The sequence below is a fragment of the Chelativorans petroleitrophicus genome (assembly GCF_025398195.1).
Lineage (GTDB): Bacteria > Pseudomonadota > Alphaproteobacteria > Rhizobiales > Rhizobiaceae > Chelativorans > Chelativorans petroleitrophicus.
The window spans coordinates 110,306-165,235 of record NZ_JAODNV010000013.1 but is presented as its reverse complement, the minus strand read 5'-3'; the positions used below and the strand labels follow the sequence as shown (position 1 = coordinate 165,235).

Annotated in this window: 55 protein-coding genes, 1 tRNA gene and 1 pseudogene (1 of these 57 running past the window's edge); 30 read left to right on the top strand and 27 right to left on the bottom strand. The window is 64.0% G+C overall.

Annotated elements, in window-relative coordinates; all coding sequences use genetic code 11:
• From NYR54_RS13340 to NYR54_RS13320, 5 genes are all read left to right on the top strand, one after another.
• Window positions 1–351 carry the final stretch of a TonB-dependent receptor plug domain-containing protein gene (locus NYR54_RS13340; protein WP_261516175.1) on the top strand. 1,509 nt of this gene lie to the left of the window's left edge, so only the last 351 of its 1,860 coding nucleotides appear in the window; its start codon lies off the left edge, out of view; its stop codon occupies window positions 349–351.
• A gap of 254 nt (window positions 352–605) precedes the next feature.
• Window positions 606–1,373, top strand: a complete 768-nt coding sequence (locus tag NYR54_RS13335; protein ID WP_261516174.1) for an ABC transporter substrate-binding protein — start codon at window positions 606–608, stop codon at window positions 1,371–1,373.
• Complete coding sequence (locus tag NYR54_RS13330) at window positions 1,370–2,359, top strand: FecCD family ABC transporter permease (RefSeq protein ID WP_261516173.1); 990 nt, start codon at window positions 1,370–1,372, stop codon at window positions 2,357–2,359. Before NYR54_RS13335 ends, NYR54_RS13330 begins: the two co-directional genes overlap by 4 nt.
• Entirely contained in the window at window positions 2,359–3,144 is a 786-nt protein-coding gene (locus NYR54_RS13325; RefSeq protein WP_261516172.1) for an ABC transporter ATP-binding protein, read from the top strand. The genes NYR54_RS13330 and NYR54_RS13325 overlap by 1 nt, the downstream gene beginning before the upstream one ends.
• Complete coding sequence (locus NYR54_RS13320; protein ID WP_261516171.1) at window positions 3,141–4,535, top strand: energy transducer TonB; 1,395 nt, start codon at window positions 3,141–3,143, stop codon at window positions 4,533–4,535. Before NYR54_RS13325 ends, NYR54_RS13320 begins: the two co-directional genes overlap by 4 nt.
• 583 nt (window positions 4,536–5,118) lie before the next feature.
• On the opposite strand, the gene NYR54_RS13315 is transcribed toward NYR54_RS13320, so the two are convergent.
• Window positions 5,119–7,152, bottom strand: a complete 2,034-nt coding sequence (locus NYR54_RS13315; RefSeq protein ID WP_261516170.1) for an OmpA family protein — start codon at window positions 7,150–7,152, stop codon at window positions 5,119–5,121.
• A 105-nt stretch (window positions 7,153–7,257) separates the two neighbouring features.
• On the opposite strand from NYR54_RS13315, the gene NYR54_RS13310 reads away from it, so the two are divergent.
• The 3 genes from NYR54_RS13310 (at window position 7,258) to NYR54_RS13300 (ending at window position 8,578) form a co-directional block, all read left to right on the top strand.
• Window positions 7,258–7,701 carry a YcgN family cysteine cluster protein gene (locus NYR54_RS13310; protein ID WP_261516169.1) on the top strand — a complete coding sequence of 148 codons (444 nt, stop codon included), beginning with the start codon at window positions 7,258–7,260 and terminating at the stop codon, window positions 7,699–7,701.
• Window positions 7,698–8,114 carry a nuclear transport factor 2 family protein gene (locus tag NYR54_RS13305; protein WP_261516168.1) on the top strand — a complete coding sequence of 139 codons (417 nt, stop codon included), beginning with the start codon at window positions 7,698–7,700 and terminating at the stop codon, window positions 8,112–8,114. Before NYR54_RS13310 ends, NYR54_RS13305 begins: the two co-directional genes overlap by 4 nt.
• A gap of 101 nt (window positions 8,115–8,215) precedes the next feature.
• A complete protein-coding gene (locus NYR54_RS13300; RefSeq protein WP_261516167.1) occupies window positions 8,216–8,578 on the top strand; it encodes a hypothetical protein in 363 nt (120 codons plus the stop codon).
• Between the two features lie 117 nt (window positions 8,579–8,695).
• On the opposite strand, the gene NYR54_RS13295 is transcribed toward NYR54_RS13300, so the two are convergent.
• Window positions 8,696–9,424: an SIMPL domain-containing protein gene (locus NYR54_RS13295; protein WP_261516166.1), complete on the bottom strand. Its 729-nt coding sequence runs from the start codon at window positions 9,422–9,424 to the stop codon at window positions 8,696–8,698.
• 111 nt (window positions 9,425–9,535) lie between these two features.
• Between NYR54_RS13295 and NYR54_RS13290 the strand changes: the two genes are divergently transcribed.
• Window positions 9,536–9,612, top strand: a tRNA-Ile gene (locus NYR54_RS13290).
• Between the two features lie 169 nt (window positions 9,613–9,781).
• On the opposite strand, the gene NYR54_RS13285 is transcribed toward NYR54_RS13290, so the two are convergent.
• The gene (locus NYR54_RS13285; RefSeq protein ID WP_261516165.1) at window positions 9,782–10,480 is read right to left on the bottom strand and encodes an IS6 family transposase; all 699 of its coding nucleotides are present in this window, start codon (window positions 10,478–10,480) and stop codon (window positions 9,782–9,784) included.
• Between the two features lie 221 nt (window positions 10,481–10,701).
• On the opposite strand from NYR54_RS13285, the gene NYR54_RS13280 reads away from it, so the two are divergent.
• The 4 genes from NYR54_RS13280 to NYR54_RS13265 all read left to right on the top strand — a co-directional run bounded on the left by NYR54_RS13280 (window position 10,702) and on the right by NYR54_RS13265 (window position 12,610).
• Window positions 10,702–10,878, top strand: coding sequence for a hypothetical protein (locus tag NYR54_RS13280; protein ID WP_261516164.1), 177 nt, complete (start codon window positions 10,702–10,704; stop codon window positions 10,876–10,878).
• A 140-nt stretch (window positions 10,879–11,018) separates the two neighbouring features.
• Window positions 11,019–11,549 carry a BA14K family protein gene (locus NYR54_RS13275; protein ID WP_261516163.1) on the top strand — a complete coding sequence of 177 codons (531 nt, stop codon included), beginning with the start codon at window positions 11,019–11,021 and terminating at the stop codon, window positions 11,547–11,549.
• Window positions 11,550–11,722: 173 nt separating this feature from the next.
• A complete protein-coding gene (locus tag NYR54_RS13270; RefSeq protein WP_261516162.1) occupies window positions 11,723–11,971 on the top strand; it encodes a DUF982 domain-containing protein in 249 nt (82 codons plus the stop codon).
• Between the two features lie 390 nt (window positions 11,972–12,361).
• Window positions 12,362–12,610: a DUF982 domain-containing protein gene (locus NYR54_RS13265; RefSeq protein ID WP_261516161.1), complete on the top strand. Its 249-nt coding sequence runs from the start codon at window positions 12,362–12,364 to the stop codon at window positions 12,608–12,610.
• A 60-nt stretch (window positions 12,611–12,670) separates the two neighbouring features.
• Here NYR54_RS13265 and NYR54_RS13260 read toward each other — a convergent pair whose 3' ends face one another.
• The 5 genes from NYR54_RS13260 to pyrC form a co-directional block, all read right to left on the bottom strand.
• Window positions 12,671–13,816: a GNAT family N-acetyltransferase gene (locus NYR54_RS13260; protein WP_261516160.1), complete on the bottom strand. Its 1,146-nt coding sequence runs from the start codon at window positions 13,814–13,816 to the stop codon at window positions 12,671–12,673.
• Entirely contained in the window at window positions 13,813–14,583 is a 771-nt protein-coding gene (locus NYR54_RS13255) for a polysaccharide deacetylase family protein (RefSeq protein WP_261516159.1), read from the bottom strand. The genes NYR54_RS13260 and NYR54_RS13255 overlap by 4 nt, the downstream gene beginning before the upstream one ends.
• Before the next feature lie 210 nt (window positions 14,584–14,793).
• Entirely contained in the window at window positions 14,794–15,018 is a 225-nt protein-coding gene (locus tag NYR54_RS13250; protein WP_261516158.1) for a DUF378 domain-containing protein, read from the bottom strand.
• Window positions 15,019–15,134: 116 nt separating this feature from the next.
• Window positions 15,135–15,833 (bottom strand): orotate phosphoribosyltransferase, encoded by a 699-nt coding sequence (locus NYR54_RS13245; RefSeq protein ID WP_261516157.1) that lies wholly within the window; start codon window positions 15,831–15,833, stop codon window positions 15,135–15,137.
• 161 nt (window positions 15,834–15,994) lie between these two features.
• The gene (pyrC, locus tag NYR54_RS13240; RefSeq protein ID WP_261516188.1) at window positions 15,995–17,035 is read right to left on the bottom strand and encodes a dihydroorotase; all 1,041 of its coding nucleotides are present in this window, start codon (window positions 17,033–17,035) and stop codon (window positions 15,995–15,997) included.
• A gap of 138 nt (window positions 17,036–17,173) precedes the next feature.
• On the opposite strand from pyrC, the gene NYR54_RS13235 reads away from it, so the two are divergent.
• From NYR54_RS13235 to NYR54_RS13215, 5 genes are all read left to right on the top strand, one after another.
• The gene (locus tag NYR54_RS13235) at window positions 17,174–17,560 is read left to right on the top strand and encodes a YciI family protein (protein ID WP_261516156.1); all 387 of its coding nucleotides are present in this window, start codon (window positions 17,174–17,176) and stop codon (window positions 17,558–17,560) included.
• Window positions 17,557–18,822, top strand: coding sequence for an RNA polymerase sigma factor (locus NYR54_RS13230; RefSeq protein ID WP_261516155.1), 1,266 nt, complete (start codon window positions 17,557–17,559; stop codon window positions 18,820–18,822). Before NYR54_RS13235 ends, NYR54_RS13230 begins: the two co-directional genes overlap by 4 nt.
• 31 nt (window positions 18,823–18,853) lie before the next feature.
• Window positions 18,854–19,576 carry a DUF899 domain-containing protein gene (locus tag NYR54_RS13225; protein WP_261516154.1) on the top strand — a complete coding sequence of 241 codons (723 nt, stop codon included), beginning with the start codon at window positions 18,854–18,856 and terminating at the stop codon, window positions 19,574–19,576.
• Window positions 19,577–19,792: 216 nt separating this feature from the next.
• Window positions 19,793–20,218, top strand: coding sequence for a VOC family protein (locus NYR54_RS13220; protein ID WP_261516153.1), 426 nt, complete (start codon window positions 19,793–19,795; stop codon window positions 20,216–20,218).
• Between the two features lie 265 nt (window positions 20,219–20,483).
• Window positions 20,484–20,942: an FKBP-type peptidyl-prolyl cis-trans isomerase gene (locus NYR54_RS13215; protein WP_261516152.1), complete on the top strand. Its 459-nt coding sequence runs from the start codon at window positions 20,484–20,486 to the stop codon at window positions 20,940–20,942.
• 48 nt (window positions 20,943–20,990) lie between these two features.
• Here the strand turns inward: NYR54_RS13215 and NYR54_RS13210 are convergent, their stop codons facing one another.
• Complete coding sequence (locus NYR54_RS13210) at window positions 20,991–21,398, bottom strand: VOC family protein (RefSeq protein WP_261516151.1); 408 nt, start codon at window positions 21,396–21,398, stop codon at window positions 20,991–20,993.
• A gap of 72 nt (window positions 21,399–21,470) precedes the next feature.
• Here NYR54_RS13210 and NYR54_RS13205 point away from each other — a divergent pair, with 72 nt between their 5' ends.
• Complete coding sequence (locus NYR54_RS13205) at window positions 21,471–22,064, top strand: TetR/AcrR family transcriptional regulator (protein WP_261516150.1); 594 nt, start codon at window positions 21,471–21,473, stop codon at window positions 22,062–22,064.
• A 56-nt stretch (window positions 22,065–22,120) separates the two neighbouring features.
• Here the strand turns inward: NYR54_RS13205 and NYR54_RS13200 are convergent, their stop codons facing one another.
• The 6 genes from NYR54_RS13200 to NYR54_RS13175 form a co-directional block, all read right to left on the bottom strand.
• Complete coding sequence (locus tag NYR54_RS13200; protein WP_261516149.1) at window positions 22,121–22,405, bottom strand: HlyU family transcriptional regulator; 285 nt, start codon at window positions 22,403–22,405, stop codon at window positions 22,121–22,123.
• Window positions 22,406–22,554: 149 nt separating this feature from the next.
• On the bottom strand, window positions 22,555–22,974 hold the full coding sequence (locus NYR54_RS13195) for a secondary thiamine-phosphate synthase enzyme YjbQ (protein WP_261516148.1): 420 nt from the start codon (window positions 22,972–22,974) through the stop codon (window positions 22,555–22,557).
• A 46-nt stretch (window positions 22,975–23,020) separates the two neighbouring features.
• Window positions 23,021–23,314 (bottom strand): GYD domain-containing protein, encoded by a 294-nt coding sequence (locus tag NYR54_RS13190; protein ID WP_261516147.1) that lies wholly within the window; start codon window positions 23,312–23,314, stop codon window positions 23,021–23,023.
• A gap of 242 nt (window positions 23,315–23,556) precedes the next feature.
• Entirely contained in the window at window positions 23,557–25,554 is a 1,998-nt protein-coding gene (gene rpoD / locus NYR54_RS13185) for an RNA polymerase sigma factor RpoD (RefSeq protein ID WP_261516146.1), read from the bottom strand.
• 318 nt (window positions 25,555–25,872) lie between these two features.
• Window positions 25,873–27,774, bottom strand: a complete 1,902-nt coding sequence (gene dnaG / locus NYR54_RS13180) for a DNA primase (protein ID WP_261516145.1) — start codon at window positions 27,772–27,774, stop codon at window positions 25,873–25,875.
• 116 nt (window positions 27,775–27,890) lie between these two features.
• Window positions 27,891–30,107: a putative bifunctional diguanylate cyclase/phosphodiesterase gene (locus tag NYR54_RS13175; protein ID WP_261516144.1), complete on the bottom strand. Its 2,217-nt coding sequence runs from the start codon at window positions 30,105–30,107 to the stop codon at window positions 27,891–27,893.
• Window positions 30,108–30,258: 151 nt separating this feature from the next.
• Between NYR54_RS13175 and NYR54_RS13170 the strand changes: the two genes are divergently transcribed.
• On the top strand, window positions 30,259–31,224 hold the full coding sequence (locus tag NYR54_RS13170; protein ID WP_261516143.1) for a hypothetical protein: 966 nt from the start codon (window positions 30,259–30,261) through the stop codon (window positions 31,222–31,224).
• A gap of 119 nt (window positions 31,225–31,343) precedes the next feature.
• Here the strand turns inward: NYR54_RS13170 and NYR54_RS13165 are convergent, their stop codons facing one another.
• Window positions 31,344–31,793, bottom strand: a complete 450-nt coding sequence (locus NYR54_RS13165; RefSeq protein WP_261516142.1) for a GatB/YqeY domain-containing protein — start codon at window positions 31,791–31,793, stop codon at window positions 31,344–31,346.
• A gap of 290 nt (window positions 31,794–32,083) precedes the next feature.
• Between NYR54_RS13165 and carA the strand changes: the two genes are divergently transcribed.
• Complete coding sequence (gene carA, locus NYR54_RS13160) at window positions 32,084–33,283, top strand: glutamine-hydrolyzing carbamoyl-phosphate synthase small subunit (RefSeq protein WP_261516141.1); 1,200 nt, start codon at window positions 32,084–32,086, stop codon at window positions 33,281–33,283.
• Window positions 33,284–33,352: 69 nt separating this feature from the next.
• On the opposite strand, the gene NYR54_RS13155 is transcribed toward carA, so the two are convergent.
• The 5 genes from NYR54_RS13155 to NYR54_RS13135 form a co-directional block, all read right to left on the bottom strand.
• Entirely contained in the window at window positions 33,353–35,020 is a 1,668-nt protein-coding gene (locus tag NYR54_RS13155) for a TadE/TadG family type IV pilus assembly protein (RefSeq protein WP_261516140.1), read from the bottom strand.
• A 77-nt stretch (window positions 35,021–35,097) separates the two neighbouring features.
• On the bottom strand, window positions 35,098–35,634 hold the full coding sequence (locus NYR54_RS13150; protein ID WP_261516139.1) for a DUF2937 family protein: 537 nt from the start codon (window positions 35,632–35,634) through the stop codon (window positions 35,098–35,100).
• A gap of 38 nt (window positions 35,635–35,672) precedes the next feature.
• Window positions 35,673–36,548, bottom strand: a complete 876-nt coding sequence (gene ypfJ, locus NYR54_RS13145; protein ID WP_261516138.1) for a KPN_02809 family neutral zinc metallopeptidase — start codon at window positions 36,546–36,548, stop codon at window positions 35,673–35,675.
• A 131-nt stretch (window positions 36,549–36,679) separates the two neighbouring features.
• Window positions 36,680–37,291 carry a LysE family translocator gene (locus NYR54_RS13140; RefSeq protein WP_261516137.1) on the bottom strand — a complete coding sequence of 204 codons (612 nt, stop codon included), beginning with the start codon at window positions 37,289–37,291 and terminating at the stop codon, window positions 36,680–36,682.
• Between the two features lie 668 nt (window positions 37,292–37,959).
• Complete coding sequence (locus NYR54_RS13135) at window positions 37,960–38,892, bottom strand: OmpA family protein (protein WP_261516136.1); 933 nt, start codon at window positions 38,890–38,892, stop codon at window positions 37,960–37,962.
• Between the two features lie 203 nt (window positions 38,893–39,095).
• Here NYR54_RS13135 and NYR54_RS13130 point away from each other — a divergent pair, with 203 nt between their 5' ends.
• From NYR54_RS13130 to NYR54_RS13110, 5 genes are all read left to right on the top strand, one after another.
• On the top strand, window positions 39,096–39,335 hold the full coding sequence (locus tag NYR54_RS13130; protein ID WP_261516135.1) for a hypothetical protein: 240 nt from the start codon (window positions 39,096–39,098) through the stop codon (window positions 39,333–39,335).
• Window positions 39,336–39,575: 240 nt separating this feature from the next.
• Window positions 39,576–43,076: a carbamoyl-phosphate synthase large subunit gene (carB, locus tag NYR54_RS13125; protein WP_261516134.1), complete on the top strand. Its 3,501-nt coding sequence runs from the start codon at window positions 39,576–39,578 to the stop codon at window positions 43,074–43,076.
• Between the two features lie 537 nt (window positions 43,077–43,613).
• On the top strand, window positions 43,614–44,168 hold the full coding sequence (locus tag NYR54_RS13120; RefSeq protein WP_261516130.1) for a hypothetical protein: 555 nt from the start codon (window positions 43,614–43,616) through the stop codon (window positions 44,166–44,168).
• A complete protein-coding gene (locus tag NYR54_RS13115) occupies window positions 44,168–44,695 on the top strand; it encodes an ImmA/IrrE family metallo-endopeptidase (protein WP_261516129.1) in 528 nt (175 codons plus the stop codon). Before NYR54_RS13120 ends, NYR54_RS13115 begins: the two co-directional genes overlap by 1 nt.
• Window positions 44,695–45,711, top strand: coding sequence for a beta family protein (locus NYR54_RS13110; RefSeq protein ID WP_261516128.1), 1,017 nt, complete (start codon window positions 44,695–44,697; stop codon window positions 45,709–45,711). The genes NYR54_RS13115 and NYR54_RS13110 overlap by 1 nt, the downstream gene beginning before the upstream one ends.
• A 141-nt stretch (window positions 45,712–45,852) precedes the next feature.
• On the opposite strand, the gene NYR54_RS13105 is transcribed toward NYR54_RS13110, so the two are convergent.
• Window positions 45,853–46,308, bottom strand: coding sequence for a GFA family protein (locus NYR54_RS13105; RefSeq protein ID WP_261516127.1), 456 nt, complete (start codon window positions 46,306–46,308; stop codon window positions 45,853–45,855).
• Between the two features lie 679 nt (window positions 46,309–46,987).
• On the opposite strand from NYR54_RS13105, the gene NYR54_RS13100 reads away from it, so the two are divergent.
• Complete coding sequence (locus NYR54_RS13100; RefSeq protein WP_261516124.1) at window positions 46,988–47,818, top strand: hypothetical protein; 831 nt, start codon at window positions 46,988–46,990, stop codon at window positions 47,816–47,818.
• Window positions 47,819–47,905: 87 nt separating this feature from the next.
• On the opposite strand, the gene NYR54_RS13095 is transcribed toward NYR54_RS13100, so the two are convergent.
• The 3 genes and pseudogenes from NYR54_RS13095 to NYR54_RS13085 form a co-directional block, all read right to left on the bottom strand.
• On the bottom strand, window positions 47,906–48,709 hold the full coding sequence (locus tag NYR54_RS13095; protein WP_261516123.1) for an ABC transporter permease: 804 nt from the start codon (window positions 48,707–48,709) through the stop codon (window positions 47,906–47,908).
• A complete protein-coding gene (locus tag NYR54_RS13090; RefSeq protein ID WP_261516122.1) occupies window positions 48,706–49,719 on the bottom strand; it encodes an ATP-binding cassette domain-containing protein in 1,014 nt (337 codons plus the stop codon). The genes NYR54_RS13095 and NYR54_RS13090 overlap by 4 nt, the downstream gene beginning before the upstream one ends.
• Window positions 49,720–49,872: 153 nt before the next feature.
• Window positions 49,873–50,220 (bottom strand): annotated as a pseudogene (locus tag NYR54_RS13085) (transglycosylase SLT domain-containing protein); the annotation flags it as partial.
• 326 nt (window positions 50,221–50,546) lie between these two features.
• Between NYR54_RS13085 and NYR54_RS13080 the strand changes: the two are divergent.
• A complete protein-coding gene (locus tag NYR54_RS13080) occupies window positions 50,547–51,113 on the top strand; it encodes a methylated-DNA--[protein]-cysteine S-methyltransferase (protein WP_261516120.1) in 567 nt (188 codons plus the stop codon).
• A 189-nt stretch (window positions 51,114–51,302) separates the two neighbouring features.
• Window positions 51,303–51,536, top strand: a complete 234-nt coding sequence (locus tag NYR54_RS13075; RefSeq protein ID WP_261516119.1) for a hypothetical protein — start codon at window positions 51,303–51,305, stop codon at window positions 51,534–51,536.
• Window positions 51,537–51,644: 108 nt separating this feature from the next.
• On the opposite strand, the gene NYR54_RS13070 is transcribed toward NYR54_RS13075, so the two are convergent.
• Together NYR54_RS13070 and NYR54_RS13065 are read right to left on the bottom strand one after the other, a co-directional pair.
• Window positions 51,645–52,250: a glutathione S-transferase family protein gene (locus tag NYR54_RS13070; protein WP_261516117.1), complete on the bottom strand. Its 606-nt coding sequence runs from the start codon at window positions 52,248–52,250 to the stop codon at window positions 51,645–51,647.
• A gap of 98 nt (window positions 52,251–52,348) precedes the next feature.
• On the bottom strand, window positions 52,349–53,218 hold the full coding sequence (locus tag NYR54_RS13065) for an EAL domain-containing protein (protein WP_261516116.1): 870 nt from the start codon (window positions 53,216–53,218) through the stop codon (window positions 52,349–52,351).
• A 480-nt stretch (window positions 53,219–53,698) separates the two neighbouring features.
• On the opposite strand from NYR54_RS13065, the gene NYR54_RS13060 reads away from it, so the two are divergent.
• Window positions 53,699–54,901, top strand: a complete 1,203-nt coding sequence (locus NYR54_RS13060) for a pyridoxal phosphate-dependent aminotransferase (protein WP_261516114.1) — start codon at window positions 53,699–53,701, stop codon at window positions 54,899–54,901.
• Window positions 54,902–54,930 lie beyond the last annotated feature (29 nt).

Sequence of the window (54,930 nt, the reverse complement as noted above, 5' to 3'; positions counted from 1 at the left end):
CTCAAAGGTGCGTACACCTACACCAAGTCAACCCAGCCGGACGGCACGCGTCAGGTGCGTGTACCCCGGCATGACATCGGTCTTTCGGCAGTCGTACGGCCAGCTGAAAAATGGGAGCTGTCGGCCACCGCTCGGATAGCGCTCGACACGGTCGATTTTGAGGGCGCGGATAAGACGCCTCTCGACGACTACCTCCTGCTCAACGCGAAGATCGCCTATCATCCCAATGAGAACACGGAACTCTATCTGCGCGCGGAAAACCTGCTCGACCAAGATTACCAGACCGTGCGCGGCTATAGCACGCCGGGCTTCTCGGTTTTTGCGGGACTAAGGGCTACATTCGGACCATGAGACGAAAGCGCCCTCCGCGCCGGCCTCGCGGCCGGCCATTCCTCGCCCCCGCTTGCGGGGGAGAGGTGGCTCGCGCAGAGAGCGAGACAGTGAGGGGGGCTTGCATGCCATCCGGCACGGTGCCCCGTCAGGAGAGGATTCCAAAGAACCCGCCTCTGAAGCGGCTCCGAAAATCAGGAAGAATCCTTTGCCCAGTCGCTTTCTCAGCGCTGCTTTTCGCCGCTTTCGCCCATGCCGCCTCCCCAGCCCGCGTCATGTCGCTCAATCTGTGCACGGATCAGCTTGCCATGGCGCTTGCCGCCCCCGGCCAGCTTATCTCCGTCTCCTTCCTCGCGCGCGATCCCGGCCTTTCGCCCATGCACGAGGAGGCGCGCGCCTATCCGGTCAATCGCGGCCTTGCGGAGGAGGTCTTCCTTGCTCGGCCGGATCTCGTGGTCACCGGCACCTACTCGCTGCACAACACCACCGGCCTCCTGAAGCGCCTCGGCTTCCGCGTCGAGGAGTTCGGCTTCGTCCAGACGGTGGGCACAATCCCCGGTGAAATACGCCGCATGGGCGCACTGCTCGGCCGCGAACGGCAGGCCGAAGCCATTGCTGACCGCTTCGAGACGGAGCTTGCCCGCATCGAGGCGGAGCAATGCGATGTCCGCCCGATGGCGCTTGCCTATGACCAGAACGGCGTGGCGCTCGGCGCCGGCACGCTGGCCGATTCCGTGCTCGCGGCTGCGGGCTTCCGCAACATGGCCGCCGAAGAAGGCCTTCAGGGCATGGCCCCCTTCCCGGTCGAATCCGTCGTCTCAGGCAGGCCCGACGTCATCATCACCTCTTCGGGCGACGGGGAAGCCCCGTCGCTCGGCGCGTTCGTGCCGCGCCACCCGGCCATCCTCGCGCTAAAAGGCGCGCGCATCGGGGCGTTCGTGCCGCCGGGCGCCTGGTCCTGCGGCGGCCCGGCCGTGATTGATGCCGTCAAGGCGCTCGCCAGGCTGCGCCAGGAGATCGCTCCCTGCGAAGTCGCGCGATGAAGCCGCTTGTCCTCAACACCCTGCTCGCCCTTCTGGCGTTGGCCCTTTTCCTCGCCTCGCTCGGGGTCGGCCCAGCCGAGCTCGGCCTTTCGGAGAGCCTCGCCGGCCTCTTTGCCGGTGGGAGCGAGGCTGCAGAGATCATCATGCGGGAAATCCGCCTGCCGCGCGCGCTTCTCGGGCTTGCCATCGGCTTCACGCTCGGCATTTCCGGCGCCGTGCTGCAGGGCTTCCTGCGTAATCCGCTGGCCGAACCCGGCATTGTCGGCGTCTCGGCCATGGCCGCCTTCTGCGCCGTCGCCGTTTTCTATTCCGGCCTTGCCGGAAGCTCGCTCTACGCGCTTCCTGCCGGGGCGCTCGTGGGCGCGCTCGCAGCCGTGCTCATTCTGATGGCGCTTGCCGCCCGCAGCGGCTCCACGCTGACGCTAATCCTTGCGGGCGTTGCCCTTTCCAGCCTGTCAGGCGCCCTCACCTCGCTGGTGCTCAACCTTTCGCCCAACCCCTTCGCCAGCTACGAGATCATCTTCTGGCTGCTCGGCTCGCTCAAAGACCGGTCGATGGAGCATGTGGTCCTCGCCCTGCCGCTGATGGCGGCGGGCTGGCTGCTGATCGCCCTGTCGGGGCGCGCCATCGACGCCCTATCGCTCGGCGAGGAGGCGGCGCAGAGTCTCGGCATCCACATGGCGCGCACGCGCCTGCTCATCATCGCCGGAGTCGCCCTGTGCGTAGGCGCCGCCACGGCGGTCGCCGGCACGATCGGCTTCGTCGGGCTCGTCGTGCCGCATCTCATCCGGCCGCTCACGAACCGCATGCCCAGCGTTCTTCTCCTGCCCGCCGGCCTCGGCGGCGCGGGCCTGCTTCTTGCCGCCGACATTGCAGCGCGCCTCGTCCTTCCCGCGGGCGAGCTCAATGTAGGCGTGCTGACGGCGCTCATCGGCGCGCCCTTTTTCCTGTGGCTCGTCGTGCGCAGCCGGCGGGAGGCGTTCTGATGCGGCTCGACGTGCAAGATCTGCGGGTTTCGCTCTCCGGCCGTCCGATCCTGCACGGCATCTCCCTCGCGCTGAACCCGGGTGAGGTGGTCGGCCTCCTCGGCCCCAACGGCGCCGGCAAATCGACCCTGATGCGCGCGCTCGCCGGGCAGGTGGCGGCCACGGGGACCATGCGTCTCGATGACACGGACATCGCCGCGCTCTCGCCGGCCGCCCGCGCGCGGCTCATCGCCTATCTGCCGCAGACCCGCATCATCGGCTGGCGGCTTTCGGTGCGCGACCTGGTGGGCCTCGGCCGCCTGCCCTGGCGCGGCTACGGCCTGCGTCCCAGCGCCGAGGACGAGGAGATCATCGCCTCCGCCCTCGCCCTCATGGATGTCGCCTATCTCGCCGACCGCCCGGCGACAGAGCTTTCCGGCGGCGAGCAGGCGCGGGTGCTGGCCGCCCGTGCGGTGGCTCAGGCCACCCCTCTTCTGCTCGCTGACGAGCCCGCCTCCGGACTCGATCCAGCGCATCAGATCATGATGATGCGCGCCCTGCGCCGCCTCGCGGCGGAGGGACGATCGGTCCTCGTCTCCCTGCACGACCTCACCCTGGCCGCCCGCTGGTGCGACCGCGTGGTGATGCTGAAGCAGGGCCTGCTTGCGGCGGAAGGCCTGCCCGAAGCGGTCATGACCCCGCAGGGTCTGGCCGAGGTCTATGGCATAGCCGCCCATTTCACCCGGGATGAAGGCGGGCTCATCTTGGCACCCACGGGGCTTACGGACGGCGAGGCCGGATCATGATCCCCTGGCCCGAAACCGCGCATGGGCGGGCCGTCGCGGAGCCTGAGCCGGTGGAGGCGCCCTCGCCCGGAACGCCAGACGCGTCCGACCCTTCCGTCGAGATCGACACGCGCCCGCCCGAGACAGACGCGGCCCCTGCCCTCCCGCCAATGCCTCCCAAGCGTGCCGTTCCGCAGGGCAAGGCGCGCATCGCGCCCCTCAGCCTTGCCGGCGCGCTTGTCTTTTCGGCAGCGGTGCACGCGGCGGTGATCGCCCTTCTCAGCGACCATATCACCCGCCCGGGCGTGGAAGCCCTGACCGATCCCATCAGCGTCGAAATCGTTCTGGAGGAGCCGGCAGCCCCCGTCGCAGGCAGCGCCGGCACGGCGCTTGCCAGGGCGGCGAAACTGCAGCTCGAGGCCGCTACCGCCGAAAAAGCGGAGCCTGAGCCTGCGCAGAAAGCTGAGGAGGAAAAAGCGCAGAACGCCGACGAGCCACTGGAAGTCGCAAAGGAAGCAGAAGCCTCCAGAACGGCACCACGCGAGCAGCCGCTGGAGGAAACGGCGACCGCTGCCGTCGAAGAACCACTACCGGCGAACGAGGAAGCGCTACCGGCAGAAGAAGCAACGCCCCCTGTCGAACCTTCCTCCCCGGCTAACATGGAGGAGACAGAGGAAACGCCCCTGGCAGAGTCCACCGTGGAGCCGGCCAATTCGGGCCCGGCAGAAAAATCGCCAGCCAACCTTTCCCAGGAAACGGAGACGGCGACGCCCAAAACGCCGGAGGCTCCCCCTGCCGAACCCGCTGTAGCGAAGGAGGCGGCGGAACCCGCGACACCGGAAGAACGGCATGAACCGGAACAGGCCGAACCGGAAGAGCAACCTGAGGCGGTCGCTTCGGTCATCCTGCCGCAGGAAAACATCCCGATCCCCACGCCCCGGCCGCAGCCGCCGCGGGCAAAGCGCGCCGAAACCAAACAGGAACCGCAGAACCGCCCCGCACGCGTGGCTCCCGCCACGCCGCGGCAAACCGCGAGGGCGCAGGAAACGCCTCCCGCTGCGAAAGAATCTCCCGCCCGCCAAAGCGCCGCCTCTTCGGCCGCGCGCCAAGGCGGGGCGACCGCGGGCGAGAAGGCGGCCTATGCGCGCAGGCTCATCGCGCATGTGGAGCGCCACAAGCGCTATCCGCGCGATGCGGCTCGCCAGGGAATCGCGGGCACCGCGGGCCTCGCCATCACCATCGACCGGCAGGGCCGGCTCGCGGGCGCCAGCCTTGCCAAGCGTTCAGGCCACGCGATCCTCGATGAGGAGGCGCTGGCCGTGGCGCGGCGTGCAGCCCCCTACCCGCGCCCGCCCGAAGGGGTGGGCGGAGCAACCGTCACCTTCTCCGTCACGCTGCGCTTCAGCCCCTGAAACGCCGTTGCCCAAAGGACGCTTCGCCGCCTCAAAGGACCGCTCCCCATCCTCCCGGCCTTGAATGACGGCCCGCCGCGATCAATATGCCGTGGATGTCAGTTTCCTCACAGGCCGTGAGCCGAACCCTTTCGTCGCCGCGAGTGCCCTCCCGGCGCATCGGCCATGCCCTTCTTGCATGCGCGGCCTGCCTTGCCCTCCTTCTTGAAGCTTCGCCCGCCTTCGCCCAGCCGCGGGAGCGTCACAGGACCATACCGCCACGCTGTCCGGTCGGCTCGGTCCTTATCGATGGGCGTTGCGTGACGCCTCGCATCAGCCCCATGTGCCCTCCGGGCACCGTCGGCCGTTATCCCGTCTGCCGGCCCGCTGTGCGCTCCGCCTGTCCGCCGGGCACTGCCGGGGTTTACCCGAACTGCCGGCCGAGCCTGGAGCCGCCGCCCGGCACCCCGCGCTATTATGAACGGCTGGAAATCGCGCCGAGGATCTACCGCCCCGGCACCTGAACAATATGAAGGCCCGGCCGGCGGAGGGACTCCGGCCGGGCCTTTCCGCGCGCCATGAGTGAGGCGCGCGGGCCGTCCCGTTATCGGCTTGCCACCGGGGCCACCAGCGGCGTGATGCGGCGCACCGCCACGCGCCGGTTTTCGCGCTCCGGCTCCTGCGTATCCACCTTCAGATACTGCTCGCCATAGCCCTGCGTGGCGAGGTTTTCCGGCGGAATGTCGAAAACCTCCGTCAGCGCGCGGGCCACCGCGTCCGCCCTGCGGTCCGACAGAGCCAGATTGGCCATTTCGGAGCCCACCGCGTCGGTGTGCCCCTCGATGAGGAAGGTTTCGGCTGGATTCTCCTCGAGCATCTCCGCCATCGCCTGGGCTAGTGCCTCGAGGTCCGCGATCTCACTCTCGTCTATGCGTGCGGAGCCGAACTCGAACTCGATCGTATCAAGATCGACGCGCGGCATGATATCGCGCAGGCGGACCGAGTATCGCACCTCCTCCAGCGAGTAGAGGCGACGCACCGGCTCCACCGGCGGCTGGGAGAGGAACTCGTAATAGCGGTCCGGCTCCTCCACCACCTCGGCCTCCAGTATGTACTCGCTTTCCGGCACGGTGAGCCGCAGGGGCGGCAGTTCGCGCGCCGGGTCCTCGAACCGCAGAACGGAATCGAACCGCTGCTCGGGCACATAGACCAGCACATATTCGCTGCCGTCCGGCGTCACGCGCACGCGGCGGATCACGTCGCCGTAGCGGTTGCGCACGGTGATGACGCGCGTCCCGTCCCCCCGCTCGATCACCTCGCGCACGCGGCCGTTCCCAAGCTCCTCATACCAGACGGTATCGCTCCGCCCGACGATACGCTCGTAGTCGGGGCTCTCGACATAGATGTTGTTGTTGTACTCGATAATCGTCCGGTTATCCTGGAACTCGCGGATGACGCGGGCATCCTCACGCGGGCGGAAGATCTCGCGCCGCCGTACCTGCCTGTCTTCCGGAGTCTGGCCAAGCTCGATGCGCTGGCCCTCCTCCTGCAGGAGCTCGCGGATTTCCTCCCGCACCTGTTCGGGATTGACAGCATCCTGCTGCGCTTCCGCGTCCGTTTCGGGCACCACGCCTTCCCCGGCCGGCTGCTCCGTCTCGGGCACCTGCGCTTCGGCAGGCGCGCCCTCGTCCAGCGGCTCTTCCGCCGCGCCGTCGGGCGTTGCAGGCAGCGGCTGCGCGCCGTCATCCGCCGGCTGGCCGGCATCCGGAACGGGTTCGGCAGGCTGCGCCTCGGCAGGCTCATCGCCGGGGGCTTCCTCGGCAGGTTCTTCCGTCAGGGGCGGCGCTTCTTCCGCCGGTGCGGCTTCGGCAGGCGCTTCTTCGGCGGGCGCTTCTTCAGCAGGAGCCTCATCGGAAGGCATCTCTTCCGCCGGGGCCGCATCCGTGGGTGCTACCTCGGCAGGCGGTTCCTCGGTTGGAGCCTCATCCACCGGCGTCTCTTCGGCAGGCGTCTCCTCAGGCAAGGCTTCCTCTTCGCCCGCAACGCATTCACCGGCGGCTGACATTTCCGTACCTGGCGGGCAATCGGTCGCCGCCGGGGCCTCGCCTTCTGCCGGGTCCTCCGCTTGCGGAGCGGCGGGCGTCTCGGGCGTAGCCTCTGCCGGCGCCTCCTCTACGGGTGCTTCCTCTGCGGGCGCCTCGGGCGCGGCTTCCGGAGCCTCCTCGGCCGGTGCTTCCTCCATCGGAGCCTCGGGTTCGGCAGGTGCCGCTTCCGGAGCCGCCTCCGGCTCTACCGGCTCGGCCTGCGGTTCAGCCGGCTGCGGCGCAGCCTCCGGCGCGCTCTCGGCCTCAGGCTCTGCCGGAGCAGGCTGCGCTTGCGCGGGCGCATCCTCGAGAAGAACGCAACCGCCGTCCTGAGGCGCGGAGCCGGGCGGGCAGTCCGCGCCTGGCTGGCCTTCACCCGGCTGCCCTTCCGGTGCGGTCTCGCCCGGCGCCTCGGCCTGCGCCAGCATCAGAGCTATTTCGCGTTCCGGCACTGGAGCGAAGACATCGGCTCTGTCGCCCGCCCCGGCGGGCAACGGCGCTGCCATCAGGAGGCACAGGGCGCTTCCGGCAAGAAACTGATTCGATCTGCTCATCTCGTGGCTCACTTTTGGCATCCCTTCGGGCACACTAATCGGCCAGCCCCCGCTTGGTTCCCCTTCCCGCTTGACCCGGCCGCCCTGCCGCGCCACATCCGGGCAATGGAACCCTTCTGGAAAAACAAGCCGCTGGCCGCCATGAGCGAGGCGGAATGGGAATCGCTCTGCGACGGCTGCGGCAAGTGCTGCCTCGCCAAGCTCGAGGACGAGGACACGGGCGAAATCCACTGGACCAGTGTCGCCTGCCGCCTCTTTGACGCCGGCACTTGCCGCTGCAGCGATTATGGAAACCGCCTCGGCCGCGTGCCCGACTGCGTGCGGCTTACGCCCGAGAATGTGCCGCAGATTTCCTGGCTTCCGGCCACCTGCGCCTACCGCCTCCTGGCCGAAGGCAAGGACCTCTACTGGTGGCATCCGCTGGTCTCGGGGCGTCCCGAGACGGTTCACGAGGCGGGCATCTCCGTGCGCGGCCGCGTCAGCGCCCTTGAGAACGAGCTCAGCGAGCCCGAGGAGTATTTCGCCCACCTTCTGGAGGAAGAGCCATGAGCGAGGAGGAGGCCAGAAACCTGGTCACCCGGGCGCTTGCCGCCTTCAATGCGAACGATCACGAGGCGCTTCTTGCCTGCCTGTCCGAAGACGTTGCCTGCGACGTGCCTCAGATGAGACGCGAGATCGGCCGCGACAAGTTCCGCTGGCGCCTTGCCGCGCTGGCGCGCCATTTCCGGGTTCAGGCCGCCGATATCGCCGTCATGACCGCACCTGGCGGGGTGCGCGCGGCCGCCGAATTCACGCTGCGCGGCACCTATCAGGCAACCATCAAGGGCTGGCCCGCCGCAAACGGCCAGAGCGTACAGCTTCCGGCTGGAGTTTTCCTCGACATCGATGACGAGGGCCGCATCTCCCGCCTCACCCTCTGCTTCGATCCCGGCGCACTGCGGCGCGCGCTCGAAAACGGATAGGCTTCATGAACTTCCGGTGAACGATCGGTTCGCTCCCGGTTCAGATGCGCCGAGTCATAGTCCGGGCTGCATCGGATCACAAACCAACCGGGAGTATCGACATGTTCCGCAAGATCAGAATCGCAGCCCTTTCCGCTCTTCTGGGCCTGGGAGCGCTGAGCGCCGTTCCCGCGACGGCACAGGCCGACGGAATCTATTTCAGCTTCGGCAGCAACGGCACGAGCGCCGGCGTCCTCATCGGCGACCGCGACCGTTACCACCGTCCTCACCGGCCGCATCGGCCCGCCCAGGCCTGCACACCCGCCCTTGCGCTTGAGAAAGCGCTCCGCATGGGCCTGCGCCATCCCCGGGTCACGGCGACGAACCGCAACATCATCCGCGTCGCCGGACTCAAGCACCATCACCGGCGCGCGCATGTGGTGTTCTCCCGCGCGCCCCACTGCCCGGTGATCCGCTCGAGCTGAACCAGACCGGCCATAACCGTACGAAAACGCCGCCGGGATGTCCCGGCGGCGTTCTCTCCCCTGAAGCGCTCGTCCAGCTTGCGCTTCCCCACCCGGGCTGACTTGGCAGCCCGCATCCTATTTCTGGTCGATGGCGAAGGTGAAGCGCACCTCGACCTGATAGGTGTTCTCGCCCGCCTCCACAGGAACGGAGGCATCGGCCGCCGCTTCCATGCGCATCGCGCGCACGCCGAAGGGCATGGGCGGAGGCGTGCCCCGCGTATTCTCGGTGATTTCCAGCACGTCGCCCAACGCCACACCGGCCGTTTCCGTCAGGATACGGGCCTTGGCGAGCGCGTCCTCCACGGCCTTTCTGCGCGCCTCGTTCAGCGCCTCTTTCGGGTCGTCATTGGTGAAGACGATGTCGCCGCCCTGATTGACGCCCAGCGTGACCGAGCGGTCCAGGATCTCGCCCACCTTGCCCAGATCGCGCACGCGCACGGTAAGCCCGTTGGTGACCTGATAGCCGTCGATGCGCGGCCGCGACTCGCCATTCTTCCCGTCGGGATAGATATATTGCGGCGTGATCGAAAGCCCGCTGGTCTGAATGTCCCGCTCCGCCACGCCGGCCTCCTTGAGCGCGGCAATCACCCGCTCCATGGCCTCGTTGTTGGCGTCCATTGCCTCGCGCGCCGTATCGGCCTCGCGCAGCACGGAAAGCCGGATCACCGCCATGTCGGGAGCGAGGGTCGCTTCGCCCTCGCCGGTGACCATGATCTTCGGCCGCTCCGCGATCTCTTCCGCCTGGGCGGGCACAACCGCCGCCATGACAGCCATGAAAAGCAGAGGCACAAAGGGACGGGTCATTGCAATCTCCTCGAATCTGTTGAGGAGCAAGTGCATAATGGCCGAATATGAAGCGATTGCGGCGCGGGCCGTCTTGTGCCCGGGTGGAAAACCCACTAATTGAGCCGCACCGGGCCTGTAGCTCAATTGGTTAGAGCCGGCGGCTCATAACCGCTTGGTTGGGGGTTCGAGTCCCTCCGGGCCCACCATAAATGTTTAAAATTTGACGTGCCAAAGCAGCACTGCCGCAAAGCCACAATCTGCGCTGACGCATTTGGCATTAAAGAAACAGCATAAGTTGTTAAAAAGGCGACAAAAATGGGTTGTGTCGCAAATTTGGAGAAGAGACGCGAAAGGGCCAACCGCACGGTAGAGTGTTCAGGCGGCAAGCAACTCAAACTGCTCGGCAAGCGATGGCTGCGGATTGCGGGCATACTTCCCTTGCTGTTTGCGCATCATGTGAACCATCTCAATCCCGCCCAAAATCACGTGAGCACTCTTCATTGACTTGAACCCGAGCATCGGACGAATGCGCCTCTTGATAGCACGGTGATCCTGCTCAATCCGATTGTTGAGGTAGGCGCTTTGACGGATGCGAATGGGTTTCAGATCACGCCGTGTTCTATCCTGGAGCCGATCGGCAGTATCGCAGGACAGGATCGCCTCCTTGTTAGTCTGACTACCATCGATGACGATCCGTTCAGGACGGCCATGCCGTTTGAGCGCCTTACGCAGGAACCGCTTGGCAGCCGTGAGATTGCGCCGCTCACTGAACCAGAACTCGACCGTGTCGCCGTTGCTGTCGATCGCACGGTAGAGATACCGCCACTGCCCACGGACCTTGATATAGGTTTCATCAACATGCCATTTTCCGGAAACTGCTCGTTTGCGCCGATTGAACCGCTCCAGCAATTCGGGCGAGTACCGGATGACCCACCTGTGGATCGTAGCGTGATCGACAGAGATCCCCCGCTCCGCCATCATCTCCTCCAGATTCCGGAGGCTGAGATTGTAAGCCAGATACCACCGCACGCAGAGCAGGATCACGGATTTATCGAAATGCCTGCCCTTAAACACGCCACCCTCCGTCGCTGAACCGAGGCGGCATTAGCTGAAACTCTGAAACAAATTATTGCGACAGAGCCGTTTGAGTTGCTTGCCGCCTGAACACTCTACCGTGCGGTTGGCCCTTTCGCGTCTCTTCTCCAAATTTGCGACACAACCGCCATTATTGCTGGCCCGATTCCCCCGGTTCAGATTTTCGCTGGAGAGAGACAGGTAGAGGCGCATATTTACCGATGAACTGGCCTAGAACGCTTCTGATCATCGCAACCGCCACGCTTCTGACCGGCTGTCAGGTCTTCGGCATGGCGGGCGCCGTCCGCATCACCGGCGAAACCTTCGACGAGGCGGAATGCCTGGCGCGAGAATTCAAGGGCGAAGCGCCCTGCCTGCCGGAAGAGCCGCGGAAATGAAGCCAGCGTGTCGTGATGGCGGGCAAAGCCTCCTGCACCTCTCCAAAAGGCGTAGCGCCTGCGCCTGAAGTCGACTTCGGAACAAGCCCCTCCACTTATGGGTTAGTCTGCCGAAACGCCTGACGGCTTGGAGACCCATTATGAGAAAGAAATCCTCCCCCCTTCTGTGCTTCCCGCTGGCGCTAGCGTTGGCGGCTGGCAGCGTAGCCCCAGCGGCAGCCGGCCCTGTGGTGCCCCCGAAAGTGCCCGAAGCCTCCTCCACCGTGACACTCGTGCAGGACTATCGGCCGAGATGGCAGCGGGTGCGGCCCGGGTTCGAGGACCGGGACCGCTACTTTGACCGGAACAACCGCAATGAAGCCCGAAGAGACCGCTTTGATGCCCGGCGGGATCGCTTCGAGCGCCGCGGCGACGTCGTCTACTGGCGCGGGCACCGCGGGTTCCGCGCACCGCGCCCCGGCTATCGCGAATACAATGGCTGGTGGTTCCCGTCGGCGGCCTTTGCGCTCGGCGCCATCATCGGCGGCGCGATCGCCCAGCCGCCCGCCGCCGCGCCCCGCAACGCGCATGTGGAATGGTGCTATGCGCGCTACCGCTCCTACCGGGCTTCGGACAACACGTTCCAGCCCTATAACGGCCCGCGGCGCCCCTGCATATCGCCTTATGGCTAAGTCGGGACCCTCCGGGGCGGAGCCTTCGAACAAGGGGCCCCGGCCTTCTCAGCTCGGGTGCGGCGGCAACGACCGCACCCGCAGCGAACCGCTAGATCCAGACCCCAAGACGCCGCTTTCAGGAATATTTCCAACACCGTGAAACCCTAACGGACGGGCGACATTTACCCCGCATGCAGATCGGACCTTGGAAGAAGCCCGTCAGGATCTGGCTTGGCGGCACGCTCGGCGGAGCGGAATCGGTTGAGAACACGCTGAGGGCAACGGGGATACTGGTTCACCGATGGCCCTTCGTTCGCGGCCCCGAACATGCGCGCGCCTGCGACATGTGCTTCGACGTGCTGAGCGGAGAGGCAGACCCGGAAGACGCCCGCGCAGCCTTTGTCGAGGCGGCCGCCGAGGCCAGCATTCTGGTAGACTGACCATTCATCGAGGTCACCCTCCCTCGGGAGAGTCGCTTGCAATTCTCAATCAAATCATTGCCGGCAAGTTTCCTGGAAGAATCGGGGTACTTCTCGGACAGAAGCCGGATACGATCCGCAACATTCTGAATAGGATGGTCGTACGGGCCATCTCGTGGCGGACCTGTACCAAAACCTTTGCCGGATCGGAGATTTCGCCGACAGCCTTGATCCTGGAGGCCAAACATTGAAGAGGCTGGTGGATGGCCTGATGGCACAAATAAGAGATCACTTCCCGAACATCGGGGAGGAAGAAGAAACGGGATGACGATCAGGCGGCTCACCAGCTTTATGACAATCGGGACTCCATTCGTGAGCCAACCCTGCGCATCTCTCCCGCGTTGATCCTGCATGAAAGAAAAACGCTGGAGTGAAAAGGTTTCCGTCCAAGGCGAAGGAGATATTATCTTTGACATTGTCTCCGTTCGCCAGGCGGCGGAATTTCTCATTCTCCACTGGCCTGAAGCGCACAGCGGAAGCTGGAAACACGTGCATGCGCAGACGGCATGTCTCGACGTTCTAGAAGGCAAGCGCGATGCCGAAGACGCCCGGCGCGCTTTCCTCGAGGCGGCGGAGGAGGCCGGCATCCTCTCGAGCTAACGCGCCAGCGCCACTCAGCGCATGTCGGCCCGTGTCCGATGCTGGCGGAGCGTTCCGAAGTCAGGCCGGTTCCGCGGGAGTCCGCCGCAGCACGCCCTTCGCGCGCCAGGCAAGGAAGGCGGCTGCACCGATCGCGCTCCTCGGCACCATCCATTCGTAAAGCGGCAGGCAATCACCGCCGAAGCGCTTCTTGTAGGGCTCGTCCCCGATGGTGAAGTCGAAATAGCCCTCGCCCGCGGTCTCTTCGGCATGGCGTTCGAGCATGGCATCGAAAAGCAGCATCCCGGGCCTAAAGGTCTCCCATTCGCCCATGGCGAAGCTGGGCAGGATGGCCAGATACGCTCCGCGCCGCTTCAGCCCGAAGCAGGTGGCGACCGGCTCGCCGGCAACCTCTAGCGTCGTCACGCTGACGCCGAGCGTGCGCTTCGGACAGGTCGCGAGCCTGTAGTAAAATTCGTGCCACGCGGCCGGCATGTCGGCGCGCCCTATGGCCTCGAAGCGCGTCCGACGCATCGACATCAGCGTGTCGAGCGCGGGCCGCAGCGCCTCCGGCCGGTCTACCTCGCTAATCGAAACGGTCCCCTTCCCGGCGATCCTCCGCTTCTGCTTCCGGATGGTGGAGCGCAGCCGGCGCTGCATGATCTTTTCCGCCTGTTCCTGCCAGGGGCCGGACAGCCGGATGCCGTAGCAATTCGCCGGAAACCGCCAGTGCCGACGCACCAGAAGAGGGTTCGACACGCCTTCGATCTCGGCCGGCAGCTTCTGAAAATGCACCAGGTCGCAAGAGGGCAGCGCGCCGAGCAGCGCGCGGATCATGCCTTCGATTTCCCGCCGGCCTCGCGGCGCATCCCGCGCGATCACCGGCGCGGCATAGTCCGTCACGCCGAGATCGGCGAAGGAAATGACGCGCAAGCCTTTCTTTCGGTAAAGGCACAGCGGAAGGATCCACGCCGGGTCGCCTCCCTCCCTTGAGAAGACGGCGATCACCGGTTCTGCAAGGCCATGTGCAACGGCCGTTTCGTACCAGCACGAAGCCCAGTCATAGGTCTGAAACGGCGTGCAGTAGCCCTCCGCCTCAAGTCGGCGCCAGACCGCCTCCAGGGGGCGGTGGTCCCTGTAGACCGACGCCACCCAGGACTTGCCCGCCGCCTTTAGGCCCTCCCTGCCTTTGATCGCGGCAGTCTCAGAACCAGCCAGCGCATTCATGCCGCCACCCTTTCCGCGTCCGCGATTCCGCAGCCCAGCGCCTCGGTCACGGGCAGGACGGCAAGGCCGGCCTCACGCGCCAGCCGCAGCACACGGTCGAGCGTCTTCGGATGGCAGCTGAAGGGATGGAACCGCTCTTCCACCCCATGCGCGAGGGCGACGATCCAAGCCTTTTCCCGCGCGGCCTTGGCGATCGTCGCTTCCCAGTCCACTTCCTGCGCGAAGCCCTGGTCGAGTGGCACGATCCTGATCTGCGTGAGATCGACCATCCCTCCATTCAGCCCCCAGAGCACGCTGCGGCAAGCGCGAAAACGGCGCGAGCAGATCCATTTCGCGCTGACCGACATGTCACCATAGGGATAGGCAAAGCTCTCGGCGCGGAAGTCGGCCCCGAGAATATCGGCAAGAAAACGGTCGTTGCGCGCGATCTGCCTCCGCAGTTCCCGTGAGGAAATCTGCAGAACGCTCACATGATCATAGAGATGCGAGCCGATCTCATGCCCGGCCGCGGCGATGGCTTCGACGTCCTCGCGGCGGTACTGCTCGCGCTCTTCAAAACAGCCGCCGCAAAGGCCTCCGTTGAGATAGTAGGTCGCGCGGGCGCCGTGCGCGCGAAGGATATCGCCGCCCACCGTCCAGGCCGTACGTGGTATGTCGTCGAAGCAGATGCTGATGCATCCCCTATCCATGCGCAGAGGGCGCCTGCGGATGGGAACGCGCTTGGCGATCCTCAGCCGCATCATTTCGGCTTTCGACAGTGATCTCACCTGTGCCCCCGGCAGGCTTCCCGCCGCCCCCATTCTCCGCGCAGCGGCGGCCGCAGTGCCCCTGACATAGGGGCATAGGTCTACCTGCTCTTAAAGAGCGAAACAACGCCGAGCGCCGGCGCGGCTTGTTTTAAGGTAAAGAAAAAGCGCCCACGCGGCGCTTTCCGGCGGACGGGACCGTCCGCCGGCGTCAGGTCGGTGTTCACTGGGTCAGTGGCGCTGGGCCAGCGCCTCGTCCTCGCTGAACGACTTGAACAGCGGCATCAGCTGCCAGAGGGCGGAGAGTCCGACCAGGATGTAGATGATGCGGGAGACCACCGACGTCTCGCCGCCGAAGATCGCCGCGACGAGATCGAACTGGAACAGCCCCACCAGCAGCCAGTTCAGGCCGCCGATCACGAGGAGAATGAGGGTGATGATGTTCATTGCACGCATTGGAGGCCCTCCTTGTCCACCAAAACGTGGGTTAACCCCGATGCGGCAAAAAGGTTCCATGCATGCGCGCGGCGCGTAAAGCCGGCGGCGGTATGAACCGGACTGCCCTGCGCCGTCTATCCGCGCGGCAGCTCGGCGATCCCGCCATGGGCGGCGGACCACTGAAGCGGCGCCTTGAGGAAGCTTTCCGCCTGGTCGAGCGCCTCCTTGCCGAAGCGGTTCTCCTTGCGGCAGGTCTCCAGAATGACCCACCAGGTGGTAAGATAATGAAGCCGCATGCCCGCCGCCTTCAGCCGGTCGGGCGTATCCCGGAAGATATCGTAGTAGAACACAGCGAACGTGTCCGTCACCTCCGCCCCGGCATTGCGGATCGCCTCGGCGAACTTGATCTTGCTGCCGCCGTCCGTCGTCAGGTCTTCCACCAGAAGCACCCGCGCGCCTTCTGCGAGATGGCCCTCGATCTGCGCGTTGCGGCCGAACCCCTTCGGCTTCTTGCGCACATAGACCATGGGCAGGCCGAGCCGGTCGGCGAGCCACGCGGCGAAGGGAATGCCTGCCGTTTCGCCGCCCGCCACCACGTCGAACTGCTCGAAGCCCGCCTCCCGCAGCACCACGGAAGCCGCGAAATCGATCACCGCCGAGCGGATGCGCGGATATGAAATCAGCTTGCGGCAGTCGATGTAGACCGGGCTCGCAAGACCCGAGGTGAAGGTAAAGGGCTCGTCGGCGCGGATATGCACCGCCTCGATCTCCAGCAGCATCCTGGCGACCGTCTCGGCGATCAGGCTCTTGTCGGGAAAGGTGTTGGCGAACATGGGCGGGCTCGGTCCTTCGGCATTATCTCCCTTGCGGAAGAGCAGGCGATTTCAAGATCTTGGCTGACGCGAAGCGGAAGCCAAGTGCTGGAAATCGCTGGTAAGGGGCAATCTCATTTGTTCCTGCGGGTTTCTAGCAAGCCAAAGCCCGCCCCAAAAGCCTAATCCTCCACTTTCCAGTGGATCGGGAACATCGGGTCGAACACGGTGACCGTTTCCGCCCCCACGGCGATTTTCCGCTCCATCTCCACCGGCTTGTCATGCCGCTTCAGCGTGATGCGCTCCTCATTGGGCGGCAGGCGGTAGAAGGCCGGCCCGTTGAGCGATACGAAGGCTTCCAGCCGGTCGAGCGCACCCTCTTCCTCGAAGACATGTGCCAGGCAGGCCAGCGTGTTCGGCGCATTGAAGATGCCGGCGCAGCCGCAGGCGCATTCCTTGAGCGGATCGAGATGCGGCGCGGAGTCGGTGCCAAGGAAGAAACGCCCCTCGCCCGACGTCGCTGCCCGGAGCAGCGCCAGCCGGTGGCTCTCGCGCTTGGCGACCGGCAGGCAGTAGTAATGCGGGCGGATGCCGCCCGCCAGGATCGCATTGCGGTTGATGATGAGATGGTGCGGCGTGATGGTGGCGCCGACATTCGGCCCCGCCTCCCGCACGAAATCGGTGCCCTCCTTGGTCGTCACGTGCTCCATGACGATGCGGAGCTCCGGCAGCCGCCGCCGCAGCGGCTCGAGCACCCGTTCGATGAACACCGCCTCGCGGTCGAAGATGTCGATCTCAGGGTCTGTCACCTCGCCGTGCACGCAGAGCGGCATGCCGATCGACGCCATGCGCTCGAGCACCGGATAGACGGCCTCGATGTTGCGCACGCCGCTCTGGGAATTGGTGGTCGCGCCCGCCGGGTAGAGTTTCACCGCCTTCACCACGCCGTCGCGGAATCCCGATTCCACATCAGCGGCTTGCGTCGTCTCCGTAAGGTAAAGGGTCATCAGCGGCTTGAACCCGCTCCCCTCCGGCAGGGCCGCCAGGATGCGCTCCCTATAGGCCGCCGCGTCGGCGCTCGTCACCACCGGGGGCACGAGGTTCGGCATGATGATGGCGCGGCCGAAATGCGCCGCCGTGTGGGGCAGAACGGCCTCAAGCACCGCGCCGTCGCGCAGGTGGAGATGCCAGTCGTCCGGCTTTCTGATGGTGAGCGTCTTCATGTCGGGCTGACAGATAGCCGGATTTCCCCCGCGCGCAAGGAGAAACCGCACGCTTCCCAACCCTTCCGACAAAATCCTCGCCGCCACTGTCGGATTGGGGCATTGTTGAGCGTCTTCCATTCGAAAAGGGTGAACCAGATGCTCTACGCCATTCTCTGCTACCACGACGAGGATGTGGTGGCGTCCTGGAGCAAGGCCGAGGACGACGCGGTCCTCGCCAAGCGTAAGCGTGTCCAGAAGGACTTCATCGAGCGCGGCAAGATGGGGCCGGCCGTCCGGCTGGTGCCGACGACCGGCGCCACCACCATCCGCGGAGCCGGCAGCGAGCAGGTTGTGCTCGACGGCCCCTTTGCCGAGACCAAGGAACAGCTTCTCGGCTTCTATCTCGTCGACTGCGAAAACCTCGACGAAGTGATCGATTTCGCAAAGCGCCTCAAGGAAGGCGAAAGCTGCACCTTCGAGATCCGCCCCGTGCGGCTTTTCGAGAAGGGCGTGATCCCAGAGCTTTCGGAAGCAACGGCATGACGGACCTGGCCTGGATCGAGACCGCATTGGTAGGCGCCCGCCCGCAGGTGATGGGCGCGCTCCTGCGCTATTTCCGCGATCTCGACCGGGCGGAAGAAGCCTTTCAGGAAGCCTGCCTGCGCGCCATGAAGACCTGGCCGGTCAAGGGGCCGCCGCGCGACCCCGCCGCCTGGCTCATCTTCGTCGGGCGCAATGCCGAGCTCGACTCGGTGCGCCGCGACAGCCGCAACACCGAACTGCCGGAGGATTCCGCGATTTCCGACCTCGGCGACGCGGAAGCCGACATGGCCGAGCGGCTCGACGACTCGCATTACCGCGACGACATCCTGAGGCTCATGTTCATCTGCTGCCATCCGGACCTGCCGGCCACGCAGCAGGTGGCGCTCGCGCTGCGCATCGTGTGCGGGCTTACCGTGCGCGAGATCGCGGCCGCCTTCCTGGTCAACGAGAAGGCGATGGAGCAGCGCATCACCCGCGCCAAGCGCCGCATCATGGCCGCGGACGTGCCCTTCGGGGCGCCGGGCGCGGCCGAGCGCGCCGAACGGCTCGCCGCCGTCGCCGCCATGATCTATCTGATCTTCAACGAAGGCTATTCGGCAAGCGGCGGAGAGGAGCATGTGCGCGCGCCGCTCTGTGTCGAGGCGATCCGGCTTGCCCGCCTGCTTCTACGCCTCTTTCCAGCCGAACCCGAAGTCATGGGCCTTCTTGCCCTCATGCTCCTGCAGCACGCCCGCACGCCGGCCCGCCTCGATGCAAGCGGCAACATTGTCCTGCTCGAAGATCAGGACCGCAGTCTCTGGAGCCGCGACATGATCGCGGAGGGGCTTGCCCTTGTCGACAAGGCCATGCGGCACCGCCGCCCCGGTCCGTATCAGATTCAGGCGGCCATCGCCGCCCTGCACGCGCGTGCCGCGCGGCCCGAGGATACGGACTGGCGCGAGATCGCCCTGCTCTACCAGATGCTTGAGCGCATGCAACCCTCCCCCGTCGTCACGCTGAACCGCGCCGTTGCCGTCTTCAAGGCGGAAGGGCCCGAGGCCGCGCTCGCCCTCGTCGAGCCCTTGGCCGACCGGCTTTCCGGCTATTTCTATTTCCACGGCGTGCGCGGCGCGCTGCTCAAGGAGCTCGGCCGCAAGGCGGAGGCCCGCGTCGCCTTCGACAAGGCCATCGCCCTTGCCCGCACCCCCGCCGAGGCGGCCCACATACGCCAGCACATCGACCGCCTCATGAAAGAAGGCAAGACGAAGGAAGCTGCCGGATAGTCAGCTTCGTAAGAAGGGAGGAGGAAGAAAGATGGAACATCGGATCGCAACACGGCAGGAGTGGCTTGCCGCGCGCAAGGCGCTTCTGGAAAAGGAAAAGCAGCTCACCCGCCTGCGCGACCAGATCAATGCCGAGCGACTCGCCCTGCCCTGGGTGAAGGTCGAAAAGGAATATGTCTTCGACACCGTCGGCGGCCCGAAGACGCTTGCCGACCTCTTCGAGGGCCGCAGCCAGCTCCTTGTCCAGCATTTCATGTTCGGCCCCGACTGGGAAGCGGGCTGCGTAGGCTGCTCCTTCGGCGCCGACCACGCGGACGCCGCCTACCAGCACCTGAAGCACCATGATGTCACCTATGTCGCCATCGCCCGCGCCCCCATCGAAAAGCTCGAAGCCTACCGCAGGCGCATGGGCTGGCGCTTCAGCTTCGCCTCATCCTACCGCAACGACTTCAATTACGATTTCCACGTCTCCTTCCCGAAGGAAGCGCTGGAGAACGGCAAGGTCTTCTACAATTTCCGGGAAATCGACGGGAAGGACGCCTATGACGAGCTGCCGGGCGCGAGCGCATTCTATAAGGATGCGGACGGCACCGTGTATCACACCTACTCGCAATATGCCCGCGGCGGCGAGGAGGTGCTCAGCGCCTACATGCTGCTCGACATGGCCCCTTTGGGCCGCAACGAAACGGCGCCGGGTCTGATGATGGGCTGGGTAAAGCGCCACGACGAATATCCGGAGGAAGCAGGGGCCTGACGCGAGGCCGGCAGCGGGCGATGGCTGCCCTGGCCTCACTCGAAAATCGGCGCGAGCCGGGCCAGCACTTCGTCCATGATCGCCTGCGGCACGCTTTCCACCTTGCGCGTACAAGCGCGCCTCTGTGAATTTTCCGGCCTGTCGGATTCCCGTGCTGCCGTTCGTCCTCGGCTAAGGTCCGGCAAGCGGACCTCATGCAAAACCCTGGAGGAAGACATGTCGGAAACCTCGCCGATCCAGATCGCCCCTGGAGAAACCGGAGAACCGCGCGGCGGCGTGATCTCTTACCTGATGGTGGAGGGCGCCAGGAAGGCGGCCGCCTTTTACGAGAATGCGTTCGGCGCGAAGGAGGTCGCCAGCTATCCGGAGGACGAGCAGGGCCGCACCATGTACCTCCACCTCTACATCAACGGCGGCTCCGTGATGATGAGCGACCCCTATCCCGAATACGGCCAGCCGGCCGCCAAGCCTGCCGGCGTCACGCTCACCCTCTGCGTCGATGATGTGGACTTCTGGTGGAACCGGGCCTCGAAGGCCGAGGGCATGGAGATCGTCATGCCGCTTGAAAAGATGTTCTGGGGCGACCGCTACGGCCAGCTTCGCGATCCCTTCGGCTTTGAATGGGCCATTGTCGGCAAATAGCGCCGGCCCTTCGCGAAAAATTTCACGCTCAGGGCTTTACCTCCCTGAGCGCCGCCCTAGCCTTATCGGATGCTGTAGCGAACCCCGGTTTGCAACGGCTGGTGGCCGGTGCGGATTTGGAGCAGAGATGCGACAGATCCGCACCGGAACCAAGAGCGGATTTTTCGGCTGGAGTTCCCAGTTCCGGCGGCGATCGTCAGATCGGTGCTCGAACTGGTAAAGACCCGCCCGGCGGGTCTTCGGCCGACGCGAAGGGAGAGGCATGATGAGGCAGGCCAAGACCGGCGATGTCGTTCGCGTCCACTACACGGGGCGGCTCACTGACGGGACGGAATTCGATTCTTCGCAAGGCCGCGAACCGCTCGAGTTCCAGGTGGGAAGCGGCCAGATCATCCCCGGCCTGGAAAAGCACGTCGAAGGTATGGAAGTCGGACAGAAGTCCACGGTGACGGTGCCCGCGGAGGAAGCCTACGGCGCGCGCGACGAGCGCCAGGTGCAATCCGTCCCGCGCGACTCGTTGCCGGACGATCTCGATCTCGAGCTTGGCAGCCGCCTTACCGCAACCACGCGGGAAGGCCGGCAGATCCCGCTCACCGTGATCGATCTCGACGAAAACCAGGTGACCGTCGACGCAAACCACCCGCTAGCGGGCCAGGACCTGATCTTCGATCTGGAGCTGGTGGAGATCGTCGGCTCCGAACCCGGCGAGACGTTCGGCCGCTAAGCGCGTCCCCTCTCCCTCTAGGCCCACCCGTAGCCTGGCGGGCAGCGGTTACCTGTATTGCGCGGCGAATGCGGGCGACGGCGGGATGGGCTTGATCACATCGATCAGGACGCCGTTCGGATCGGACGTGATGAAGTGGCGCTGCCCGAATTCCTCGTCGCGCAGGTCGAGAAGGATCGGCAGGCCCGCGGCCCTCGCCCGCTGGTACTCGGCATCGGCATCCTCCACCTCGAAGTTCAGTATCAGCCCGGCTACCCGCCCCCTGCCCGGTTCCGGGATGGTCTCATGAGTTCCTTCAAGAATGGCCAGATTGACGCTCTCGTCCTCGCGCGACTGAAGATGCACATACCAGTCGCTCTCAAACCTCGTCTCGAAGCGGAAATGCTCGCGCCAGAAGGCGGCGGTGCCCGCCACATCCCTCGTCAGAATCACTGGATAATAGCTGGTGGTCTTCATACCGGGCTTCCGTTCCCTTCCGAAGAAACATACATTCTGAATGTATCAGTAATTAACATGCAGGCTGCATGTATGCAACAACGAACCGTCCGGCGTTCTAACCGTGAACGCTCTGATGAAACCCGTGAGAAGCTGATCGAAGCGGCACGCCAGCTCTTTGTGGAGAAATCCTATGCGGAAACGAGTACGCCGGAAATCGTCGCCGCGGCGGGACTGACACGCGGCGCGCTCTACCATCACTTCGCTGACAAGCAGGCGCTCTTCAAGGCCGTGGTCGAGCGCGAGGCGCAACGGGTGGCCGAAGAAATCGAAAGACAAGCCGGCAGAGCGTCCTCACCGGCCGAAGCACTGACCCTCGGCGGTGATGCGTTCCTGGCGGCAATGGCTGTGCCGGGCCGCACCCGCCTGCTTCTGCTCGACGGGCCGGCGGTGCTCGGGCGCGCCGTAATGGACGAAATAGACGGACGGCACGGCAACCGCACGCTGCGGGACGGCTTGGCGGCTGCGATGCAGGCAGGCGCCGTTCGTGCTCTGCCGCTGGAGCCGCTTACAGCCCTTCTGGCCGCCGCCTATGATCGCGCGGCGCTAGCAATCGAAACGGGAGCGGATGCGGAAAGCTTTCGTACGGTTCTCGCCGCGCTCATTCGCGCGCTAGGCAGGAATTGACAGTAAGCGGCTTCATGAACTGCCGAGTTTCAAGTCCCGCCTCCAATCATCGTCCTTTACCGGAAGATCGCGTCGCCCTGCTCGTCGATGATCTGCTTGCCCTTGCGCACCGCATGCTCGGCGGCGAGGTCCGGGCTCGGGAAGCGGTCGGCGCGCACGAAGCGATGCTCCTTCGTCTCCCCGTCCACAGTCTTGGAGATGACCCCGCAGGTCTGGTACTGCCCGTCCTGGCGGAACGGCGTGGCACGAATGGTGAAGCCCTTGTGTTCGGCCGGCTGGCCGACCGTCTCCGCCTCACCGTCCTTGCCTCCGCCGCCGAAAAGCCGTTTCAGAAATGACATGGTTCTCTCCCTTGCCCATCGCAGGAACCTAGCGCAGTTCCAGAAAAAGTGGCTACCGGTTTTCCGCAATCAAAACGTTAGACAATCCCGGCATTTCCACGAAACGCCTGGTTATCTAGCGCGGATGCGCGCGGGCGGCCAGTCCGGCCTCAACTCAGATGCAGCACCACCTCGCGCCTGTGCGGACGCGCACGGTGCTCGAACAGATAGATACCCTGCCAGGTGCCGAGAAGCATGCGCCCGCCCGCGACTGGGATCCCGATTGAGGTCTGGGTCAGTGCTGCCTTGATGTGCGCGGGCATGTCGTCCGGCCCTTCCAGGCGGTGTGTGATCCAGCCCATGGATGGGTCGTCCGATGGCGGTACCAGCCGGCGGAAAAACGCTTGGAGATCGCGCTGCACATCCGGGTCCGCGTTTTCCTGGATGATCAGCGAACAGGACGTATGACGGACAAAGACCGTCAGAAGCCCCTCCTCCGCCTTGCACCGGCGCACGAAATCCGCCGCCTCCTCGGTGAATTCGTAGAGGCCGGCTCCGGAGGTGGCGATTGTCAGGCGCGTCTGGGCCATGCCCCGGTCGTGCATCGCGACGACGCGCCTGTCAAGGCGGGCACCGTCAGCCCAGTGAACGGATGATCTCGCGGTATGCGTCCTCGGGGAACGCCTTCAGCGTGCACGTCTTCACGTAGCCCTGAGCTCCAAGTGTGAGGGAAAAGCGGGCCGCAACAGCGTCATCCGGGGCTTCGCAAATGGCAACCAAGTCGTATGCGCCCATGGTCAGGTAGAAGCCTTGAAACGAGCCGCCCATTTCCTGAAGCAGAGCCTTCGCCGCATCGAGCCGCCGCGGCGACTCGCGCACGCTCTTCATGCCCTGTTCCGTCCAGGTCACAAGTACAATGTAAGTGGTCACGACACACCTCCTCCGGCGCCGTGACGCAGAATAATCCTCCCTCAGGCGCCGGTCTTCGCCCCGCGCCGGATCGAACTATGAACCTGCCGCCTTGCGACCGCAAGGCGTGATGGAAACCGCATCATCCCGGGTTGAACGGAGCCAGCATGAAGCAAAAACCCGGCCGAAGCCGGGTTTTTGTTTCTAGGTCATTTCGCAATTCCGGACGGAAAACCGGTATCCGCTTTTCCGGGAATCGCTCCTTAGCTGTCGAGGAAGGAGCGCAGCTTCCGGCTGCGGCTCGGGTGCTTGAGTTTTCTCAGCGCCTTCGCCTCGATCTGGCGGATGCGCTCGCGCGTCACCGAGAACTGCTGGCCCACCTCTTCAAGCGTATGATCGGTGTTCATGCCGATGCCGAAGCGCATTCTGAGCACACGCTCCTCGCGCGGCGTAAGCGAAGCGAGCACCCGCGTCGTCGTCTCGCGCAGGTTCGCCTGGATCGCCGCGTCGATCGGCAGGATCGCGCTCTTGTCCTCGATGAAATCGCCGAGATGTGAATCCTCCTCGTCGCCCACGGGCGTCTCGAGGCTGATCGGCTCCTTGGCGATCTTCAGGACCTTGCGCACCTTCTCGAGCGGCATGGCGAGCTTCTCGGCCAGCTCCTCCGGTGTCGGCTCGCGGCCGATCTCGTGCAGCATCTGCCGGCTCGTGCGCACGATCTTGTTGATCGTCTCGATCATGTGCACGGGAATGCGGATTGTGCGGGCCTGGTCGGCGATCGAGCGCGTGATCGCCTGCCTGATCCACCAGGTCGCGTAGGTCGAGAACTTGTAGCCCCGGCGGTACTCGAACTTGTCCACGGCCTTCATCAGGCCGATATTGCCTTCCTGAATAAGATCAAGGAATTGCAGGCCGCGGTTCGTGTACTTCTTCGCAATGGAGATGACAAGCCGCAGATTGGCCTCCACCATCTCCTTCTTGGCGATGGCCGCCTCGCGCTCGCCCTTCTGCACCTGGTTGACGATGCGGCGGAACTCGCCGATCGAAATGCCGGTCTCCTGGGCGAGGTTCTGGATTTCGGAGCGCAGGGCCTCGATCGTGTCGGCCTCGTTCTTGACGAACTCCTTCCAGCCCGGCTCGGGAAGCTGCGCCACCTTCTCCGCCCAGTTCGGATCGAGCTCGGAACCCTGATAGGCCTTCAGGAAATCGTCGCGCTTGACGCCGTAGCTCTCGGCAAGCCTCAGCAGCCGGCCCTCGTTCTGAACCAGCCGCTTGTTGATGTCATAAAGCTGCTCGACCAGAGTCTCGATGCGCTGGTTGTTGAGCGAGAGCGACTTCACCGCCTTGATGAGGTCGTCCTTCAGCTCCTTGTAGCGCCGCTCCTGACCGGCCGAAAGCTTCTCCGCATCGGCAAGACTCGACTCCACCTTCTGGTCCTGCAGCTTGCGCAGCTTGGCGTAGGTGTCGGCGATGAAGTCGAGGGTCTCCATGACGGAGGGCTTGAGCTCCGCCTCCATCGCGGCGAGCGACAGATTGGTCTCGTCCTCTTCCTCCTCGTCGTCCTCGGTCTGCGCCTGCCCGCCGACATTGGTGATGTCGTCGTCATCCTGCCGCGCACGCCGCGGGCTGTCCTCGGCGGGCTTGGCGTTCTCGTCGGGCCGGGGCACGATGGGCGCCTGCTTGGCCTCGGGGCCGGCATAGGTGGCCTCAAGGTCGATGATCTCGCGCAGCAGGATCTTGCCCTCGTTCAGCTCATCGCGCCAGATGATCAGCGCCTGGAAGGTCAGCGGGCTTTCGCAAAGGCCCGCGATCATGGTCTCGCGGCCGGCCTCGATGCGCTTGGCGATGGCGATTTCGCCCTCGCGCGAAAGAAGCTCCACCGAGCCCATCTCGCGCAGATACATGCGAACCGGGTCATCCGTCCGGTCGGTCGGTTCCTTCTTGGCGACCGTCGTGGGCAGGCCACCGCCGACCTCGGCAAGATCGGTGCTGTCCTCGCTGTCGGGCTCGGTCTCCTCGGCCGCCTCATCGTCCTCGACGACATTGATGCCCATGTCGGAAAGCATGGCCATCGTGTCCTCGATCTGCTCCGACGAGACCTGTCCCGAAGGAAGCACGGCATTCAGCTCGTCCATCGTGACGTAGCCGCGCTTCTTCGCGAGCTTGATCATTTTCTTGACTGCGTCGTCGGAAAGGTCGAGCAGCGGACCGTCGCTGCCCTCGCGCTCGATTTCGACCTCTTCCTTCTCTTTCGTCGCCATATTTCTGCCTTCTCCAACCGCACCGCAGCAGGAACGGTGACCCTGCCGCCACCGATCCACAACTTCGCTGGCTCTAGTCGCGCCGCGTTAAAGCCCGATTAACCCTGGGCATACGAACTGACTGAACATCTATGGCGTTCTTGGCGCCTTTCCATATCATCCGGCGGCATCAACTGTCATATGGGGTCCCTCCTGCCGGGACCCGAGTCGAATCGACCCTGATTCCTTCAAACCGCGCCGAGGTCAAGCCGCTCTGCCATGATTCGCATCAAAAAAGCGAATCGCGGCCTCTTTCGCCGTCAATCCGCTCCTGCATTGCTAAGACCGCCCAACGCGCCCGGAAAGCAGTCCGAACCCTTCGATGAGCGCTTCCGCCGCCTGTATGTTGCGCAGTTCCGCCTGTATCTCCACGAGGCGGCGGTAATTCTCCTCAGTGGGTTCCTCGGCGAGCGCCCGCTCGGCCGCTTTGAGCTCCCTATTTAGGGTGCCCGCGCTCAAGTGCAAGTGCAGCGCCTGCAGGAACGCCTCGCGCGCATCCTCCAGCGCTGCCTCAGGTAGGGCCGGCCACTGATTCGCACGCCGCACCAGCATCTCGGCCCGCTCGTAGACCGCCTCCAGGCCCGCATTCGCGATCGCCGCCTTCAGCGCGCCGCGCTCGTGCGAGGCATCATGGGCGAGCGCGTCGAACAGCACCTCCCGCAGCCGCCTCAGGTCGGCGCTCTCCAGCGTCAGCTTCTCCACCTGGTCGAAATACTCGTCGAGCAGGAGGGGATGGTTGACGAGGGCCACCATGATGGCCGCCTCGCGAAGCGGCATAATGCCGCCCGAGCCCTTCACCAGGGCCGAACGGGCGAGGCTCTCGGAAACCGCCAGCCTGCCGGGCACGCTGCCGTATCGGCCCCGCTGCTGGGAGAAGCCGCCACGCGACCGGGGCTGGGCCGGCCCGAAGTGGCTCTGCACGCGCTCGCGCAGCTCCTGGGCATAGTGGCGCCGCACGCTTTCGTCGCGGATGCGTGAGGTGAGAGCGCGCAGGTTCTGCTCCAGTTCGGCGCGCCGTTCCGGCGTGTCGAAGCTGCGGCCGGCGGTCTCGCGCATCCACAGGATGTCCGCCAGCGGCCGCGCCGCCGCGATCAGCCCGTCCATCGCCTCCCGGCCCGCCTCCCGCACCAGATCGTCCGGGTCCTTGCCTTCGGGCAGAAGGGCGAAGCGCAGGGAGCGGCCGGGCCGCACCATAGGCAGCGCAAGGTCCGCCGCCCGCCACGCCGCGCGCAGGCCCGCATCGTCGCCGTCGAAGCACAGTACAGGCTCGCCCGCCATGCGCCACAGGAGTTCGAGCTGGTTTTCCGTCAGCGCGGTGCCGAGGGGCGCAACGGCATTCTCCACCCCCGCCTGGGCGAGCGCGATCACGTCCATATAGCCCTCGACCGCGATCACCGTGCCGTCGCGGGCCGCCTTTCTGGCGCGCGCATGGTTGTAGAGCACATTGCCCTTGTGGAAGAGCTCCGTGTCGGGCGAGTTCATGTACTTTGCCGGCACGTCGGCAGAAAGCGCCCTGCCCCCGAAAGCGATGACGCGCCCTCGCGTATCCTCGATGGGAAACATGATGCGCCCGCGGAACCGGTCGAAGGAGACGGGAATGTCCGGCCCGCTCACCACCAGACCGCACGCCTCTATCTGCGCTTTCGTGATCCCCTTTCCGGCCAGGAATTCCTTCAGCGCGTTGCGGCTGTCCGGCGCGTAGCCCAGCCGGAACGCCTCCTGCGTGGCGGCACTGATGCCGCGTCCGCGCAGATAGGCCCGCGCCTCTGCGCCCTGTGGCCCGTGCAGGCAATCCTGGAAGAACCGGGCGGCGAGTTCCATGACATCCGTGAGGCTCGCGCGCTGCTGCTCCCTGCGTTCGGCCTCCGGGTCGGGCGCGGGCATGGGAATGCCCGCCATCGTGGCCACCCGCTCCACGGCTTCCGGAAAGCTCAGGCCATCAAGCTCGGTCAAAAAGCGGAAGTGATCGCCCGAAGCCCCGCATCCGAAGCAGTGATAGCGCCCCTTGCGGTCCTCGCAATGAAAACTCGGCGTCTTCTCCCCATGGAAGGGACAGCAGGCCCAGTAGTCGCCCCGCGCCGCATTCGTCTTGCGCTTGTCGAAGGTGACGCGGCTGCCCACCACCTGGCTTATGGGCACGCGATCTCTGATCTCGTCGAGAAAACTGTTGGAAAAGCGCATGGGCCCGGAGTTCTCCGCTGTCCGTCCATATCCGACTCGCCGCTTCTTCGCGAGTCGCGATTGCCGCCATGCCCGCTTTTCACAGCCGGGTACGCCCCGCCCTGCGCCGGCCGTTCTCAGGCCACGCTCGCCACCGCGGAGAGTTTCCTTCTTGTGACCCCGAGAAGGGAATCGATCTCGTCGAGCGGAAGCGCCGGCGAGAAGAGGAAACCCTGCAGCTCGTCGCAACCGGCCTGCGTAAGCTGATCGCGCTGCTCCTGGGTTTCCACGCCCTCGGCTGTCGTGCGAAGCCCCCTCGCATGGGCTAGATGGATCATCGCCTGCACGATCGCCTCGTCGCCGCCCAGGCGCCCGAACCCGTGGACGAAACTGCGGTCGATCTTGATCCGGTCGACCTGAAGCTGCTTCAGGCGGCCGAGCGAGGAAAACCCGGTGCCGAAGTCGTCGAGCGCGATCTTCACACCCAGCTGCCGCAGCGCCTTGATATTGAGCTCGCTCTGACCGTCGGCGTCGGAGAGCACGCTTTCGGTGATCTCAAGTTCAAGTCGTCCCGGGTCCATGCCGCATTCGCCGAGGATGGCAGCCACCCTGGCCGCATAGCCGGGTTTGCACAGCTCGATCACCGACGTATTGACCGAGAGGATCACGTCCCTCCAGATTGCGCCGGCCTTGCAGGCCTCCCGCAGCACCCGCTCGCCGAGTGCCTCGATCAGCCCCGTCTCCTCGGCCACGGACACGAACACCGATGGCGAGAGCCAGCCCTTGGACGGATGCCTCCAGCGCAGCAGCGCTTCCACGCCGGTGATCCGCAGGTCGGTTGCGGCATAACGGGGCTGGTAATAGATCGTGATCTCGCCGGACCGCTCCAACGCCTTCCGCAGGTCGTGCTCAATCTCACGCCGCGTCCTGAGCATGGCATCCATGGCCGAGCCGAAGATCGCGTAGCGGCTTCGGCCTGTGCTTTTGGCATGGTAGAGAGCAATGTCGGCCTTGCGGGTGAGTTCCGTCCGTTCCTCCCCATGCGTGGGTGCGAAAGCCACGCCAATGCTCACGCCGGAGAAGACCTGCTGGCCTTCGACCTCAAAGGGCCGGCGCATCGATTCGATGATCCGCTCGCACAGTATTTCCACCTCCTCCGCCTGCCGCAGCTCCGGCACGATCACGATGAACTCGTCGCCGCCTATGCGAGCAATCGTGTCGCGCTCGCCCGTGAGCCGCTTGAGCCGTTCCGCCAGTTCCTTGATCACCAGGTCGCCCGCGGGATGGCCGAGCGTGTCGTTGACCTGCTTGAAACGGTCGAGGTCGAGGAAGAGCAGGGCCGCCATTTTTCCCGTCCCCTGGAGCTGACGGAGCGTGGCGTCGAACCGTTCGTTGAAAAGCGCACGGTTGGGCAGGCCGGTAAGCGGGTCGTGCAGCGCGAGATACTGCATCCTCGCCTCGCTCTGCGCCAGCTTCCTGGACCGCTGATTGAGCACTAGGAGCAGCACGGCGACTGTAAGCAGCACCAGAACGAGAATCACCATAAGCACCGGCGCAACGCTGAAAAGCATCTCTATGCCCGGCCGATACGGCTGCCAGATGAAAAAGCCGACCACCTCGCCGGAGGCAGTCGCGAAGGACAGGCTTGTCTCTCCCTCCTCGGCCCGGCCGGTCCATGTGAAGCGCATCCCCTCGAACAGGTAGTCCTTCTCGAGCTCCGTCAGGAAGTCGCCGTCTAGAAACCGCACGGCCACATGCAGATATTCCTCGCCGGGCGTTTGCCTGATCTTGCCGGTATCGGAAATGATCGGCTTGACGCTGACGATGGCCGGATGACGGTCGACCACCATCAGGTCCGTTACCCCGGGGCTTAGGAAACGGCCGCTCACACCCTCCCTGTCTCCGGCGCGCATCTTCTTGCGCATCGCCTCCAGCAGCGGCGTGATGGAGCGGGCGAGCGCGGCGAAGCCGTCGCTTGCCGTGCGCGCGTTTGCGGAAAAGCCGGCAACGAGCTCGTTCTTCGAATCGAGGATGTAGGCTGCGTCATGGCCGAAATAGGTGTGCATCCAGCTCCCGAGATTATCGTCGATCCATTCCAGATCCTTGCCCGCCCTCACATACTCGACGGCATCGTCCCAGACCGTGACGCTTTCCTGCTGGTAGGCGATCGACTCCTGCATACGGGAGATGACCAGTTGCATGAGCCGTTCCTGCCGCTCCATCGCGACCCGGTCGGCCTCCTGGCTGGACCATAAGAGAAGACCTATCACCGCAAAGCTCGCGGCCGCGACCGCCGCGAAAACCGGAATGACGACCTTTATGGCAAAAGAATTGAACAACGCGGAAAGCCGCATACCCTGCACCCCCTTGTGGCGGCGCACCGTGGGGCGAAATGTTTAAGCTTGGATTGATTGATTGTTACGGTTTCAAATCAGTTCGACGGTCCATCCGCGAAATTTTGCCGCGATTCCGTTCGCGCGATCCTGTCCTAAGGAGGAAGGAGGCATGGAGGACATCACAGAGGGTTTTCGGGTGGGGGAACGGCTGATCCCCTGGGGCACGACGCGCGAACAGGCGGTGCGGATGCTCGGACTTGGCGAGGGAGCCCTTCGGCGTTACGAGATCAGCCTGCCCTGCCCCTTCGCCTATGGGCTACCCGCCCTGTCCGTCCGGTTCTCCGGCCCCGCTGCCGATCGCCCGGTCCTGAATGCGACCTATGACCTCGCCGATATCGGTGGTCTTCGCCCTGTCGATTGGGCCGACGCGGTGGAAAGCCTGCTCGGTTCCCCGGGAAAGATCAGCCGTCACGAGCCGTCCGGTTCCGCCCCCGCGGAGAATACGGTTGTCCTCAATGCGGATTGGTCGCGGGGTGACGTTCGCCTGGGAATGTGGATTTACGGCGCCCCTCACTCCACAGACCGCGGCCGGTCCGTCGGATCAGTGCAGCTCTCCTGGCGGGAGGAAGTGGCGGCCGAGCCCTATCTTGCCGAATGGATGGCACAGTGCGAGCGGCTTGCCGAGGCCGCGGCGACGCTCTCCGGCATTCAGGTGTACGCGCTCGACTGGCCCGCGAGCCCCCGCTATGGCTATGGCCTGAGCGGCAAGGATGCCGACACGCAGCAAAGGGTGCGCTTCCTCAGGCACTCGCTCCACGCACCGGAAGTGCTTACCACACCGTCACAGGTCGCCCGCCGCCTCAGCCCCTCGCAATTTGCGGTCTGGACCAGCCGCTCCGGAGAACTCTGGGCCGCCTCCACCCGGTGGGACACACGGGCTTTCCCCATCGGCAAGCCCGTCACGATCGATAGGGTTGAGATTCTTCCCGCCAAGGGTGCGGGTTACTCCGCGCTTGAGATCGGCCCTTGGTATGTGAGGTCCCATCAGGGATCGCGCGAAATCGCCCGGGCGGCAGAGCAGATCGGCTCGTTTCCCGGCGTAAGGATAGAGCGCCACGAAGCCTACGATTGCTGAGGCGGCCGCCGCCCTCCTCGACCCCGCGAAGTGGAGTGAAGGAAGGTGGCTCGGGCGAAGCCCGCGACGGTGAGGGGGTAAAAAGGCTGCGACAGCCCTATGCAACCGCCAGCCGGTTGCTACTGCAGCATGTCCTTGACGATGCCGCTGGCCTTGCCGAGGTCCATCTGGTCGGGGAACTTTTCCTTGAGCGCGTTCATGCAGCGGCGCATGTCGCGCAGGCTCCCGGCCCCCACCTCGTGCACCACCTGCTCGCAGGCCTTCCGCATGGCATCGTCACCGAGCGGCTTGGGCAGGAGGCCGGAGATGATTTCGATCTCCCGGCGCTCGGCCGCGGCCTCCTGCGGGCGATTGCTTTCCTCGAATTGGCGTGCCGATTCCTTGCGCTGCTTCACCATCCGAACGAGGATTTCCCTGATCTCCTCGTCGCTTACGGGGTCGCGCCCCGCATTGCGGGCGGCCGAATCGCGGTCCCTGATCGCCGCCTGTATCAGGCGCAGGGTGGGAATGCGCTCCTTGTCCTGAGCTTCGATCGCGGCTTTCAGCGCCTGGGCGATTTTTTCGCGCATGGCGTTTGAGTCTCCCGTCACAAATGCGACCATAATGCTGGCAGCCTACCGATGCAAACCGCTTTTCTCACGCTAACTGCCTGAAAATGTTTGCTATCTCGCTCCGCACGCAACAGGGGAAGAATCAGCTGCGTCGATTGCGCCCTATTGCCCGCGCTCATGATGACCGTTAAATGTCCCTTGCGAGCGGCAGGCCGCATCTGCCGGTGGTTCGCATGTGCCGCGCCATATGGCGCGGTTATGGGTGTCTTTCAAGCCCGGCCGGAGCAACCGAGATATGGAGTTTTTGCATGGCTGAGACTGAGCCATGGAGCGTGCGCGGGCCGACAGCGCTGCTGGTTCTGGCTGACGGCACGGTGTTCGAGGCGAACGGCCTCGGTGCAACCGGCCATGCCGTCGGGGAGCTGTGTTTTAACACCGCGCTCACCGGCTATCAGGAAATCCTCACCGATCCCTCCTATGCCGGGCAGATCGTCACCTTCACCTTCCCGCACATCGGCAATGTCGGCGCCAACAGCGAGGACATAGAGGACCTCAATCCTGCCGCCCGGGCCGGCGCCGTGGGCGCGGTCTTCCGCGCCGATGTCACCGCACCCTCCAACTACCGCGCGGCCGAACATCTCGACGCGTGGCTGAAACGGCGCGGCATCGTCGCGCTTTCCGGCATCGACACGCGCGCGCTCACGGCGCTCCTGCGTGAAAAGGGTGCGGCGAACGCGGTGATCGCCCACTCGCCCGACGGCCGCTTCGACGTGGAGGCGCTGAAAAAGGAGGCGCGCAGCTGGAGCGGCCTCGTTGGCCTCGATCTTGCCAGGGAAGTCACCTCCGGCCAGTCATCCACATGGACCGAGACGCCCTGGGTATGGAGCGAGGGCTACGGCACGGCCGGCGAGACGCCGCTGCACATCGTGGCCATCGACTACGGCGTCAAGCGCAACATCCTGCGCATGCTGTCGAGCCTCGGTGCGAAGGTGACCGTGGTGCCCGCCACCGCGACCGCGGAGGACATCCTGGCCATGAAGCCGGATGGCATCTTCCTCTCCAACGGCCCCGGCGATCCTGCGGCCACCGGCGAATACGCCGTGCCCACGATCCGCGCGCTGCTCGAGACCGGCATCCCCATTTTCGGCATCTGCCTCGGCCATCAGATGCTGGCCCTCGCGCTCGGTGCCAAGACCGTCAAGATGCATCAGGGCCATCACGGCGCCAATCACCCGGTGAAGGACTTCACCACCGGCAAGGTCGAGATCGTTTCGATGAACCACGGCTTCGCAGTGGACTCCAAGTCTCTGCCCGAAGGCGTTGAAGAGACTCACGTTTCCCTCTTCGACGGCTCGAACTGCGGCATCGCCCTTACCGGCAAGCCGGTCTTCTCCGTGCAGCATCACCCCGAGGCCTCTCCCGGCCCGCAGGATTCGCACTACCTCTTCCGCCGCTTCGTCAATCTGATCCGCGAGCGGAAGGGCGAGCCCGCACTCGCCGAGCGCTGACACAAAGCCGAGCGCTGACACAAAAAAGAAGGGGCGGCTTGTCCGGCCGCCCCCAAGTTTCACCATGCGTCAGGACGAAAGGCGCAGTTTGGTGATTCCGTCACGGATATCTTTGAAGACCGCATCGAGCTGGCTGCGCGAGGGCGTGTCGAAATAGTGCGCCGGTGAGCTCGCGCAGTCGCGCAGCATCTGGCCCGTCGCCACATCCGGCTCCTCGAGGCGGATCGTGTAGATCTGATAGCCCCACTTTTCCTTGGCGTTGGTGCAGGCCTGAAGGGTCTTTTCGTTCATGAGCTGGTTCGTCAGCTTGTCGTTGCCGCTCTTCACGCCAAGCCGCCCGTCCACCAGATAGCCGAAGCTGGAGTAGGTCGAGCCCAACGCATTGGAGGTGTTGCCGAACACGTTCGCGCCGTCGCTCAGCACGATCATGATCTTCTCGAGCCCCCGCACATCCGCCGGGTTCTTGCCCTCGGTGAAGGGCGGATGCGGCGACAGCACGCGCATGCCCCAGGCCACGCCTTCCATGATGTTCGTGTTGCCCTGCGCCGTGAAGCTGCGGACCTTGCGCTTCAGATCCTCATAGTCGTTCGACAGCGGCGTGATCGGCTGGGCATAGCAGCCCCGATTGGGCCCTCTCCCGCCGCGTATGTCCTTGCCGAAGGGCGGCGCTGCAAAGCCGTTCTCGCCAACCACCGCGTTGCCGCCCGGCAGATCCTTGATCCGCTTGCTGCCCACGATCGCCTTGGCCTGGTTGACGAGCCCGTATTTAAGAAGCCGGAGGGCCCGCGCGTCGGGCGAATTGTCCAGCGGATTGTCGTCATACGACTTCGCATAACCCAGATAGTCGTTGCTGTAGTAGTTCCACCAGCTCGATTCGGGTTCGTCTATGGCGAAGGCCGGCACGAACAGACTCGCCGGGTCGTTCTTCACTGGCGGCGTGTCTTCCACCGCATGATCCTTGCCGCCGGAAGAAATGCGCGTCTCCACGCATCCGCCCCACTCCTGCCCCAGATTCGCGATGACGTCGAAGCGGCTCACACCGTTCACGAGATCGATCTGCGGAATCGGGCTCATGCCATCCAGATCCAGCCAGTCGGCACCGGTTCCGATAATGCGCCGCTTCTTCGAATCGTAGCGCGGCCCGAACTGAGGCCCCACATTGACGAAGGAGGAAAACGGAACGAGCGCGAACTTCAGCCTGTCGCGGTCGTCCACGCGTGCGGAAAGATCGTCGATCAGCCCGATCACCGCATCCTTCATGGCCTGGAGCTTTCCGCCCTGCATGGAGCCGGTCGTATCCAGCACCAGCGCGATCTCGTAGGAAGCGAAGGCCATGTCGGCCGTGGAAGCCGCCCGCACCGGCCATTTGTCGTAGCCGAACAGCCCGCCGAAGGCGAGCGGCACGGACGTTCTGGCCGAAAGCGTCACCGCCGTGCCGTTGCGCACCACCTGCATGTCGGTGAAGGCATTGGCGAGGTTTCCAGTGAGATATGCGTTTGCAATCTCCCGCGCCTCGGCGTCGGAAATCTTGTCGCCCCTCTGCGCCACCGCCAGCACCGCAGCATCAAGCGCCTGCTGGAGCTCGACCCGTATGCGGCTCGTGTTGGCATAATCGACCGCCAGCCCCGCCGCCCCCATGATGGGAACGGCCGCCAGCGCCGTCAGCATTGCGAAATTGCCCGCCCGATCGCCCGTAAAGGCGCCGAGCGCCTTCTGCATAATGCCCCTGAGTTTCATCGCCCCCGCGTCTCCATTGGACACGGGCGACCCTATCATCGGCGGTTTAAAGCGCGTTTAAGCGGATATTTTCAATTCTAACGATTGCCGGGCCGCGTGAAACGCTCACCGTACCGCCCCGGTCGCCGCGACGCGCGCCGCCTGAAGGGAAAAGCCGCCAGCCGGAACACGCCGAAGCCGGAAAGAAGCCCGACCGCCGTCCATGCCAGCCCGTGCGCCGTCAGGGGCACGGCTGGCTCGAAGTTCCTCACCGTTCCCTCCAGCACCGCCTGGTCGGGCGCGGCGATCACCGCCAGCGGGCGAAGCACGGGCGGCAGTTCGCCGAGCCGTTCCGACTGATAACGAAGACGCTCGAAACGCGCGATGGTGCGGCGTATGGACTGTCCACGGTCGCGAAGGAAGGGCTCCTCGGCCTGATCGTGCAGCGCCAGCGCCTCCTCCCGCCTGAGATTGTTGCGCGCCGCATCCGCATCGAAATCCGCCACCACATGGGCAACCTCCTCGAGCGCGCCTCCCAGTCTCTGCCGGTACTGCTGCGCCAGCTCGGGCGCCTGCGAAGCCACTGCTCCGCCCGCGAGCGAGACGATGAGCGCGCCGACGGTTGCCGCCTTCATGCGCTTCTCACGGCCTCAACGCCCGGCCGGTGCATGCCTCACACGTCCCCGCTGAACGTGTCGCAATCGGCCAGCCGCCCGCTCTCCAGCCCGCGCGCGAACCACCGCTGCCGCTGCTCGGACGTGCCGTGGTTGAAGCTGTCGGGCACCACATAGCCCTGAGCGCGCTTCTGCAGCGTGTCGTCGCCGATCTGGAAAGCCGCATTCAGCGCCTCCTCGACATCGCCTTCCTCGAGCAGTCCTTTCTGCGCCGTGTGGTGCGCCCAGATTCCGGCAAGGCAGTCCGCCTGCAGTTCCACTCGCACGGACATGGCATTCGCCTCCCCCTGGCTCATTTGTGACCGCATCCGGTTGAAGCGCGGCAGCACGCCCATCAGGTTCTGCACATGGTGGCCCACCTCATGGGCAATCACATAGGCCTGCGCGAAGTCGCCGGCGGCCTCGAAGCGGCGCGCGAGTGCATTGAAGAAATCAAGGTCTAGATAGACCTGCCGGTCGCCGGGACAGTAGAAGGGGCCGGTTGCCGCCGATGCGGAGCCGCAGGCCGACTCGACAAACTCCGAAAACAGCACCAGACGGGGCTCGACATAGCGCACCCCCTGTCCGGCAAAAATGCCTTGCCAGACATCCTCCGTCTCCGCCAGCACCACGCCCACGAACTCGGTGGTCTCATCATTGGCCGTCTGCTGCCCTGTGGTCACGCCCGGTCCTCCGGCCAGCATTTCAAGCGGATCGATGCCCAGCGCCCTCATGCCGAAAAACAGCACCACGAGGATGATGAGGGTCGACAGCGACATCCTGCCGCCGCCCCGCCCCACGGGAATGCGGATCGGCATGCCGCGTCCCATTCCCGGAAAACCTGCCCGGCGGCGGTCCTCGACATTGCTGCTTTGACGGCGGCCTCTCCAGCGCATGAAATCGCCTATCCTCTGTCCGCGATGCGGCCGCTGATCCTCAGCGCGCGCAAATCAGTCTCAACAGAATAGTGGAAACCGCGGGCGAAATCATGTCCCGCGCGTTTCGCCGCCCGCGCCCGGCCGGGCCTTCATCGTTCCGAGAGAGCCAGCCTCGCTCCGAGCGCCACAAAGGCGGCCGCGAAAGTGCGCCGCATCCAGGCAAGTACCCGCGGCCTCGAGATGATCTGGTTGCGAATGGCCGCCGCGAAGAAGCCGTAACCGGTGAAGATGACAAAGGTCAGCGCCATGAAAACGGCGCTCATCTCCAGCATGCGGCTGAGGGCATCGGGCTCGGTGCTTGCCACGAATTGCGGCAGGAAGGCGAAGAAGAAGATGGAAAGCTTCGGGTTCAGGACATTGACCAGAACGCCCGTGACGATCACCTGCCTTGCGGACTGCGGCGCAGCATTCTCCTCGACCCGCAGCGCCCCCTGCTCCCTGAGGGTCTTCCAGGCCATGTAGAGCAGATAGGCGACACCGAGATATTTCAGCACCTGGAAGGCGACGGCGCTCGTATGCAGCAGGGCGGCTAGACCGGTGATGGCCGCCGCCATATGCGGCACGATTCCCAATGTGCAGGCAAAGGCCGCCACCACGCTCGCCCGCGCACCGCGCGAAAGCCCCGCCGCCAACGTATAGAGCACGCCGGCTCCCGGCGAGACGACCACGATCAGCGAAGTGAGCAGGAATTCCGGGCTCATTGAGGGTCCCCGAGCTTGCGTGCCAGCCCCAATACGTGGAGGACCAATCTTTATCGATAAGTCGTCCAAACCGCTAGACTTGATCCGGGAGGCGTACTCGATAAAGTCAGCTTAAGGCGCATTAGACTCTGTTGAGCGATCCGCCAGATGTGTCGTTGGCGCAAACGCCAGTTCCTCGGGATCAATGATGTGAACAGAAGCGTCGGTCCTCGCGAACTCGGCGACTTCTGGCTTGCAGCGGTTACGGCTCGATAACACAGCCATAGGTGATGACGAACGATGGCGAAGGCTAGTCCAGTTCGCGTCGCAACCGTCCGCAGCTCCCTTTCCTTAGCGATAAAGCGACCAATGGCGCACGCCTTTTACAATCACGACTAATACAGAGCTGTCCGGTGGCACCGGCAGCGGTCTTATCGACGTGCCTTTCGCATCCGGCTTTCGTGAGTTGGGTTGGGAAAACGCAGCTTTCCGGCTGTTTCAGATTTCTCCAGCCAGAACCCCGCAAGCCCTTGCGACTTACGGGGGTGGCAGAAAATTCAAGTACAAGCCAACATTTCAGTTAAGAGCTGGGCTTGCGCGGTCCTACTTCCGTATGCGCCGCGCGGCATACATCAGCACCGATTACCGGTTGCCAGGGGGACGGGCAGGCGGCCCCTCCCCTCGGCAATCTACCGCTCTACCAGCTCTACGCGGCGGTTTTCCGCCCGTCCGGCTTCCGTGCGGTTACTGGCGACCGGCGAAAGGAACCCCGCGCCCGCCGGCGTCAGCCGCTCGGCGGCGATGCCGTAGGTGCTGGTGAGTTCCGCCACGATCGCCTGCGCGCGCCGCATGGAGAGATCGAGATTGTATTCCATGCTGCCTTGATTGTCGGTGTGGCCGACGACTAGGATCTTCAGTTCCGGATTGCTCTTCATCAGTTCGGCGATCTGATCGAGCGCCGGGCGGCTCTCCGGCTTGATGTCCGTCTTGTCGGTGTCGAAATGGATGCCGTAGATGGCGATCTTGCCGGTGTCGGAGATGGCTTTCGCCATTTCCTTGGCGTCCACCATGCGGTCCTCCATCTCGCCGGTCTCCACGACGATCACCTGATTGAGCACCTGGCCGTTGTTGATGCTGACCAGAACCGACGCATAGACCGTCGGATCGCCCTTCTTGACGGCGGCGATGTAGCGGAAGTCGTCAAGATTGACGCTCATGAACGGCATCGGCATCACTTCCGTCCCGGAGTAGCGGAAATTGTATCCCCCGCAGTCCTTGTCCCGGCACTTGTAGAGGATTTCGTAGCCGCTCCCCGTCAGTCGGTTCTCGTAGTTGCGCGCGACCTCCAGCACTGAAGGCCCGGGATCCAGCTTGTAGGCGATGCGCACCACGCGGCCTTCGAGCATCATCCCCTCGCCGCGCTCCGCACGCTCGACTGGCCCCGTTGCGATCCAGTACTCGTCGAAATCCTTGGCGTCGTAGTGCGTGATCCAGGAGCCCTCGAAGCGCCCGATATCGGGATAGTCGGCGCTGCCGTCGACATCCGCACCGGCGGCGAAGACCCCGCCTGTCCACAAGAATGCGGCCAGAAACCCTGCGGCTGCGGTTGCCAGTCGGTGCATCGTACCCCCCAGACCAAAGCCTTCCTTTGCTGCCTTCCTTTTAACACAAGCCGGAGAACTGTCGAACACGGCGTGGAAAAAAGCAGGCGGGCGTGTTTTGCCGGCTTCTGCATTTCCGGGCTGCCCGAAACTTGACGCATGTTCTTCTGCAGGCAACTCTGTTTCAAGGTTCTGCCGACCCGTCCAGAAGTGGGTGACGCCCGATGCGCCTCTTTCTCACCTCGCTCGCTTTCGGCCTTGCCGGATTTGTCCTCGTTCCCCTTGCCGTCTTCGTCGTTGGCCTCTTGCTCGCCTATCTGCTCGACCCGCGCTGCGGAACGCCCGGAGATTCGGGCGGCTGCGAGATGGGCATGGCGAGTCTTGCCTTTACCTTGGCGATACCGGGCGCGCTCGGAGGAATCGCCCTTGCCGTCACGCGCCATCTCCGGCGCAGGCGAGGATGAACGGCGCACAGCTTCCGGCCGTTGCCTTTGCTTCCGCCACCTTCGGCGCAGGTGCGGACGGAGCGGCGTTGCCGCAGCCGGCGATCGCGCCGGAAGGTCCGCCGTTGGGTAAACCTGCTTTTTTGGGGTTCCGTCGCCCGGCGTCCTTGCCTATAAGGCCCGCCTAGCCTCAAGGTTTGATTTTTCTCAACGCGCCTCGCGCTCCTGCGCCGGGGCGCGACGCGCACGAACGGACCCTTCATGCCCAAACGCACCGACATCAAGTCGATCCTGATCATCGGGGCCGGCCCCATCGTCATCGGCCAGGCCTGCGAGTTCGACTATTCCGGCACCCAGGCAGTCAAGGCGCTGAAAGCGGAAGGCTACCGCGTCATCCTGGTCAACTCCAATCCGGCCACCATCATGACCGACCCGGAGCTGGCCGACGCCACCTATATCGAGCCGATCACGCCGGAGGTCGTGGCCAAGATCATCGCCAAGGAGCGGCCGGATGCCCTCCTGCCCACCATGGGCGGGCAGACTGCGCTCAACACAGCGCTCTCGCTGCGCCGCATGGGCGTGCTCGAACGCTACGGCGTGGAGATGATCGGCGCCAATGCGGAGGCCATCGACAAGGCGGAGGACCGCGCGCTCTTCCGCGAGGCCATGGCCCGCATCGGGCTTGAGACGCCCCGCTCCATGCTCGCCAACGCCACCGAGGTGAAGGAAGCCGACCGGCAGAAGCACGAGGCCGAGCGTGCGGCCCTGCGCGCCAAATATTCCGGCCCCGAGCTCGACGCAGCGCTCGATGCACTGGAAGCCGAGTGGCAGCGCGGCGAAGGCGACCGCAAGCAGCGCTACATGGCCCACGCCATGGCCGTGGCCGCCCAGGCGCTCGAGCATGTGGGCCTGCCCGCCATCATCCGCCCCTCCTTCACGCTCGGCGGCACGGGCGGCGGCATCGCCTACAACCGCTCCGAATTCTTCGAGATCGTCGAGCGCGGCCTCGACGCCTCCCCCACCACGGAAGTGCTGATCGAGGAGTCCGTCCTCGGCTGGAAGGAATACGAGATGGAGGTCGTCCGCGACAAGGCGGACAACTGCATCATCGTCTGCTCCATCGAGAACGTGGACCCGATGGGCGTACATACGGGCGATTCCATCACCGTCGCCCCCGCGCTGACGCTGACCGACAAGGAATACCAGCGCATGCGCAACGCCTCGATCGCGGTGCTGCGCGAGATCGGCGTCGAGACCGGCGGCTCCAACGTCCAGTTCGCCGTCAATCCGGCCGACGGGCGCATGGTCGTCATCGAGATGAACCCGCGCGTCTCGCGCTCCTCGGCGCTCGCCTCCAAGGCCACGGGCTTCCCCATCGCCAAGGTCGCCGCCAAGCTCGCCGTCGGCTACACTCTGGACGAGCTCGAAAACGACATTACGGGCGGCGCCACGCCCGCCTCCTTCGAGCCCTCCATCGACTACGTCGTCACCAAGATCCCGCGCTTCGCCTTCGAGAAGTTCCCGGGCTCCGAGCCGGTGCTAACCACCGCCATGAAGTCCGTGGGCGAGGTCATGGCCATCGGCCGCACCTTCGCCGAATCGCTGCAGAAGGCCCTGCGCGGCCTTGAGACGGGCCTCACCGGCCTCGACGAAATCGACATCCCCGGCTACGAGCCGGGGGGCGACCCGTCCGAGAACAAGAACGCCATCCGCGCCGCGCTCGGCACCCCCACGCCCGACCGGCTGCGCATGGTCGCCCAGGCGCTGCGCCTCGGCATCTCCGTCGAGGAGGTGCACGCCATGTGCCAGATCGACCCCTGGTTCCTGGAGCAGATCGCCGCCATCATCGCGCTCGAAGAGCGCGTGCGCGAGCACGGCCTGCCGAAGGACGCGGCCAATCTGCGCATGCTGAAGGCGCACGGCTTCTCCGATTCCCGCCTCGCCTCGCTCGCCAGGACCGACGCCGAAGAGGTCCGCAAGCTTCGCGAATCCCTCGGCGTCCACCCGGTCTTCAAGCGCATCGACACCTGCGCCGCCGAGTTCGCCGCCCCCACCGCCTACATGTACTCCACCTACGAGGCGCCCTTCGCCGGCGCCCCCGCCGACGAGTCGCAGGTCTCCGACCGCAAGAAGGTCGTCATCCTCGGCGGCGGGCCCAACCGCATCGGCCAGGGCATCGAGTTCGACTACTGCTGCTGTCACGCCGCCTTCGCGCTTGCCGACGCCGGCTACGAGTCGATCATGATCAACTGCAACCCGGAGACGGTCTCCACCGACTACGACACCTCCGACCGCCTCTATTTCGAGCCGCTCACCCCGGAAGACGTGCTCGAGATCCTCCGCGTCGAGGCCTCGCGCGGCGAGCTCGTCGGGGTCATCGTCCAGTTCGGCGGCCAGACGCCCCTGAAACTCGCCGACAGCCTGGAGCGCGCCGGCATCCCCATCCTCGGCACCTCGCCCGACGCCATCGACCTTGCCGAGGACCGCGACCGCTTCCAGAAGCTCCTGCAGAAGCTCGGCCTCAAGCAGCCGAGGAACGGCATCGCCTACTCCGTCGAGCAGGCCCGCGTCGTGGCCTCCGAGCTCGGCTTCCCGCTCGTCGTGCGCCCGTCCTACGTGCTCGGCGGCCGCGCCATGCAGATCGTCTGGGACGAGGCGCGCCTGCAATCCTACCTGCTCGACACCGTCCCCGGCCTGGTGCCGGAGGAAATCCGCCAGAAATACCCGGCCGACAAGACCGGCCAGATCAACACGCTGCTGTCGAAGAACCCGCTCCTCTTCGACACCTATTTGACCGAAGCCATCGAGGTGGACGTCGACTGCCTCTCCGACGGCGACGAAGTCTTCGTCTGCGGCATCATGGAGCACATCGAGGAGGCGGGCATCCATTCCGGCGACTCGGCCTGCTCGCTTCCCGTCCACTCGCTCTCGCCCGAAATCGTCGACGAGCTCGAACGCCAGACCAAGGCGCTTGCCAAGGCCCTCCATGTCGGCGGCCTCATGAACGTGCAGTACGCCGTCAAGGACGGCGAGGTCTTCGTGCTGGAGGTCAACCCGCGCGCCTCGCGCACCGTGCCTTTCGTCGCCAAAACCATCGGCCGGCCGATCGCCAAGATCGCCGCCCGCGTCATGGCGGGCGAGAGCCTGGCCGACACCTTCGCCGCCTACGGCCGGCTCCCCGATACGCGCGCTCTCGGCCACATCGCGGTCAAGGAAGCCGTCTTCCCCTTCGCCCGCTTCCCCGGCGTGGACATCCTGCTCGGGCCCGAGATGAAGTCCACCGGCGAGGTCATGGGGCTCGACCGCGACTATGCGCTCGCCTTCGCCAAGGCGCAGCTCGGCGCGGGCGTCGATCTGCCCCGCTCCGGCACGCTCTTCGTCTCCGTGCGCGACGAGGACAAGCCGCGCGTGCTGCCGGCCGTCCGCCGCCTGGCCGATCTCGGCTTCAAGGTGCTCGCCACCGGCGGCACGGCCCGTTACTTGCGCGAAAACGGCGTTGCCGCCGAAAAGATCAACAAGGTGCTCGAAGGCCGCCCGCACATCGAGGACGCGATCCGCAACCGCCAGGTGCAGCTCGTCTTCAACACCACCGACGGCCAGAAGGCGGTCTCCGATTCAAAATCGCTGCGCCGCGCCACGCTGATGCAGAAGGTGCCCTACTACACCACCATGGCCGGCTGCCACGCCGTGGTCGAGGCCATCGCCGCGCTCAAGGCGGGGAGCCTGGAGGTGAGGCCGTTGCAGGGGTATTTTGGAGGATAGCGGTTGCGGCCACCCTATCTCCCCCCGTGCGGGGGGTGAGCGGCCGGTTCGCCGAAGGCGAATTCGTCGTGCCAGTGGCACGACGAAAGGCCAGCGAACGCCGGGGAGCTGCCGAAGGCAGCGGGCCCCCGACCGGAAAGGAAAATCAACATCTTAGCCGGAGCGGAGCGGAGGCTAAGTGTTAGATTTTGCAAGAGGGGGGATCGGCGTCCTGCCAGATGGCAAACCGTTTCTGGCGTACCGCCTTGTCCTTCTTTGCGCTCCTTCGCCCCCGTGCGGGTCAGCCAACGCAAATCGGTTGACGCGAGTTCGTGCGGCCTTCACCCTCGCCCTTTGACAAGTTCAGGATGGGGGTGAAGGCCGTATGCACAATCCACAGTGTTGAAGGTCGGCCTACCGTAGGCGTTGACGCTGCTCTCCCCCTCTCTCGTTCACAAGAGGAAAGATAGGCCGGCAGGAGATGGGTAGCGAAGCACGGCTTGCAGATTCCGAATTATTGCATTAAATTTGTTTCTGTTTTGTTCTTCGGAGACACTCGTGAAGACGCTTAAGCTTTTTGGAGCCGCAGTCCTCGGATGGGCGTTGGGGAGTTTTGTTTTTCTTATGGTCGTGGTTTTCATCTTCGGTCGCCCAATGACAGATTGGTTGGGGTCCACCTTCGGTATTTTTGTGCACCGGACCCCTCCTAATCTAGATCCTCCTTCGTGGGACGCGGCCGTTCAACTATTGCAACGCGGTATAATCGTTACCCCTGAAGCTCTGATATCTAACATAACTACAACATATGGTATTATGATACAAGTATTACTTGGAGTATTAGTGGTTGTTGGATTTCTTTCTTTCTTTGCAATAAGATGGCAATCTATTCAGCAAGCGGAAAATTTTATAGATCAAAAGTTAGAAAAAATAATAACTTCAGATGATTTCAGTAGACGCCTAAGCAATGCAGCATCTGAGGTATTTGATCTCCAAAGCGAACCATTACAAGAACAGCTTGCTCACATTGCTTTACTGGATGACCGCCTCTCAAAAATTGAGAGTATGATTGCAGAAAAAGGCGACGATCAAGAACCCCAAGAAGAGGACCGATAATGGCTGTACTTCGCCGATCCATCTCGAAGCCACGTCCGCCTCTAGAATATGATCCGGCTCGTGCTGCGCGAGACGCACATCGGATTGCTCAAAATTTTACACTTCGGACGATCCCCTTGGACGTAGAGGGCTTAGCAGCGGCCTTGGGATTGCGCGTCCTAAGATTGCCGCTTGAGGAAAGAGTTTCGGGATTTCTGCGTGAATCAGCGGGCATTTGGGAGATTGGGGTTAACTCGTTGCACCATCCTAACCGTCAGCGATTTACACTCGCGCATGAACTTGGACACTATCTACTTCATCGCGATCATGCGCCTTTTGAAGACGGGCTACTATTTAGAAGCGACGCAAAAAATGCTAGAGAGCGAGAAGCCAATCAGTTTGCGGCACTCGTACTGATGCCTGACACCGAGTTTCGTACAGCATTGTCTAGTGGAGATATCGATTCCGTTGCGCGAACGTTTGGAGTCTCAAAACAAGCTGCGGAATACCGGCGCGACAGCGTGATTAATTCGATTGGGATTGATTAATGTATTACCCTAATCTCAAGACATCGGATGCCGAGCTGCGCGCCGTAAGGTTTTTAGATGACGATGTTAAGAGAAAAATTATACCAATTTTTGAGCTAACGCGATCAAGGAAAACTAGAAATATCCCAAATGGATCCATTGAGCGCCGGGTAGAACAATTGTATGGCGCATATGGTAAATATTGTTTTATTCTTGATCTTGCAACACAAGACGATTTGATTAATGATCAAGTTATAAGCATGTTTGATGAGAGTGGAGGTTACAGAAATTGGACAGATTTTTTGGAAAAAAACTCAGAAGGAAATATTATACCGTGTGTTCTTTATACGGAAGACGGAAGCAAGGAGAATTTTCAGAAGCAGATAGATCGCATTGCATCCAGATATGGAAAGATCTGCCTACGAACTTCTGTGGCCGATGAGGATGCATCAAAGCTGTATAGATGGGCTTGTGAGGTTGTAGACGCTAACGACATTATAACATGCGGAATTCTCTATTATATAGAGCCATTAAGAATTGGAAACTATAAGGAACTATGTAGATTGTATGTTGAAAGAGTAATTGGAAATAAAATACCTGGTTCCGTACTGTTCCCAGGTTCTTCATTTCCTAGATATGTGACAGACCGTGAAGGCTGTGGTGATCTTAAGGGTAAATTTGAGGCACTGGAGCTTTTGGTCGAACGAGACGTTCAGACGATGTTTTCTAACATTCCGATAGAGCCGAGTGATTTTGCGTCGGTCCATCCCATTCGCTATCAAACGGGAGGAGGTAATTGGATTCCACGCATAGATATTTTTGATGGTAGTAGCTTTATATATGTAAGATCACGTAGAACTAACGGTGGTTACGACAAAGCTGCACAGGATGTTGACCGCACATTAGTCTCTCGCCTGCCCGAAAGTTGGGGTAAGACCCAGATTATCAATGCCATAGATGGCAAAGTAACAGGCGGTAGCCCTTCGTTTTGGATTTCTGTTCGTATAAATTGTTGGATAACTCAAAGAGCAAAATAATAATAAATATTAGGGGTGCCTCATCTTACGCTGGCGCTGCGCACATGGAACGACAAGGTGGTGAGAAACCTCGACGGCGTACGCCTGACGATCCTGCACGAGGCGAGGGAAAGGATAGAGGCTTGAAACCAAAACCCACCCTCACCTCTCCCACTCCGCAAACTCCCCCATCAGCCCCTCATAATCCTCCACCGGCGGCAGCTTTTCATAAGCATGTACCGCCCCGGTCTCGGCGAAGGGCAGCTTCTCGGCAACCCAGGTCTCGATGAAGGGCGCGAAGTCCTCCGCCCCTTCGAGCATGGTCGGGCGCACATTGACGAACCAGTCGATGCCCTCCGGCCGCGTGAAGATCCAGGTCAGGCAGCGCGGGCAGAAATAGTGCCGCGAAGTGCCGTGCAGGCCGCCGATCACCGGCTCCCCCTCGACCACCGCGAAGCCTTCCGCCGGGATGGCGGCCGTGAGCGAGAAGGCCGAGGCGCTCATCTTCTGGCAGCCGGTGCAGTGACAGGCCATGGTGACGAGCGGCGCGGCACTCACCCTTATCCGCACCTGCCCGCAGCGGCAGGCGCCTTCCCGCGGGAGTTTCCAGTCGCGCATGTCGGTTCTCCTTCCCTGGCGTCAGGGCGACCATCCCACGGCAGGGCGGTCGCGTCACCCCCGCAAGGAAGATAGGGCGCCGCCGCGGCAAGCCAGCGGAGACTTGCGACATGGCCGCGCGCCCGATCCCGGCCGCCCCCACAATCCCCCCTGGCGGTGTCAGGGCCAAGAATTTGCGTCCGGTGGGAGCGTTTGGGACGGCAGAGTTATCCTATCCCCCCTCTTGTGAATTCTAAGGGCTTGGCTTCGCCAAACCCAAGAATTCGCTTTCTCCCCCGCAGCGGGGGGAGATAACGCCGGCATCGGCCTCGCTGCCAGTCGCAGACGCTGGCGATTTGCGGAGGCGACAGCGCAGCGCACCCCATCTCCCCCCTTTGCGGGGGGTGAGCGGCCGGTTCGCCGAAGGCGAATTCGTCGTGCCGGTGGCACGATGAAAGGCCAGCGAACGCCGGGGAGCTGCCGAGTAGCAGGAGGCGTCGATGGCGCCAGCCCTATCTCCCCCCTTTGCGGGGGAGAAAGCAAAATCAACATCTTAGCTGGAGCGAAGCGGAGGCTAAGTGTTAGATTTTGCAAGAGGGGGGATAAAAGAGCGGTTCACACAACAGCCGACCCCCGTCCATTTATCCCCGCCCTTGCCGCCCATGCGACAATCCCGCCGCCTCGACGGAAGGAGGGCAACATGGACGGGCGTGCGGCGATCGAGTGGAACCGGCTGGCGCTGAAGCGCATCGTCGCCGCGCTCGTTGCCGTGGCGGGGCTCGACATTGATCACGAAACACCGGCCGAGGGAACAACCCGCCCCACGCTGCCGCGCCATCTCTGGCTTGCGATTCTGCGGCTCCTGCGCCCGGCAGAGGCCGCCGCGCGGCGGCTGATCATCGCCGCCGCCCGCGGCATCACCGTCACCCTGCCGCCCCCGCGCAAGCGGAAGACGAAGCCCGTGCCGGCAGAGCAGTTCCTGCGCCGCCTCGGCATCGCCGTCACCATGCCGGCGGCGGAAATCGCGCGCGCCGCAACAGCAGGAAAAGCCGCCACAGCCGCCCGTCCGCGATCCTATTGCCTGCCGCTTCTCGATCCGCTGCGAACCCCGGAGCCTTACGAAGAGCGGTGCCGCACCGTGCCTGCCCATGCCGCGCCGCGCATCATGCTGCCGGGGATCATCGAGCCCTATCGCCTTCCCTCTCCGCCTTCGCCCGGCGATCCCGTCAGCGCGGTGCGCCTCAACCAGCGCCTCGCCGCCCTTGCCGCGGCCCTCGACGATCTACCGGGGCAGGCCCGCCGCTTCGCCCGCTGGAAAGCGCGCCGCGATGCGCGGCTCACCCGCCGCGTCTCGCCGCTCAGGCCCGGGCGCCCGTCCGGCGGCCGGCTTTCCCGCTTCGACCCGGTGGCCTGCGGCAGGAGCGGCGGCGAAGGACGAAAGGCTCCCCGCACCATCCGCGAGGTGGACGGGATCCTCGCGCATTCCCATGCGCTGGCGCTCGAGGCGCTCAAGCGCCCTGACACGTCGTGACGTCCGGACGCGAGCCGCGTTCAAGAACCGGCCGTTCTAGGAGGCCGCGCGGGCTGAGCCCCGGCGCGGCGGGGATGGCGCGCGCCTTCAGCTGCGCCGGTAGAGCCACAGGACGACGGGCGAGAGCACGACCGTCAGAATGACGGGAGCGGCAAGGGCAAGCAGCACGTCGCCGCCCGTCGCCGTGCCGTCGAGCAGCCCGCGCATCGCGGTCGTCATGTGCGAGACGGGATTGCGCACCACGATCGCCTCGAGCCAGCCCGGCATGGTCTCCGGCCGCACCATGATGTTGGAGGCGAAGGCGACCGGCATGATGAGGGTGAAGCCGATGGTCATCACCGTCATGGGCGTGCGGATCAGGAGCCCCAGCACGAGGAAGATCCACCCCGTGCCGAAGCCGATCGCCACGATGAGCAGGAAGGCGGCTACAACGCCCGCGAGCCCCGCCTCCGGCCGGTAGCCCAGGATCAGGCCGATGCAGAGGATGATGAGGCCGGCGATGATGTGGCGCAGCACGTCGCCCACCATCAGCCCGGCGAAGGGCGAAAGCTGCCAGATGGGCAGCGAGCGGAAGCGGTCGAACAGGCCTTTCGAGAGGTCCGTCGAAAGCCCCATGCCGGAATAGACGGAGTTGAACACCACCGTCTGCACGAGAATCCCCGGCAGCAGGAACTGGATGTAGTCCGCCGGCGAGCCCGCCAGCGCCCCGCCGAAGACGAAGGTGAAGAGCAGCGTGAACATGATCGGCGTCATCACCAGATCGAAGAGCTGCTCCGGCACGTGGCGGAACTTCAGCACCGCGCGCCAGCCGAAGGCGAGCGCGTTGGAGAAGGGCGAAGGCGGGCGCGGCGCCTTGACGGTCGGGAGCGTAGCTGGACTGACGGCGCTCATTGGGCGGCCTCCTTACGGTCCTGATCTTCAGCGGGCTGACCCGTCAGGGCGAAGAACACCTCGTCGAGACTGGGCGAGCCCATCGAGAAATCCGAAATCTCGATGCCGGCGGCCATCAGCGCCGACAGCGCCTCGTTGGCGTCCCGGGGCGTGCCCGCCATCACAGAGAGCTGCGCGCCCTCGGCGCTTCGCTGCACCGCGGCCCCCAGCCGCGCTTCGAGGATTTCCGCCGCCCGGTCGATGTCGGCGGGATCGGCCGGGGCGACATGCAGGAAGCCCGATCCGATCAGAGCCTTCAGCTCCCGGCTCGTGCCCTCGGCGATCTTGCGACCGTGATCGATCACGGCGATGCGTGCGGCAAGCTGGTCGGCCTCCTCCAGATACTGCGTGGTAAGCAGGATGGTCACCCCCGTCCTGGCAAGCTCGCGGATCATGCTCCACACGCCCTGCCGCGCCTTGGGATCGAGGCCGGTCGTCGGCTCGTCGAGGAACAGCACGCCCGGCGTGACGATCAGCGAGGCGGCGATGTCCAGCCTGCGGCGCATGCCGCCGGAGAAATCCTTCACCTGGCGCTTGGCCGCATCGGCAAGCTCGAAGGCGGCCAGCAGCTCGTCCGCCCGTGCCTTGGCTTCGCGGCCGCGAAAGCCCCAGAGGCGGGCGAGCAGGATCAGGTTCTCGCGCGCCGTCAGGTCCTCGTCCAGCGAGGCGAACTGGCCGGTGAGCGCGATCGACGCGCGCACCGCATGCGGCTCGGCCACAAGGTCGTGCCCCATCACGGTGGCCGTACCCGCATCCGGCTTGAGCAGCGTGGCGAGCATGCGGATCAGCGTCGTCTTGCCGGCACCGTTGGGGCCGAGTATGGCGAAGATCATGCCGCGCGGCACGTCGAGGTCGATGCCGTCGACGGCCTTGACCTCGCCGAAATGGCGCACGAGCCCGCGCGCGGAAATGGCCAGCGGCGTGGTCCTTTTCTGCGCCAGCGGCTCTTTCAGGGGTGTCGTGTCGTTCATGGTCGTTCCCGGGATTGCAGATCTGTCGAAGGACGATGCTGTTCCACGCAATCCGACAGCGGGCGGCCCCCTTACACCAGTTCACATGCTTTTTGAAGGCACCGCTCCCCGCTCATGCCATCTGCTGACGCTGCGCAAAGGAGCCGCGCTGCCTCAGTTCCTCAAGCCCGTTTCCTGAAGCAGGCCTTTGCGCTTGGCGACGTAGTAGTAGCCGCTGGCGTAGTAGCGGATCGCCTGGTCCTCGTTACCACCCGCCGTAATGTAGGCGCCGCGCAGATACTTGACCGCGTATTTGAGGTTGGTCTCGGCATCAAGCAGCCCGTGCGCCGGCCCGCGATAGCCCATGGTCCGGGCGGTATCGTGCCGGATCTGCATCAGGCCCCAATAGATCCTGTTGCGCGCGGCCGGATTGAAGTTGCTCTCGCGTTTGACGACGCGCCGCACGAGGTTTTCCGGCACCTGATAGGCCGCGGCGTAGCGGGCAATGAGCGCATCGAGCTCCGCGCTTCCCGCTTCTACCGGCTGAATTTCCCCGGTCTGCTCAAAAGCGGTCGGCGCTGCCGGATCCGTGCGAACCGGCGTGTCTTCGCTCGGAGCAGGAGCGGGCATGGAGCTGCACGCGGACAGAGCTGGTAGGCAAAGAAGGATGCAGGTGAGGACGGTTCGGCAGAGCAAAGGTAAAGCTTTCGTCTCCCTTTCGCCCCCTGCCGAAGCGCTCCTTTAACGCATCGCGCCTGTCGATTCAACACGGGTTGAATTCCAGAACTTCTTGAGATGCTGCCCTGTGGGGCCTTATGTTTGTGCTCGGGCTGGAGGATGGCGTTGTGATGCACCATCACGTCTTTGAAACTGCTTTTGGCTTCTGCGGCATCGCGTGGACCTTGCGCGGGATCAGCCGCTTCATGCTTCCCGTCGAGACCACCGATCCGCTAGAGGAAAGTTTCGCAAGATACCTTCCGCATTCCCGGGCCTCGCAGCCTTCCGGTGCGGTAGCGGAGGCGATCGCGGCCGCCCAGCGCTATTTTGCGGGAGAACGGGAGGACTTTACCGCCCTCCCCCTGGACCTCGGGGGCGTCGATGCGTTCAGTCTTGCGATCTATCAAGCCGCGCAAAGGCTCGCCTACGGCCAGACCGCCACCTATGGTGCACTTGCGGCGCAAGCCGGCTTCCCCGATGCCGCCCGCCAGACCGGAGTGGCACTCGGGCGCAACCCAATCCCGCTCATCATTCCCTGTCACCGCATCGTGGCGGCAGGGGGCAAGCTCGGCGGTTTTTCCGCTCCCGGAGGGACGCTCACCAAGCGAAAGATGCTCGCGCTCGAACGCGCTGCACCGCCGGAGACCATACCCGCACAAGCGTCCTTCTCATTCCGGTTCAACGCAATCAGGGATTGATAAATTTTCACAGGATAACGCATTTCTTGTGGATGAACAGGGAAGTGTACGCTCACGCGAAAGTTTCCCGTTGCGCGCGTATTGTTCCTTAAGCATATTGTTTACGCTGATTGGCCTATATCTACGCGTAGCCTCGGCGCGTTCCTGGTTCGTGTCATGCGTTTGTCATCTCCGATCAGGAAGAAGACCATGCGTTATCCCTTTGAAGATAGCATCAAAGTGCGCCTGACCGACCGGGTGCATTTAATGCATGCGGTTGAAAAACTGTTGCAACACGGCGTACCGGAAGAACTTATTCCGGTTCGGCTTGCCCGCGTCTTTTACGTAGACATTGATGAATTGAACATCGTGCTGAAGACGGTTGCGTCGCACCGCCCCAAGGAGACGCAAGACGGAGAAACCGATCTCCAGGCGGTCGCTTAAGAGCTAAAAGCGGGCGATCGTTCTCCACCCACTACGGGTGGAGACGGGCGCGGGCTACATAAGTGGCGGGGTTACGGGCGTTCCCGCTGCGGGCAGGCTTCGGCGTATCTACGAGCCGACCATCGGAATGTGGCCGGGGTCGTTTCGTACACGCTCCAGCCAGGCGGAAACAGCGGGAAAGGCGGCAAGATCGAAGCCGCCATTGTGCGCGTCATGCGTGTAGGCATAAAGCGCGATATCGGCCACCGTGTACGCTTCACCGGCCAGGAAAGGCGTGCGGGAAAGTTGCCGCTCCATGACGCCGAGCGCGTGATTGCCTCCCTCAAGCGTGGCGGCAAGCCTCTCCGGAGTGGCTTGGGCGGCCCTTTCCGGATACATCAACAGCGCACGCCTGACGGCCACAAAGGGCTCGTGACTGTACTGCTCGAAAAAGAGCCACTGATAGACGAGCGCGCGTTGGTAAGGATCGGACGGCAGGAAGCGGGTGCCTTCAGCAAGATGGAGCAATATGGCGTTGGACTCGGAGAGAAAACGCCCGTCGTCCAGCTCCAGAACGGGCACCCTGCCGTTGGGATTCCTGGCAAGGAAATCCGGCCTGCGCGTGGACCCGTCACGCGAACTGACCTCAATATGCTCATAGGGAATGCCAAGCTTCGCCAGCAGAAGTCTGGGCTTGTAACAATTCCCGCTGTCGGTCATTCCGTAAAGCTTCATGAGGCGGCTCCCTTCTTCCCCTCCTTTCTAGCGCGCCACGGTACAGCCGCGAATGAAAAGTTTTTCGCGGACCATCAACAGGATTGAGCCATCGCGCGTCAGGCGGGGCGCCCCTGCCCAGGCAAAGGTGACGTTCCCGTGCTCCGGGTTAGAAGCAGTGCTTCCCCATCGAGCGGTTCGGTATCAAAGATCACGCCAACCGGCTGCGCCGGACGCAACAGGTCGCCTCTCAACAGATCGGCACCTGTATCGAATGCGGCGCGCAGTTGGTCCGGCGTTTCAATACCCTCGATCAGCACTTGTCGCCCCTCCCGCCGCAACGCTTCGACAAAAGAGCCGAGGAGGTCGACGGCCGCCGGCACATCCGCGATACGTCGAAACCAGCGCCCCTCGAATGTCACGATCTGCGGGTTGATCTGGCGAATGCGTGAGGCGGATTCCGCAGGCGTGCCGAAATCCTCAACGGCAGTGGCTATTCCGTTTAATTGCAGTACCGCCGCCAGCTCCGCAACTCGGCCCTCCTCCCCGTTCCCCGGCAACCTGCACAGAAAAAGATGCTGGTCGATTTCCGCGGACGGCAGCAGAGATACGAGGCGGGCAACCTGTGCCTCGGGTGTATCCGTACTGGCGAACAGGCGCTGATCATAATCCCAAAGCAGCACCAGATCGCCGGCGTGGATACTGCGATGGTTGCGTAACTGCAGCATACGTCCCAAAGACTCGACGAAGGGTTGGTCGTCGGGGGCGATGTCCGCCCAAAACGAATCGAGCGAGATTGGCCGTTCGTGAAGATGCGGCTGCACTGTGCCTGTAACGCCCCATGGCGTCAGCCCTTCGGGCGTTCTACGAAAAATCGCCTGATAACGAGTCTTGAGGATGTGTGAACCGTAGCGCCCGGTCTCGATGCCGATTTCATCGACGACAATCGCTGCTTCGATCCGCTCCTGGATTTTTTCAGCCAGTGACACCGATCGCCTCCTGTTTATTTTTATCCCGCTCGGCGCCCAACGGCACTTTCAGGTGCCTTTGCAGCTACCGTACGTGCCGAGGGTGGCGGTAAGGGAAGCGGCCGAGCAGCCTTGAGCCGGCCCCGGAAGCGGACATAGATGCCCTCACGCCCGCGGCACTCACTCACCTGCGCCAATCAGAGGCTGCGCGGCATGCTGCCTTTCCGACGCCCCGGTTGGCTGCAGCCTCGCACAGAACCATTGAGCGCCGGTTAAATTGCGATCATGTGTGTCTCGCAGGCGCTTGAGAAAACTCCAGTTATTGTTTTGCACATTTCGGGACGGAAAACCGGCATCCACTTTTCCTGCAACTGCGCTTAAGTCGCCTGCCCGCACAGGAGAAGCCCGCCGCCCTTGCGATCCGCCGCGCGATGAGACATTAAGGCGTGTCTCCCCGCCCTCCGGACGGAGACGACTGAAATCCCGTAGGAGCAACCGATCATGGCCTTTCTTGCCGATGCCCTTTCGCGCGTGAAACCTTCCGCGACCATTGCTGTCACCCAGAAGGCACGCGAGCTCAAAGCGCAGGGGCGCGACGTCATCGGTCTTGGTGCCGGGGAGCCGGATTTCGATACGCCCGACAATATCAAACAGGCGGCCATCGAAGCGATAAAGCGCGGCGAGACGAAGTATCCGCCCGTATCGGGCATCCAGCCGCTGCGCGAGGCGATCGCTGCCAAGTTCAAGCGCGAGAATAATCTCGATTACGACTGGAAGCAGACGATCGTCGGCACCGGCGGCAAGCAGATCCTGTTCAATGCATTCATGGCGACGCTGAACCCCGGCGACGAGGTCGTGATCCCCACACCCTACTGGGTGAGCTACCCGGAGATGGTGGCGATCTGCGGCGGCACGTCCGTATTTGCGGAGACGAAGCTGGAAGACGGCTTCAAGCTGCAGCCGGAGGCGCTGGAGAAAGCGATCACGCCGAAGACCAAGTGGCTCATCATGAACTCGCCCTCCAACCCGTCGGGCGCGGCCTATACGGGCGAGGAACTGAAGGCGCTGGCCGAGGTGCTGCTCAAGCATCCCCATGTCTGGGTGCTGACCGACGACATGTACGAGCACCTGACATACGGGGACTTCACCTTCCGCACCATCGCCGAGGTGGAGCCGAGGCTCTATGAGCGCACGCTGACCATGAACGGCGTGTCCAAGGCCTATGCCATGACCGGCTGGCGAATCGGCTATGCCGCCGGGCCTTTGGCGCTGATCAAGGCCATGGATATGATCCAAGGGCAGCAGACTTCCGGCGCCGCCACCATCTGTCAGTGGGCGGCGGTGGAGGCGCTGACCGGCCCGCAGGACTTCATCGCAAGGAACAAGGCCATCTTTCAGGCCCGGCGCGATCTGGTGGTGTCCATGCTCAACCAGGCAAACGGCATCAGCTGCCCGACGCCCGAAGGCGCCTTCTATGTCTATCCGTCCTGCGCCGGCGTGATCGGCCGGAAAGCGCCGTCTGGTAAGGTGATCGAGAGCGACGAGGACTTCGTATCCGAGCTTCTGGAAGCGGAAGGCGTTGCCGTTGTGCATGGCTCGGCCTTCGGGCTCGGCCCCAACTTCCGCATCTCCTACGCCACGTCGGAGGAGCTGCTGGAAGAAGCCTGCCGCCGCATCCAGCGCTTCACGGCGGAGTTGCGATAGGCGTGTAAGAGACCGATCCATCCTCCATG

Bases quoted from the DNA above. Each gene is read 5' to 3' on its own strand.
- NYR54_RS13335 (WP_261516174.1), top strand. From the start codon at position 606: ATGTCGCTCAATCTGTGCACGGATCAGCTTGCCATGGCGCTTGCCGCC.
- NYR54_RS13330 (WP_261516173.1), top strand. From the start codon at position 1,370: ATGAAGCCGCTTGTCCTCAACACCCTGCTCGCCCTTCTGGCGTTGGCC.
- NYR54_RS13325 (WP_261516172.1), top strand. From the start codon at position 2,359: ATGCGGCTCGACGTGCAAGATCTGCGGGTTTCGCTCTCCGGCCGTCCG.
- NYR54_RS13320 (WP_261516171.1), top strand. From the start codon at position 3,141: ATGATCCCCTGGCCCGAAACCGCGCATGGGCGGGCCGTCGCGGAGCCT.
- NYR54_RS13315 (WP_261516170.1), bottom strand. From the start codon at position 7,152: ATGAGCAGATCGAATCAGTTTCTTGCCGGAAGCGCCCTGTGCCTCCTG.
- NYR54_RS13310 (WP_261516169.1), top strand. From the start codon at position 7,258: ATGGAACCCTTCTGGAAAAACAAGCCGCTGGCCGCCATGAGCGAGGCG.
- NYR54_RS13305 (WP_261516168.1), top strand. From the start codon at position 7,698: ATGAGCGAGGAGGAGGCCAGAAACCTGGTCACCCGGGCGCTTGCCGCC.
- NYR54_RS13300 (WP_261516167.1), top strand. From the start codon at position 8,216: ATGTTCCGCAAGATCAGAATCGCAGCCCTTTCCGCTCTTCTGGGCCTG.
- NYR54_RS13295 (WP_261516166.1), bottom strand. From the start codon at position 9,424: ATGACCCGTCCCTTTGTGCCTCTGCTTTTCATGGCTGTCATGGCGGCG.
- NYR54_RS13280 (WP_261516164.1), top strand. From the start codon at position 10,702: ATGAACTGGCCTAGAACGCTTCTGATCATCGCAACCGCCACGCTTCTG.
- NYR54_RS13275 (WP_261516163.1), top strand. From the start codon at position 11,019: ATGAGAAAGAAATCCTCCCCCCTTCTGTGCTTCCCGCTGGCGCTAGCG.
- NYR54_RS13270 (WP_261516162.1), top strand. From the start codon at position 11,723: ATGCAGATCGGACCTTGGAAGAAGCCCGTCAGGATCTGGCTTGGCGGC.
- NYR54_RS13265 (WP_261516161.1), top strand. From the start codon at position 12,362: ATGAAAGAAAAACGCTGGAGTGAAAAGGTTTCCGTCCAAGGCGAAGGA.
- NYR54_RS13260 (WP_261516160.1), bottom strand. From the start codon at position 13,816: ATGAATGCGCTGGCTGGTTCTGAGACTGCCGCGATCAAAGGCAGGGAG.
- NYR54_RS13250 (WP_261516158.1), bottom strand. From the start codon at position 15,018: ATGCGTGCAATGAACATCATCACCCTCATTCTCCTCGTGATCGGCGGC.
- NYR54_RS13245 (WP_261516157.1), bottom strand. From the start codon at position 15,833: ATGTTCGCCAACACCTTTCCCGACAAGAGCCTGATCGCCGAGACGGTC.
- pyrC (WP_261516188.1), bottom strand. From the start codon at position 17,035: ATGAAGACGCTCACCATCAGAAAGCCGGACGACTGGCATCTCCACCTG.
- NYR54_RS13235 (WP_261516156.1), top strand. From the start codon at position 17,174: ATGCTCTACGCCATTCTCTGCTACCACGACGAGGATGTGGTGGCGTCC.
- NYR54_RS13230 (WP_261516155.1), top strand. From the start codon at position 17,557: ATGACGGACCTGGCCTGGATCGAGACCGCATTGGTAGGCGCCCGCCCG.
- NYR54_RS13225 (WP_261516154.1), top strand. From the start codon at position 18,854: ATGGAACATCGGATCGCAACACGGCAGGAGTGGCTTGCCGCGCGCAAG.
- NYR54_RS13220 (WP_261516153.1), top strand. From the start codon at position 19,793: ATGTCGGAAACCTCGCCGATCCAGATCGCCCCTGGAGAAACCGGAGAA.
- NYR54_RS13215 (WP_261516152.1), top strand. From the start codon at position 20,484: ATGAGGCAGGCCAAGACCGGCGATGTCGTTCGCGTCCACTACACGGGG.
- NYR54_RS13210 (WP_261516151.1), bottom strand. From the start codon at position 21,398: ATGAAGACCACCAGCTATTATCCAGTGATTCTGACGAGGGATGTGGCG.
- NYR54_RS13205 (WP_261516150.1), top strand. From the start codon at position 21,471: ATGCAACAACGAACCGTCCGGCGTTCTAACCGTGAACGCTCTGATGAA.
- NYR54_RS13200 (WP_261516149.1), bottom strand. From the start codon at position 22,405: ATGTCATTTCTGAAACGGCTTTTCGGCGGCGGAGGCAAGGACGGTGAG.
- NYR54_RS13195 (WP_261516148.1), bottom strand. From the start codon at position 22,974: ATGGCCCAGACGCGCCTGACAATCGCCACCTCCGGAGCCGGCCTCTAC.
- rpoD (WP_261516146.1), bottom strand. From the start codon at position 25,554: ATGGCGACGAAAGAGAAGGAAGAGGTCGAAATCGAGCGCGAGGGCAGC.
- dnaG (WP_261516145.1), bottom strand. From the start codon at position 27,774: ATGCGCTTTTCCAACAGTTTTCTCGACGAGATCAGAGATCGCGTGCCC.
- NYR54_RS13175 (WP_261516144.1), bottom strand. From the start codon at position 30,107: ATGCGGCTTTCCGCGTTGTTCAATTCTTTTGCCATAAAGGTCGTCATT.
- NYR54_RS13170 (WP_261516143.1), top strand. From the start codon at position 30,259: ATGGAGGACATCACAGAGGGTTTTCGGGTGGGGGAACGGCTGATCCCC.
- NYR54_RS13165 (WP_261516142.1), bottom strand. From the start codon at position 31,793: ATGCGCGAAAAAATCGCCCAGGCGCTGAAAGCCGCGATCGAAGCTCAG.
- carA (WP_261516141.1), top strand. From the start codon at position 32,084: ATGGCTGAGACTGAGCCATGGAGCGTGCGCGGGCCGACAGCGCTGCTG.
- NYR54_RS13155 (WP_261516140.1), bottom strand. From the start codon at position 35,020: ATGAAACTCAGGGGCATTATGCAGAAGGCGCTCGGCGCCTTTACGGGC.
- NYR54_RS13150 (WP_261516139.1), bottom strand. From the start codon at position 35,634: ATGAAGGCGGCAACCGTCGGCGCGCTCATCGTCTCGCTCGCGGGCGGA.
- ypfJ (WP_261516138.1), bottom strand. From the start codon at position 36,548: ATGCGCTGGAGAGGCCGCCGTCAAAGCAGCAATGTCGAGGACCGCCGC.
- NYR54_RS13140 (WP_261516137.1), bottom strand. From the start codon at position 37,291: ATGAGCCCGGAATTCCTGCTCACTTCGCTGATCGTGGTCGTCTCGCCG.
- NYR54_RS13135 (WP_261516136.1), bottom strand. From the start codon at position 38,892: ATGCACCGACTGGCAACCGCAGCCGCAGGGTTTCTGGCCGCATTCTTG.
- NYR54_RS13130 (WP_261516135.1), top strand. From the start codon at position 39,096: ATGCGCCTCTTTCTCACCTCGCTCGCTTTCGGCCTTGCCGGATTTGTC.
- carB (WP_261516134.1), top strand. From the start codon at position 39,576: ATGCCCAAACGCACCGACATCAAGTCGATCCTGATCATCGGGGCCGGC.
- NYR54_RS13115 (WP_261516129.1), top strand. From the start codon at position 44,168: ATGGCTGTACTTCGCCGATCCATCTCGAAGCCACGTCCGCCTCTAGAA.
- NYR54_RS13110 (WP_261516128.1), top strand. From the start codon at position 44,695: ATGTATTACCCTAATCTCAAGACATCGGATGCCGAGCTGCGCGCCGTA.
- NYR54_RS13105 (WP_261516127.1), bottom strand. From the start codon at position 46,308: ATGCGCGACTGGAAACTCCCGCGGGAAGGCGCCTGCCGCTGCGGGCAG.
- NYR54_RS13100 (WP_261516124.1), top strand. From the start codon at position 46,988: ATGGACGGGCGTGCGGCGATCGAGTGGAACCGGCTGGCGCTGAAGCGC.
- NYR54_RS13095 (WP_261516123.1), bottom strand. From the start codon at position 48,709: ATGAGCGCCGTCAGTCCAGCTACGCTCCCGACCGTCAAGGCGCCGCGC.
- NYR54_RS13090 (WP_261516122.1), bottom strand. From the start codon at position 49,719: ATGAACGACACGACACCCCTGAAAGAGCCGCTGGCGCAGAAAAGGACC.
- NYR54_RS13080 (WP_261516120.1), top strand. From the start codon at position 50,547: ATGCACCATCACGTCTTTGAAACTGCTTTTGGCTTCTGCGGCATCGCG.
- NYR54_RS13075 (WP_261516119.1), top strand. From the start codon at position 51,303: ATGCGTTATCCCTTTGAAGATAGCATCAAAGTGCGCCTGACCGACCGG.
- NYR54_RS13070 (WP_261516117.1), bottom strand. From the start codon at position 52,250: ATGAAGCTTTACGGAATGACCGACAGCGGGAATTGTTACAAGCCCAGA.
- NYR54_RS13060 (WP_261516114.1), top strand. From the start codon at position 53,699: ATGGCCTTTCTTGCCGATGCCCTTTCGCGCGTGAAACCTTCCGCGACC.